Below are 53,426 nucleotides of genomic sequence, written 5' to 3' on the forward strand. Positions count from 1 at the left end.
GATCGTACAACTTGACGTTAGGGGCGTTTCAACCCTCTCGCGGGATTTTCTGGCGTGAATTTTTCCTGACGTACTCCCATGTGGCGGCGACAAGCCGACGTAGGCAGCAGAGTGCGGAGATTCACAGCGAGCTAGAGTGAGAGTTCGACATCAGGACCGTCGGCAATTCCGCCTGCAAGCGGGATACCTGCAGGTAAGTGATGGCCCAATCTTCCGTTCACGTACGATCCTCGCCATACCCCCAGATGGAGGTACCGAGCTTCTCCGCCGTTCAGGCGAGATCCTCCTGGATGCTGGTGCCTGGAAAGTGTACGCGCTCGTCGCACATGACTGCTGGTATCAGTCGTTGCGCTTCAATGGAGCGGCCTTCGCAGGCTGTGGTCGAGTCCCACTTGAAAGACAATTGGGGGGCCTTGGATCGCTGGCCTTTTTAGCAACGATCGTTCGACATCTTTCGGCGAGTCGCCGTGAAGCAGAACATGTCATCATGCTTAGGACTACGTCGAGCCGACTGCAGGTGATGGCACGTGTCCCTCTCTGCGAGCAATCGCTAGGCTGGCAGCATCTCTCGGTTCTGCACGCCGCTTCGCGGCGAGAACGTCTCACGGAGCAATCATGGGCATTGTGAGGGTGCCGTGGTTGAAGGTTGGTCAACACGTGAGGCCCAAGGTGAGCCGGAGTTCCATCCCGTTGCGGCACTCAATGAGCGCAAGTACCTTGGTCGCGAGGCGATCTGGTTGGACGGATCGCACCTCCGAGCCATCCTGCTCGCGTTGACTCCTCTGCAGCGCCTGCTCGTTGATAGCGAACTCGCGTTCGACGCGATCTACCGCGCGGTCGAGCAGGTTGACGGTGGACCAGAGCGGATCATCAAGACATCGTCCTTGTCGCTTGCCATCGATGAACTCCCTTGCCTTTTCGGCCGCGCCCATCGCCGGCTTCATGGCAGGATGGCTAAGGATCGCGGCTCCTTTGTCCTGCGATGCGAAGGCGAGGCGCGTACGCGGGCCGCATCGGTCGACGAGCGGCGGGCTAAAAGGGAAGCAAGCTTCCCGAAAGCTGTCAGGGTCGCGACAGGAGGGAGTCGGGGGCGACTGCTAAGTTCGGATTGGTCAATATACTGAAGCAAGCGCCCGCTCGCTGGATGCGGCCAGGCTCGGAAAACCGAGGCCCCAACCTCATACTGCTGCGCGAAAGATCGAAGCCGGCCGACACTGCCTGGCTTGCTTAATGGGAGCCCGGCGTCGCTGGCCGCACGCGTAGCAAGAAGTAGCGAAACTCAACTTACTGGGAGTCGGACTTCCTCTCTGGCCTTTGTTATCATCGTAGATACTCATCTGGAGCATGGAAGGCGCTTCTTGATCTCCTCCGCTCCCGCCCATGCTCAATCTCTGCTCGCGTACTCGGTCTCGAATTGTCCATCACTTCGAGCACGTAACCGGAAGCGGGCACTCGAGGAGTGGGTGCGACAATTTTGTTCCTTTAGAGCGAAAAGTCCGATCGCAGGCCCGCCCGAGCCGAATCGCCTTTGGCCGGTCCAGCAGGATATTCGATGGTGCGATGCGAGGGACATCTAACCATCAAGAATTGAGCGCGCCATCAAGACATCCACTACCGCTTCCGCTGAATGCTCTGGGGTCTGCTCCATGGTCCTCAGATGAATCTCCGGTGCTGTTGGTGCTTCGTAGCACGAATCCATCCCGGTGAAGTTCTTGATCTGGCCGGATTTCACTTTTGAATACAGGCCTTTTGGGTCTCGCCGAGCGCATTCCTCGATCGGCGTATCGACAAAGACTTCTATGAACTCTTCCTTGCCAACCAGGCCGCGCACCCTGTCCCGTTCGTCCCTAGAGGGCGAGATGAAGGAGCAGATCACGATCAAGCCGCTGTCCGCCATCAACTTGGCAACTTCACCGACGCGCCGAATGTTCTCCACGCGGTCCGCCTCCGAGAAGCCGAGGTCCGCGTTTAATCCGTGCCGGAGGTTGTCGCCATCCAGCAGCATAGTATGCCGCGACATGCCACACAGCTTTTGATCAACCAGGTTGGCAATCGTCGTCTTTCCCGCGCCAGACAGGCCAGTGAACCAGATGACGCAAGGCTTCTGATTCTTGAGCGCGGCGCGCTCCCTCCTGTCCACGGATAGCGCTTGCCTAGCATTTTTGTTGTCCCGCCGTAGCGGAAAGGCGATCATGCCGGCCCCGACCGTACGATTCGTGTAACGATCGATGAAGATAAACGATCCGGTCTTTCGATTGAGGTCGTAAGGATCGAATACTGCGGGCATTGCGGTCGCAACATCGCAGAAGGCGATCTCGTTGAGGGAAAGCATCGCGGCGGCCAGATGCTCACAAGTGTTGACGTCGATCCGATGCCTAATTGCGGTAATGCTGCCGGTAATCGTCTGCGATCCAATCCGCAGGACGTAATTGCGTCCGGGAGCGAGCGGCTCCTTGTCCATCCAGATCACATAAGCGGCGAACCGGTCGGCGACCTTCGGTCGGTCGTCCGGCCGCGACAGAATGTCGCCACGGCCGATATCGATTTCATCTTCCAGTGTAATGGTAACCGCATCGCCGGCTTCGGCGCCGACAAGGTCGCCATCGTGGGTCACGATCCGCTTGATGCGCGTGGTCCGTCCCGACGCGGCGACAACGATCTCGTCTCCTGCCGAGATCCTCCCGGAAGCCACCGTCCCGGCATAGCCCCGAAAATCCGGATTTGGGCGGTTCACCCATTGGACCGGAAAGCGGAAAGCCTGGCCTGCGGTGCCGGACGGGATGTCAATGCTCTCCAAATGCTCGAGCAGGCAGGGACCATCGTACCAGGTGGCATGAGCGGAACGATCCACAACGTTGTCGCCGTAGCGGGCCGAGATCGGGATCGGAACGATCGAGGTGAAGCCGAGACCGGCGGCAAAGGCCAGATAGCCACGGGCGATCCGATCGAAGCACTCTTTGTTGTATGCGACAAGATCGATCTTGTTCACTGCCAGGACGACATGACGAATACCGAGCAGCGAACAAATAAAGGAGTGGCGGCGGGTCTGAACCATCACGCCTTTGCGGGCATCGATCAGGATGATGGCGAGCTGGGCATGCGAGGCGCCGGTAGCCATATTGCGGGTATACTGCTCGTGGCCGGGAGTGTCGGCCACCATGAAGGAGCGCCGCGGCGTCGTGAAGAAGCGGTAGGCGACGTCGATCGTGATGCCCTGCTCCCGTTCGGCCTCAAGCCCGTCCACGAGCAACGCGAAATCGATGTCATTTCCGGCGCTACCGTGCTTGATGCTATCGCGTTCCAGCACCGTGAGCTGATCGTGGTAGATCATCTTGCTGTCGTGCAGTAACCGGCCGATCAGCGTCGATTTGCCGTCGTCCACCGAGCCACACGTGATGAATCGCAGCTGATCCTTTGTCCTGGCGGGGACCGCTTCCGTTGCCGGCTTTACAAACATCAAAAGTAGCCTTCCCTCTTCTTCTTCTCCATTGAAGCAGCTTCATCGACATCAATTAGGCGTCCCTGGCGCTCCGACAAAGTCGCAGTCTGCATTTCTGCGACGATGTCTTCAATCGCCATCGCATCGGATTCAATAGCCCCACTCAAAGGATAACATCCAAGCGTGCGAAAGCGGATCATCCGCATTTCCGGCGTCTCGCCGCAGTTAAGCGGCAATCGCTTGTCGTCAACCATGATCATCGCACCATTTCGACGCACTGTGGGTCTTTGTTTTGCGAAGTAGAGCGGAACGACCGGAATCTTCTCGAGCATGATGTATTCCCAGACATCGAGCTCCGTCCAGTTTGACATCGCAAACACGCGCATGGTTTCACCCTGGCGTATCCGTGTGTTGAACAGGCTCCAAAGCTCCGGCCGCTGGTTACGGGGGTCCCATACGTGGCCCGCCGAACGGAAGGAGAGTATCCGTTCTTTTGCGCGACTCTTTTCCTCATCGCGCCGGGCGCCGCCAAAGGCGGCATCAAATCCGTGGAGGTCGAGGGCCTGCTTCAGCGCGTCTGTTTTCATCACCTGGGTATGGAGCGCGGAGCCGGAATCGATCGGATTGATCCCGCGCGCGATGCCCTCCTTGTTGATATGGACAATCAAGTCGAGGCCGAGCCGCTTGGCTGTCGCGTCTCGAAAGCTGATCATCTCACGGAACTTCCAGGTCGTGTCGACGTGAAGCAGGGGGAAAGGCAATTTTGCCGGATAGAACGCCTTGATCGCAATGTGCAGCATTACGCTTGAGTCTTTTCCGATCGAGTAAAGCATGACGGGCCTTTCGAACTCGGCGACCACATCACGCATGATTTCAATCGATTCAGCTTCGAGACGGCGCAGATGTTTCGGCAGCATATATCTTCTTTTCGATGCAGGATCGCTGTTCTTCGCCGTTCTGTGGCTCCAGCCCAGAGTGGGAAATATCCGCGGCGGAAACGGCCGGCCAAGCGGCAGGCTCGTCCATGAGGTCAAGCTCCATTGGACAGCAGACTTGCAGACGCGGCAGCACATCGTATTCCTCCGCTGGTGCTGCCGGCGCCGGCCTCACACCTGATCGGGAGATCAGCTCGTGCGGGTTAAGGATCTTGCCTAAATCAACCAGCGTGTTTTGATCGCAAGCATTCAGACCGCCCTAGGAATTATTGAGGATCTGCTCAAGCCGCGCGACCTCACCTCGCAACATCTCGATAGCCGCGTCGCGGTTCTCCGAAACGTTCCAAGCAGTGTGGACCGGCTCTTCAGCGTGAGAGGGGTCGGATAATGCTCCGGCCTTGGTACTTCGCAAATCCCACCATGTTCGGAATATCCGACGATAAAGTTCGGTTACCTCACCTCCCCTATCCAGCACTCCGGCTTTCTGTGCACGCAGCAGTTCCTGCTCATATCCGAGTTCTAGCAAAAGCTCAGCGCCGACCAAATCAGTCACGGTTTGCATCTCTTCGACGCTCAATTGAGATTGCCATGATTTGACAGAGCTTTCGTCAACGACGTTTCGTTCCAGGATTTTTCGATCCCCAAAGCTGCTGGATCGAAGATAATCTGCGTGTCTCATCCCAGCCGATGCGACGGCCGCTGGGTCACAGCCGAGCCCCTTCAACAGACGCCGGATTTCCTCGTCCTGATGCGCCACGAGCAGTTCGTATTGCACGACCTGTGTCTGCGGGCGAGAGCGGTGCGCGGCGAGCTTGGGAAGGCCCAGAACCAAATCGGCGAGTGAAGTTATGATGACGTCGGGCAGACGGAGCATGAGATCGGCGAGACTGGATACGCTAACCGAATGCGGGCTTTCTGTCCGCAGTGGGATGCCCCACGTCGATTTCAGTGAAGCGGCGATGGCATAGGGATTGCGCATCAGAAGGATGTGTGGTGCTTCTGGATAGACAGATTCAAGAAACTCAAGCACGGTCCAATACCGTGGTGTCTTGTCTATGATGATGCGCTTGCCCGCGTCCGCCAGATACTGATCATATGCTGCATCGGCATAAGCGCGGCTGGCGATCGTGCGATCTATCCGCCCCAGGAACTCCGAGGTCGCGGCCTTGATCAGTGAGCTGCCCGCCGGATGGCGCTGGTCCACCCTGCCAAATGCTTCAAGCGCCAGCATCAACCAGGGTTCAGGCGGAGCCACAATGTCTGGATGGTGCTGGAGCAAATGCGCCAGGAGTGTCGTCCCGGATCGTGGAAGACCAAGAAGAAAGCACACCGCAGGCGAACGGCCAAAACGTCCGCTCATCGTTCAGACCCTCGTGCCTGAAAAGCAAACCCTGCCGGCGCTCGCTCGATTGAGCGAAACAAAGCCAGCCGCGGGATCACATGGGCAGCCGCTTCCGTGCAAAGCATCAAAACGAGACAAGAGTTTTGTCCAGCACTCATGAGTTTAGATCCGTTCAGTTCGATCGATCGGCGGGATCACCGAAAGATAACTGCAATCGCCCCTCGATTGCTCGACAGTTAAAACGACGTCAAGCGGCAGCTCAATTACACGAAGATCGATTGCGGATAGGGGAAGGTTGGAAAGAACTATACGGACGTTTGCCGAAGACCGCCCGCGGTACAGGAAGGCTATTACGTGTAGTCATAAGTTGCCCGTTGCTGGGGCATTGAAGCCGTAATGCGACATGCACCTCACTGATATTCGGCATACAAGAGCGGACAGCTCGGCGAGCGCGGCAAAGAAGCAGCCCACATCGCGGACATCTCACTTGGCGACGCGCAGCTATCTTGTCAGCGCGTATCGATCCTAACGACTTTGCCGTGCATACTGCCGTTGGTCCAAGACACTGAGCCATAGCTCCGGCCAGCCTGTTGAAGCCCATCCGTCCGAACTATACCAACTGTTTGATTTACCTGCTCTTGCAGCACTGCCGCCCCCCCTAATCGGCGCTAAGGACGGTTGTAAAGGACGGAACCTGGCTTAAGATGCCTGATCCAGCAAGCGCGCTTGGCCGCATCTATACTGACGGAAACGAGATTGTCCGGCCGATCACGTGGGAGAGCAGATCAATCCATGCTTGTCTCGAAGAACTTGCCAGATTTCCTGCCATTGTGCTGGGCATCACTGGGCCACGGTGGACGATCCTGATGGCGGTGACCTATTTGGGCAGAGAAAAAAGGGTTGTACCGGTCAATCTGGTGTCACGATTGATGCACGTCGACCCTTCCTTCGTGACGACCTACTCAACGTTGCTAGAGAACAACGGTTGCTGCGGCATAAGTCCTCCGCAAACGATGACCGGATCCTGCAGATGTCGCTGACGGCCAAAACGCGCAAGCATCTCGCGACTTTGGCACCACGACAGGCAGCGCAGAATGAGCTCACTTTTGATGAAAGCGGCATTGACCGATCAAGCAAGTTCATTGCCAAGGCTGCTACAGTGAGGTATCGCCTGGAATGGGCCCGCTCTGGTATTCAGAAGACCAAACGCAACTGTCAGAAATGGAGCTCGCTAATCATGAGTCTCCCATTCTTCGAATACGTCTTAAAGCAGCGCGGTCGAAGGTGGTTGTGGTCCGTTCACGACGCTGAGGGCGCGCAGGTGATGATGGGTTCAGGACGTAACCGCCCCGCCGCCATCTATCAAGCTAACAGAGCGCTTTTTCAATTGCTCTTGAGCGCGCCATATCGCCCAGGAGCTCGACCTAGCCGATCGGCTCGGCGAGGCCGGCTTACACCCAAACTTTAGCTGGCATGAGCTTCGAGGATGTCCCCATTCGCGAGTTTGTTTCCATTTGGCTAAAGCGGTCAGCCGATGTGTTCGGCCCAGCGCCCGAAGCTGAAGCGCGAACGAAGACTAGATTCGCCCCGGAGGAATTTCGTCTGCAGCTTCTCAAAGTAAGGCCCCTAGTACTGGGCGGTTGGCGCCATCGCATGTGCTCCCGGACCGCGGCTTTATCTTCAAGACCGGTCTGTGGCCATGACTATGTCTTTCACTTGCAATCACACATTGAAAGCGGCCGTCGAAACCACCTTCCAAAAAACTTGATCGAAGATAAGGAGACGATGGAGCCCCGTTCCGCGACATTGAAGAGTATCCGGCACGTGCGTGAAAAACTCTCTCAGCACAGACGGCAAAGCTAAAGCTATGTGCAACAAAGTTGCTATGGCCAAAGAGGGCGGCCCGCGAGCCGCCCTACCGTACCATTAGCCAGCGTTGCTGAAATTAACGCTGATGTCCGAGTCCGATTCCGAGATTTAAGGCTTTCTGGCGTAGCGCGCCGACGCTGCGTTTGGTCATCTTTGCTATTTTTATGACCGGGGTCCGAGCCTTCGAATGGACTTTGAGCTCTTTGATATCAGCCTTCGTCCACTCGCGCCGCTTAACGCGTTTCTTGGTTGCTTTTTTCACGATGAATGCTCCTTCTGAGAGGAGTGCTTGTAGCATAGTTTTTTCGTAGCGACGACCGCAAAAAAACGAACAGTCATCGGAACTCGCGCCAATTATTAGCTCGCTCATGTTTTTGGAAGAGAAGGTGTCTGGACTGCTGCAGCTGTTGAATTCTTAACTTCGTACAGACGCTGTGTTGAGAGGCTTCGTTATTGAATGCAGCCGCATTGGCGATTTACCCCGCTCTCGCTAACTAAGTGCCAGAGCTCCTTCGGAGCGTGCGCGAACACAAAAATCGGTCTCGCCTTCGTGTCCGTCGCCCGGGCGCGGCTCAACGTGTCCAAGTGCATGAAGACATCAGGTCCTCCACACTCAGGTCGGAGGAAGCCATATCATCCCCGGGTCCCGTTGAATCGCTTCACAGTACTGCTAGACACTGCATTATCCCCAAACTGAACTTGCGCGATCTAATCAGGGCACGTGGCTATCAGCAAGGGATTGAGCGGCAAGCCGTCACGCCGATAACCTTTGCGCCGGCTTAATCGCTTGCCAAGGAACGCTTTCTGCGCGCGCTCGCTCGCAGGCGCGAAGACACCATGAGTGGCTACTCATTCTCGGGCTCTTGCGCGATCTCCCGTTCAACCTTCCCCTGCCTAGCACCCAGATCCAGCAGTTCGAGCCTCTCAAGAGCTTTCCTTCCCGCGTCGGTAATAATCCAGCACCCGACCTCTCGCTCGATCAGCCTTTGGCCGAAAATATCGAGCTGCGGCGCGCGGCTCGCGATGCGCTTCATACGCACCGGCCACTCTGGGCCGCTGCTGTAATAGATGGCCAAATGCTGCTTAACGACTTCGATGCTCGCCCGTCCGTGCGGCTGGCCGGCAAGTCTCTTCAGTATGGACAGCTGAACAGTCACGCGCGCACGCCATCGATTTGAGCAAAAGCCTCATAATACTCATCCTGAGGGAAGCCGTGGCGCGTGCGCCGCTTGTCAAAAGAAACCCTTGCGCCATCAGCCTAATGAAGCAGGATACCGACTGCCGTCGATGACAGCCTGGATTGCTTCCTCGCCAGCGCAAAATTGCTTCGCCGTAAGCAAGGTTCTCAACGGCATCATCCTGCCCACAGTGTTTTGAAGCATGGGCCAGCGGAGATAGAGCTAAGCGTGTGATGAGGTCTCGACTGACGTCTTCGATCGATTTGATATCAAACTACGTCGGTGGTACCCACGCTGTTCCACATCTTGCCGAATGACATCGCTCACTGAACGCACCGCCCGCTTCTTTCGCTTCCAACTGCCGTCCAACCCCGCCGGGATCGCAAAGCCTCGCGGAACGACCAAAAGATCGCGTCTCCCGTTCAAATAAATATCGAACATGTCGTCCCCCGTTTGACACGAGGGTAGATCGCCGGTCTATACATTTGGTGACATCGAAGCAACAGTTGCGCTCAAAGACTCTACGCGAGTTTTCGCCAGATTTCGCCCGTACTTGAGCATGCCTTGGGCCAATCCCGCTTCTCCTTCACGTGCTCCGCATCGGCGAGGGTACCGGAGCCTTCGCACGCCTTATTATCGCTAACAGATGCTCTTATCGAGGCGGCGTTCTCGATATGGTGATAAGCCTTGCAGGCAACCGCGGAATCGATAACGGGGGGCAGGAGAGCGTCTTTGCGCCACGGCTCGAAAGGCAGATGAAGACAGATTGCGGTCATGGGCCATCACATCGATGTCCTGCGCGATCAAGTAAGCTGGTAAGAATGTGCGGGACAGGCTCGCGCGCAACCGGCTGAGCGGATGCCTTACCCGTCAAGAGCATCGATGTGCGCAGATTTGCCAACGATGCATACTCGTTCAAACAACTGCCGGAGGCAGATTGGTTGTTGACACATGCAAACAAGACCGATTTGTGCGCGCAGATCCTTCGATCCGGATCCCTGCCGGCACGACGCTTGGAGGAGCGCTGCAGATCCACTTGAAAGCCAGGCGGCAAATCCTCCAGCAGGTCCGCTTAGGTGTCGTGAGACAACGGCCGCGCGCCGATTTGACGCGGTACGCCACTTGTTCTCGAATCGACGATCGACGCGAGCCTGTCGGGGATCACGCTTAGATTGCAGATTGCCCCACAATTCATTTCGCGGAGTTCCCGCGCCAAAGTCAAGCTAACCAGCCCATGCCGGCGGCAATGCAGGCGGGGTTCGAAGCTCTATCACATCGGCGAAGACTGTCCAATCGTGGACACTCTTTTGCTTGCAGAAATTGGCCTCAGCCTGCTGTGCAGCAGCGCTCAGCGAGGCAGCATCGACCTTGAACGCTGCCTGACAGGCACGATGTTCGTGGCCGGTATCGTCACAAACGGTTTTAATGAACCGAACATTAAATGAAGGCATGACACCTCTTGTCTTGGGTTTGCTGATCCACCATTCTGCCACTCGCACCACAAGAGTATTTGATCTGCCTCAAGCAGCATCCCAAGGGTTGTCCGCCCCTCCATAATGTTTAGACTTTGGCAGCCCGAGCGCTCCCGTTGTCCCGCAGACTATGCGATCTCTATTGTCCAGCTTCGCGGATCGCACTCTGGTTTGAGCCGCGGGATAACGCCTTCTAGTCTGCTCATGCCGTCGACCGATAAAGTTGAATCGCCGATGACTCGAGGATTGTCTTGCACAAAGGATTGATTACCCCGTGCACCGCCACGCCAGAAATCCCGGCTATCGATCACGATCGATCCGATATGGGGCTCGCAGCGGCAGCGCGAGGGCGGCCATTCTCAATGCGCATCAGTTCTTTTTGACCTGTATCAATACCGCGGCGACTGCCTACTGATAGAAGTGCGCTTCTTGCTCAACGTCACACACATGGAGACAGAAAGACATGGTGCACCATCATCGTTTCATGTCCAGATATCGGCGCCGCAGTTTAAGGAGCGCTGCCGGATGCACCCAAGCGTGCCGATGACCTCCATACAACAACCTGCGTCGCGTGCGAAGGCATCCACTTCATCGACCCGCGGACGTGCGCTGATCGGCCTCGAGCGCAGCTAGGGCTCATCCGAATGGTGTCAAACGAGTTCTGGCTCTTTGGGTTCTCGGGAATGCCTGCCCGCTCACAACGGCGCGCCTGACGTCATTGCAACCGAACGCCCCACGCTGACGACGTGGGACAAAGAGATTTCCCACCAACGAAGGATGTTCGACATGACAGACTATGGGGACATTCGTCGCGCCGCGGGTCAGGCTCCCGGAGCGGCAGTCGAGTTAAACTTCTGCAGAACAGCAGTTAATACCAGCCACCGGCGCTTTGACCTGATCCCGATCGATTCGACTGAAGCCCGAGACTTGTTTCGCAGCGTTATCTCGGCGGGCGAGACGATCATGTCCCGGCAGGAAAGGTTCGACGGCGCCACGGCCGATAAAAGCCTGGCCGCCACCGGCGCAATCGAGACGGCGCCGCCTGGGCAATATTGTGCCGAGCCTGCTCGCGGCGGCCAAGCCATCATTGCGAAGTGTTCAGACGGTTGCCTGAATTTGTCAGCCAGCAGCGATGAACATCGTGAAAGATCTCCTGGCGACCTGACCTGGGAGCGGCTCGAAACGGTGCCGCCCTCAGATCGGGATCTGGAGATTGCCGTGATCGAGGGTAATACCATTCACCGGGTGGTCTTTCCTTGCCGTCGGGCCTTCGACGGCTGGATCAAGGCCAAGACAGGAGAACACGTAGCCGTGCAGCCGACGCACTGGCGCATATGGCCGAAATAGCCATCCCGCACAATGAACTGATGTGAGTTGAGGCGCCTTCAGCTCCGGTGGCCTCTCGTAGGAAACAATGTAGAATCGATCGAATAAGAGCGTCTGCCAGGAAATATGTCAGACCACGTCTGGTAAAGCTATGGCATTGCCGCGGCCGCCGCCGCGCTGGCTCTCGTGATCTGCCCGGCCTAACGTCGCTCCCCTGCTCTGCCTCATGATCGGCGTGGCCTTTAATCCCGCTGCCATGATTTATATCGCGGAATTCGCGAGCGCCATGATCGTGATTGAGGAGAAGAGGATCATTGTCTCGTTCAGCGACGAGCAGTGCGTTTGCTTGCTCTCCGGACGACGTGGTCGAATTGAATGTATCGAAGTTGACGCCGCAGCTCTACCGCGCCGAGCACGAGCGCTACATCGAGCGTTGTCTGGCCGAGGACGAGCGGCACATCATTGGCATCAGCCGCATCGTGGTCGGCCCCCGAGCGACGGCTCGATCTCCGTCGGTGAGGCCGAAGTGCGCGCCGAACGGTTCTTCACCGATTCCCTCCAAAATCTCGCCGAGAGCGGGCGCAGGAACGCCGGCTGGAAGAGCTGCAATCTGAACTCGTGCAGGTGTCGCGACCGGTCGCCATAGGTGAAAGGGCATCGTCCATCGCAAATGAGATCAGTGCATGCGGTACATAATGGCTCAGTTCGCGCAACGAGCCGGACGCCAACGGCAATGGTGATGCACTCGACGCGCCGCCAGCACGCTACGCGCGAAAGATATGATCAAGCGCCTGCGGGGTTCGTTTCCTGGGCGAGCACAGTGTGGGGAACCCGCTCACGCTCTCTTGAAGAGCTGTGGCTCCGGTCCTCGGCCGCAGGGCGAGGGGTACGCGTGATGACCCGCAGCGACCGCGACATCATTGTCGACGTCGCGCTAAACCTGACACGCTGTGGAATCGAGGTCATGGCTTCCTGTCCGCGCCGCGAAGTTGCCAAGGTCGACACGTATACCCTTGCCGATAAGAGCGCCGGCATCAAGCGCTGATATCGCCGACCAAGAGCCATGGCATGGGTGTGAGGCCATCGATCTGCCGGGCGATCATCGAGACAGACGGCAGCCATATCGTCGCGGAAGCGAGTCCGAGTGGCAGCACGATCCTTAGGTCGGCATTTGCGGAGCGTAGCGAAAGAGGCATGATTGGGCGGCGCATTCTTGTGATCGACGATGACGCCGCAATGCGCGACTCCCTCGCATTTCTTCTGGATGTTAACGGGTTCTACGTAGCAACCTATGAGACGGCGACCGCGTTTCTTAATGACGTTGCGGGGGGACCAGTGGATTGCATTGTGTCAGATATCCGTATGCCGGGTATGAGCGGTCTCGAACTGGTCAGCAAAGTGAAGGCCAATCGCGTCGACTGCCCGATCATCTTGATAACTGGTCATGCCGACGTATCGCTGGCCGTCGAAGCGATGAAAACGGGCGCGGTCGACTTTATCGAGAAACCGTTCGAAGAGGAGGTGCTGTTGCGTGCGATCAATAGCGCCTTGAAAGCGCGCCCAACGAAACCCGCCGGTGACGCAGCGAAACTGCAGGCGGAAGCCCGCCTCGCGGACCTCTCCTCCCGCGAACGTGACGTCCTCCAGGGACTGTTAGCCGGCAAGATCAACAAGGTGATCGCTCATGATCTCGGCATCAGTCCCCGGACAGTCGAGGTTTACCGTGCAAACCTCATGGCCAAGGCAAATGTCCGCAGCATCTCCGAGTTGATGCGGATCGCCATTACCGCGGGACTGTAGCAGCGGCGCAAATGGTGCGACGATTCATGCATTCAAGCTGCGCAGTCCAGACGACGAACGGAAGGTTTTCATGTGCAAGGCACCGGGCCGATCATGTTTTCGGTGGTGGCTATTGATGCAACACAAGCTGTTGGCTTGCTTGGACTCGCGACGCCAACTGAAGCAGATCAATTGCGTCGCCCGAATTTGTGCTCCGGTGAGCAGCCGGTCTGTCAGCCCGGAGGACGGTTAGTTCGGCAATATATTAGTCCATCCTCCAGCGGAGCTCGCGGCGCGGGCTGCCGTGAACGGCTCGATGTCGTACGCATTGGAAGCGGGTGCGCATGTTGACGCTGTGGCAATCGGTTACGAGAGGACCATCATTCGATCATTGCGCTTGGCTGGGCGACACTCACCTCGGCCTTCGAAATCAAAGATTGCGTGCGTTGCAGGTGCATAATCATCAAGCGCGGCGACCGCGTCGGCCGCCGTACATCGATCCGTTTGAGCAACCCAAGGGACTGCGCGGGCCCCAAGACACCCTCCTCATCGGACTTACGTGTAAATACTTAGGGGCTTCTACCTAGGGAAAACATCCAAATTTCCCAGTTCGTCAGGAACAGTCTATCTGCGTCCCATCGACGTTCGCAAGATAGGCTCCGCCATGCACGCCTAGGCCGCCAGTTTTACCGAGAGCAGCCGCCATCGTGGGCAACTTCAACGCTTCGGCGAAGTTGCTTTACGCCAGCTCAAATTTGAGCGCGCTACTTTTTCGCGTTGAACGGCGCGGACAAACGCGGCGCAGCGAAAGGCCCCGAATTCGGCTTAAGCGATCTTCCGAGCCGCAGAAACGCCGCCAGCCTACATTGTGTCCCCAGGAGCACCGCAATGATCATCGATCTTTTGCTTCGAGAGCATCGCAACATTGATCTGCTTCTGGTCGCTCTTGAACGCGAAGTGGAGATTTTTGAGAGAGGGATCCGTCCTGATTATGAAGTCATTCGCGCGATTATCAGCTATTTCGAGGTTTATCCTGAGGTGTATCATCATCCACAGGAAGATTTGATTTTTTCCAAACTCAAGGCTCGCGATCCGGATGCAGCTGCAATCATCGGCGATCTCGCGCTCGAACACCAGGAAGTCGTTGACCGTTTGCACCACTTCGCACGGGCTATTGAGGCCATCCTCGCGGATCGTGAACTTTTTCGGCAGGACGTCGGAAATATCATACGCGACTTTATAGTACGCGAGCGGCACCACATGATGTGGGAAGAACGAGATTTCTTTCCGACAGCTCTGAAGGCGCTCTCAGCTCAGGATTGGACCGAAATCGCGTCCGGACGCACCGATCATGGCGATCCGCTGTTCAGCGAGACAGCGGCAGCGACTTCCGATGCGCTAAGAGCGCATGTTCTGCAATTGGAGCAAGAAGCCGAGGCCGAACGGAGCTCGGTCGCGTTTGCATCCGCCAAGGCCGGCCCCCCGTGACACGGCGCCGAGACGAACGGGCTGTATTGATCGCTGCCGTTTCACAGCCGGATAGGGGGCCTCATGTTCATCCCGTCGAAATGAAAATGGGGGACTCGCGCGCGCGTAGGCTGCCGTACCGTCAAAATGGCTTCTGCGCAATATAATCGCTTGCTCGACCACCGGTGCAAACGGCGCATCCGAGCCTTCCTGAGCTCTCGTGACGGTTCATGCATTGGTTACGCTTGCGAGATCCTTGAAGCCGGGCTTCTCCTATCATCGCGCGATCGAGCATAAGGTTTCCAGGCAGGAAAGCGCGCCGAGTTTGCGGGTGGTGCCCTGCGGTGGCCGCCGGGGATCACCGTCGCTCGCTGATGTCATAGTCGTTCCCGACGTGCTCATGAGCGACAAACCTTGGTGTAGATTTATAAACCTCAGACTATACGGTGGCATACCACGGCATAGTTGAGCTAGGCTGAGCTTCTGCTTCAACTCGGCTGCGACGCGTCAGCGTCGCTCCTCCCAGACTTTCGCCCGGCCCGCCTAAGCGGGACCGGGCATTTTTTCTGTTGCCAAGGCTACCTCGCTTACCGAGCGCGCAAAATGACCACAAGCGGATCCACATGGTCCAGAAGAGCCCCAAGCCTGGATCAACGGCCTGGCGGATCGAATGATGCGCGTAGTTCGCGGGCCGCAGCGACCATGTTCGCCAGCGCTGGCCGAACCTCCTCCCATTTGCGTGTCTTCAGGCCGCAGTCCGGATTGATCCAGAGCTGTGAGTCGTGCAGCCGCGTCCGAGCCAACGCCATCAGCTCCTTCATTTCGCCCGTCTCGGGAACGCGTGGAGAGTGGATGTCGTACACGCCCGGCCCGATCTGATTTGGATATTCGTAGTTCCTAAACGCGTCGAGTAGTTCCATTTTCGATCGCGACGTTTCGATCGAGATGACATCCGCGTCCATTGCGGCGATTGCACCGATAATGTCGTTGAACTCCGAGTAGCACATATGCGTATGAATTTGCGTCTGATCAGCGACGCCCGATGAGCAGATGCGGAAGCAATCCACGGCCCAGTCAAGATAAGTCGCCCACTCCGATCGGCGCAATGGCAATCCTTCGCGAAGCGCTGCTTCGTCGATCTGGATCATGGTCGCTCCAGCATTCTCGAGATCGCGGACCTCGTCGCGAATCGCGAGCGCGATCTGGCGGCAGACCTCGCTTCTGGGAATATCATCGCGAACAAAGGACCAGTTCAAGATCGTCACGGGTCCGGTCAACATCGCCTTCATCGGCTTCCTCGTAAGCGATTGCGCGTAGCACCACCACTCTACGGTGATAGGTTTCGACCGGACTACATCGCCAAACAGGATCGGTGGCCTGACGCAGCGCGATCCGTAGGACTGCACCCATCCGTTCCTGGTAAATGCGAAGCCGGCGAGTTGCTCACCGAAGTACTGCACCATGTCATTGCGCTCGAACTCGCCGTGCACGAGGACGTCAAGACCGATGTCCTCCTGCCAATGTACAGCGCGCGCAGTCTCCTCCTTGAGGAATCTGTCGTATTGCTCGTCGCTCATCGTGCCTCGCGCATGCGCCGCACGGGCATTCCGGACTTCTGTGGTCTGCGGAAATGATCCGATCGTCGTGGTAGGAAAAGGCGGTAGTCCGAAACGATTGCTTTGGATCTCGGCACGGCGAGCAAATGGGCTCACGCGGCGACGCATGGTCTGATCGATCGCTTTCATCCGCACAGCGACATTGGCATCACGGATTTTGGGCGAAGTCCGGCGGACAGTCGCGGCACATTCCGACTCGGCAAGAGCTAGCGCGACATTCTGGTCGCCTGCGAGTGCCCGCGCCAGGATCGCAAGCTCTCGCATCTTCTGGACCGCAAAAGCAAGCCAGCTCTTGACGTCGGACGCGAGCCCGGTCTCGAGTCCAACATCGACCGGAACATGAAGCAGAGAGCAGGATGGGGCGATCTGTACACGATCTTTGCCGAGCTTCGCAATCACGGGTTCGAGCCGCTGGCGCAGCGAGGACAAATTCGACCGCCATACATTCCGGCCGTCGACGACGCCGAGCGACATGACGAGATCATTTCGGCCACCAGCGATGATCTGGTCCAACAACTGTGGCGCTCGAACCAGATCGAGATGCAGTCCGGCAACTGGCAGGCTCACGGCGGTGTGCAGATTATCGCCGAGGTCGCCGAAATAGCTGGCAACCATGATCTTGATGGCCGGCCCCTCCTTGGCCAGCCGGTCATAGGCATGGCGCAAAGATTTTCGCGCGCCCTCATCCAGATCAAGAACCAGGCAGGGCTCGTCGAACTGAACCCAATTAGCTCCACTTTGCGCCAACTCCCGCAGAACCTCGATGTAGACCGGTATCAGTTCATCCAGTAGTGAGAGTGGCTGGAACGCAGGATCGGGACTCTTTCCAAGCTTTAGGAATGTAACCGGCCCGATCAGGACAGGGCGGGTCTGAAAGCCCAGAGCCTTGGCTTCCTCATACTCCTCGATCGGCTTGCGAGAGCATAGCCTGAAAGTCTGTCCCGCGTGAAACTCGGGAACCATGTAGTGGTAGTTGGTGTCGAACCACTTTGTCATCTCCTGCGCCGGTGCGCCAACTCCGCACGGTTGATAACCGCAACTCGCATCCTGGCCGTCGACTTGTGAACCACGGGCCATGGCGAAGTACGTCTTGAGTGAAACGAATTCGGATTTCGAGGCGTAGATCTCCGGGATGGCGCCAACCATGACACTTGTGTCGAGCACCTGATCATAGAGGGAGAAATCGTTCGATGGAATAACCGTGACGCCGATAGATTTTTGACGAGCCCAGTTCGCGGCACGCAGGCCAGCTGCGTCCTCAAGCAACTGCTGTTCGCTGCTTTTTCCGGCCCAGTAGCTTTCTAGAGCGAGTTTGAGCTCGCGCCTTGGACCGATGCGTGGCGTTCCGAGCGTGGCAACCGGAAGGGAGAGAGGAGACATAGCGTTAACCCCATGTTGGGGGCAAAGGCCATGGCGGACGCAGGCAGGGGAAGTCGCACGGTGCGACGGCTGCTTGGCGCACCACCGGGACACCCCGCCCGTGGACGAATATATTGTCGGGGCAGGTCTCCTGGCTCACGGGTCATTGCTGCTGTCCGGCCTTCCCGAAGCCGCGCAGGCTTCAGTGACATCGTTGGACAGCGGCTCGCCGCTCACAGTTGCGGGGGCAGCGCCGGCATCTTCACCGGCTTCCCTCTTAGCTCCGGATCAAGTGGGACCGGAGAACCTCGACGACTTGGAATATCGGCAAGACAAGTCTTCCGTCAACCTCTCAGATTATGTCTCAAGCTGGTGCTGCGACATCCGCTACGCGAAGGGCCACGCATCTTTATCGTTGAATCGATGGAGAAAGGCTCTCCAGTCAGCCATATTGTAATGACCATCGCAGCTGCCCCGGGCCCGCACGCCAGATGGTGGAAGGGACAAATGCGGCTTGCGCCGGCGGGCACCGCTGCCTGGAGCAGAACGCATTTGATGCCCCCGGCTTCCCGCCGGTCTTCGAGCGCGTCCGCCATCCAGCCGCCCTCTCGACCAGCTCGATCCGCGCTGAATAGGCCTAACACACCTGGCAAAGCCAGCAACATACCTGACCAGCACGTTGATTTGCAGTACCAGCCAAACGCCAAATGCTCGGCGATGAAGATCGGCTTCGTCGTCGTTGGCCTTCTACCGCAAAGCGGACCGAACGGGAGGCTGCTCTCGAGCCGCACGTCGCGAAAGAAGCGGCAAACGCCGCTCTGGCCTCTTGGCCGCTAGCGCCCAGAGGATGGCAGAGATCGAAAGCCACATTCCGGCAACGATACGAACGGAACGGTTCTATGGCGGCAAGCGTGCTCCCAATTGTCATCAGGAACTTGGTCGAGGCGCTCAGCTGCGCCGTCGAATATTCGGTGCGTGCGAGGACGCATAAGCCGCGTTGCGTAGCGTTGAAGGTAAACATCGAGACGTACGCAAGTCGGAAAGCCGACAAAGAGGACAAAAAAGCGGTGCGAATTGCCGTCTATTACCTGGCACGAGGAATGCAAGTCTTCGGTGTGCCCAGTCCTCCTGCTGGGCATATCCAGCACAGCAACTTGAAGCTGTCGCCGGGAGCGAAGTTAGCGGCGCGTGACATAGAGGGGAGCGCCCGCTCGCACGGGACACCATCGGTCTCCCCGTTGCGTCGCCGCTAACTTCTTGCGCTCGCGAATAGCAGGTTGAAGCTTGCCCGCTTTGGAATGACGTGTGGATGAAACCAAATAGGCCGGCGGTTATGAGGAAAGTGTCTGGAAGACGCGCGCTATTGTTTTATCTCGGCCGATCGTTGATCTGTATGGCCGCGCTGGCTGCGACAAGCAACAGTGTTCGCGCCATCGAGAGCCCCCATATCGAAAGATTCAAGTCAACGTGGCGAGCGCAAGACGGTGAGACAATAGAACAACTTATCTCCAACGTTTCGAAGGTGGCACTTTTTGTCCCTCGAATGTGGGGCGTCATTGAACTTGACCAAAACGACTATGTTTTCGTTATGTGGACCAGGCACCCGGATGATACATTAGACGAACAGAACGTTATCGCCTGGAGAATCGCGCTCGACGGCACGTTTCAACTTGCGTCGACCTATGCAAAGCCGATGGAGTTGGGTTGGCACGCCCTGGCGCTCTCGTTGATCGCTACTGAAGTCAAGGAGGATGAAAGGAGCGCAAATCTTCGCTTTCTGCATGATCCGAGCAACTTCAACTTCGTGACGACCACGCAAGGCCGGCTCGGCGATCTTCTGCGGCAGGGCCGCTGCACTATTGTTGAGCCTGTTGGAGTGGACTACTTGCCGAAGCAGAAGGACAAGCCGAACGAGAAAGGCGATCTGTGGCGCGTTTTGCTTTTGGTGAACTGTAATATTCCAGGACCCCTTGCTTTTACACACAACGGGGTCATCACTTTCGAGAAGAGCGAAGGTCAAGATTGGGAGCCGCAATCCTCCTTTGCCAAGCGTATCGCGGCCTTTCCTCCTGGCTCCTGGTTCGCTCGCATTGAGCCAAAGGAACGGGAAGAGTAAGAGAGGAGCAAAAGCCCTGTAAAATGGTCACAGAGCAAGATCGCGCCGCTGCTCCTTCTGCCGCCGAACGCTTCAGAACAACTGCAAGACATATCAACGCTAAAGTGTCGGTGCTTACGCATTCGCAACAGTCGCGAGCCTTTCCCGCAGCCTTCAGCTCGTCAGGAAACACTCGGCCGGCACGATAACTAGAGTCTTTCTGCGAGGAGTAGGGTCGGCCGCAGCGGCGCGTGCCAGCTGGCGAATTTGCCCTCCGCCCCAGTGAGAGGACACCAATCTGCGGGCGAACCAGCTCTTTCATGCTACTCTTCAAGAGACCGGACCTGGAGATGCCTCGGGCCCAAACCCGATCCGGCGTGCACGCCGGGCATCGCGCGACTGACTGGTGAGCGTGCCGCCGCAGAGGCGGCGCGGGCGGCACACCCCCTGGACACCGGGCTTTTCCGAGTGCCCGGGCGAGGAGCCCCGGAGCCGTTCGCGAGGCATCGAGGGCCGGCTGAGTCGGCGCTAAATTTCCTCGCGCGCATTCGTCTGCGCGTCATAGATCCGGATTTGAACCATGGGAAAACGCTTCTTCAGTTCTGCTCCGCCTGCCCTGGCGCCGTCTCTGGTCGCGAATTCGGCTCTGAGTCGGCCATCCACTTCAAGCGCGTAAGAAGAGACCGGCAATTCCCGGGGGGCAGCAACCATTTCATTCCCATTGTGTAGTGAGATCGTTGAGAATGATTTGTAGCTTGAGTCGGCCAAACCGCACCAGAGCGACCTACCCGAGTGCCGCGATGGGGCAACCATGTTGTGGATTGACGCGTCGCACCGAATGGCATGCGGGCGGCTTATCCCCGCCCGGTGCGTATACGACGAACCCACTGAGGCTGCCGTTCCCCTGGCGCAAACGCACGCCCTCACCCCGGGCTTGCTGGGTAGACCCAGTTGGCACAAAGGATAGCCAGGTTGCTACTCGACGCCTGGCTTCCACTCGACGCTCAACATTCGCAGGCGACTTTTGTTCTTCAAGTGCGTGAGAAACAGCGTTCGAGGTTCGGCTTTCTCCCGCATACCGAGTCCGCGGCTGCGCGATGGGGATCTTCTCTCCTCAGGTCGAGAGGGTGCAGTGCGCGCCCAGACAGAGAGAGAGAGAGAGAGAGAGAGAGAGAGAGAGAGAGAGAGAGAGAGAGAGAGAGAGAGAGACCGGCGAGGCTCGACGGATACCGCGACACGTACGCCGGAAGAAATCTCTTGAACCTCACGCAGCGTCAGGTCGTAGCTTGGAAACTACGGCCACGCCTTCATAGAGTAAACGTCGAAAGATGCCGATCGAATAACGGGCATAGTGCGTTTAAGCAGTCGAATGGCGGCGCCGGGTCGCGCGTGAACATGGATCAAGAGCGAAAGGTTATTGTCGGGATGAAACAGCGCATAATGGTGGTCGCATTGCTCGCTGTCATCGCATCTCCGGTGTGCGCGGCGAAGCTCAGGGGCCCTGCGCGCATCCTCGACGGCAATACCATCGAGATTGAGCAGACCAAGATTCGGCTCTCAGGCATCGAAGCTCCTGAGACTGATCAGATTTGCCTCGACGCCCACGGCCGGAAATGGACTTGCGGGGTAGCTGCTCGCGACGAGCTTATCAAGTATTCAAACGGACAAACGTGGGATTGTCATACCAAGGGAGTCGATGAGTACTGGCGGTCACGCGGCAGTTGCTTCATCGAAGGCGAGGACGTGAACGCCTGGATGGTACGCTCGGGCTGGGCACTCTCGTCGGGTCCTTACGTCATCTATGAGGTTGTGGCGAGCAAAACCTGTGCAGGGCTATGGTCGGGGGCGTTCGTCGCGCCCTGGGACTGGCGTCGCCGCAATAAGGGGACGATCATCATCGGCGCGAGCTCGGTTCCGGTCGACGCTCAGGAGCTCCTGCTCGGATCCGCCCTGCTATCGGACCCGCCCTCGTCCGAGTGTGTGATAAAAGGCACCGTGGGCCGCAATGGCGAGCGGATTTATCACCTGCCCGGGCAACTTAGTTACGAAAAACTCGACATGACGAAGCCCGGTGAACGCTGGCTCTGCAGCGAAGCGGAAGCCGAAGCCACCGGGTGGCGTAAAGCCGCGCGATGAGGTGAGATACATGCAAGCAGGCCATTCTCCGAATATGCCCTATCTGACCAAGTTCGCGTCTTCGCGCCGCTCGCTGTTGCTGTTCGCTGTTTCGGCGGCTTGCCTGCGGCTTGGCAACAACATTGTCGATGCTAAGGAAGCAGAAGCGCCCCCCAAGCCAGATAACCTACTCTCCCCGGATGCTGCCCTGAAGAGGCTGATGGAAGGCAACGATCGCTATGTCCAGGGCGCATCACGACGCGACGATTTCCAGCGCGAGCGCCGAGTCTTAGTGGATGGCCAAAATCCATATGCCGCGATCCTGAGCTGCGCCGATTCTCGCGTGGCGCCTGAACTTGTCTTCGGTAGCGGACTTGGTGATCTGTTTGTCTGCCGCCTCGCCGGCAACTTCGCCAACGATGACACGCTCGCCAGCATGGAATATGCGGTAGCCGTGCTGAACACGCCGCTGATCCTGGTACTTGGCCACGATCATTGCGGTGCGATAGGCGCCACGATTAAGTCGCTCCAGGACGATAAGCCGCCGCCGGGACACATTTCATCCCTCGTCGCTGCGCTTGCGCCTGCGGTAAAAGTAACCCGCCAGCAAGGCGGTGACACGTTCGCTGAAGCCGCCCGACAAAATGTAATCGATAATGTCAACAAACTCAAATCGACGGGGCCGATTTTGAACGCGGCAGTTGAGCAGAACAGACTGAAGGTCGTCGGGGGCCTTTATCGGCTCGACACCGGCAGGGTCGATTTGCTGAGCTGACGCTGGCCCCTTCGCGCGGCCAGCTACTCGTTTGCCGCCTGATACAGGGCTTCGGTCGAGTTCCGCGCAATTCGCTCGTGCATCGCCTGCATCAAATGCACGGAGTACAATCCGGTCCACAATTGTAATAGCTTCGGGAATACCTTTGGTATGCGCGGCCTCTTAATTCTCCTCGTATTCTACGTGCTCATGTTCGCAACGCGAGGCCAGCACCAAGAAAAACTGATACCGGGGGCGACACTATTCACGCCTGCACGTTGATAGCTAGGCCAACAGAGGTGGTGCAAGCAGCAAATCGCGGTACGCGGCATGCAGGGTCTGAGCTCTCGGCCTAACGGAACACGCGACGTTCCGGCAGTCTCTCAGCCGCGATCCGGGAAACCACCTATGCTCCTGCCATGATCACCACGCTCAGCCAGGGCCGAAGATCACATAGAGCAGGATGACGAGCACCACGGCTGCCCACCCGGCGGATGTATAGAAAACTACTACTTGCGTCGGCAGCGCACGGTCCGTCCTGCATCAGCCCCTGTTGAGGACGACTGACACACCCGGCGATGGAGTCCCACCAGGTCGTACTGCGCTTAGCAGCCTGGGGATGCGCGAGAGTTCAGTCGCTCTACGGGATTGCTGTCGGCCCAAACCGAAAAACCTGCTAGCGCTTGCTGGCAGGGGACGGCAACCTCAGGTTTGACGGGATCATGCCGGAGAAAGAGGAGCGGCGACATGAACGAGTACGTCGCGCGCAACGTAGATCGGCTCCCGGCGTCCTGTACGGCACTGGTCTCAGCAGCAAGGACCGGACGACGATTGTGCCGCTATTGCTGTGCGAGCTGGACAAGCTAAGCTAGGATCCGAAGCATCTGAAGTTCGCTGAAGATAGAGGCATCAGCGGCCGCAAAGGGTGAATCACGCGAGACTCTGCACGAATCGCTTGGCCTTTGGTACAGGCGGATCAGTTGCTGCGAACCTCGAAAATCTCAAACTCTCCTGGAAGATTTTCGCCTTCGCTTGCATGAACGGCGGCACTCTTGCAGCGTCTAGGAAAGCGACTTGATCGCGAAACGGCAGCGCCTGACGCGGCCGTCACGTTTGTTGAACACCTTCCCTCTGACGTCCGCTTCCAACCAACACACCCACAGTCGTAACAACGGTACATTGCGCTGTTGGTAATGTCGGGAGATCGGAGCGGGCTGAACCTCCACTGGCAAGCCGAGCCCGACTGGTCCGCGGTCGAGCTCCGATTCAGTCGTTCTCCTCCGCCGTGTCTGGTTGGTGACGGTTTGTGCCAGGAACCAGACACGGCAGGCGCGAGCATCCTGCTGGCGTGCGCACTCTGAACGTGATCTCGCTCGATTAAAGACCCAGATGGCAAACCATGTTTGATGGCACGTCGATTGCTGGGCAGACGGAAAAGAGCCGCAGGCTTGGAGCGCCTCGCGTTCGCCAAGTCAGGAATTCGCAACGTGGCTCGAGCCGGGCGGGCTCCATTGTGACAAATCGTCCGTTGGAGACGACATGACAAAACGAGCGGTGCCGTCAACCGTCGGAGACATAGTGCAGCAGAGGCGGATCGATCTCGCCGCCGCATATCGGCTGCTTTGCCGCTTGAGCCTCAAAGACAGCATTGACAGCCATACTCTGTCAGCCTTTCCGGCCCTCAAGACGTTTTCTTGCAGCCAATACGTTGGGGCGCTAACCGCCTGCAATCGCGTCACAGTACAATATCAACTGCGGCAGTTTCGACGATCCCTTCCGACTAGTTATCAATCCGGCCGGCTTCGCCATGCGCGCGCAATCCAAATCAATGAGGCGCGGCGTGGGTCGGCTCAAGACACCGAGGACAGCTTATGAACGCTCCACCAGAGAAGATCACTGCAGAAACCGACACTACGGCTGCGACCTGGGATAATCTGTCGCCGCTACTGGTCGATATCCGCGCGCGTCGAAACGAGTTCGTCCCCGCGCAGAAGATTCCCGATGAGATTATCGAGGGTTTCAAGCGCGTTGGCGTCTATCGGGCCTTGGCCGCCAGGCGGTTCGGCGGCGACGAGCGAACGCCGGCCGATTTTTGTCGCCTGATCGAGCGCATTTCCGAAGCCGACGGCTCCGCCGGTTGGGTCGCCAGCTTCGGCGATGGGGCTCGCTACCTCGCTGCCCTTCCGGACGAAACGCTTCGCAAGGTATACGCGAATGGACCTGACGTGGTGTTGGCAGGTGCGCTTTTCCCGCTCCAGCCCGCCAGGCGAAGCACCGACGGGTTTGTCGTGAGCGGCGTGTGGCCATTCGCCAGCGGCTCACCGGGCGCGGATCTGATAGGCGTTGGCATCACTGTGGAAGACGATGAGACCGGTGGCCTTCCGCGGGTAGCCGTAATGCCGGCTGAAAAGGTGACAATCCGCCCCAATTGGGACGTCATTGGCCTGCAAGGCACCGGCAGCCACGACGTCGTTGTCAACGAGGTCATTGTGCCGGAGGAATGGACCTTGATCCGCGGCGGGCCGCCGACACTCGACGGTCCGCTCTATCGTTATCCGTCCGTGGCTTTCGCTGCACAGGTGCATGCGATTGTCGGCATCGGTATTGCGCGCTCCGCGCTAGACGAGGTAATCGCCATGGCCGGAAGCCGCGCCTCAATCACTGGAGCGCCTGTGATGGCAGAGCGCGGCTATGTCCAACTGGAAATGGCCAAAACCGAAGCCTTGCTGCGTTCGGCCCGTTCCTTCTTCTATGAGGCCACCGAGGAGCTGTGGAAGGAAGCGCTGAAAGGTGCGGTAAACCCGAGCACGGCGGCGCTGATGCGACTCGCCGCGACGAACGCTGCGCGGCAGAGCGCTGAGGTCTGTAGGATTGCGAGCGGTCTTGCCGGAAGTGCGTCGCTCAATACCACCAGCAATCTGGCCCGCGCCATGTGCGACAGCTTTGTGGTCGCCCAGCACGCAGCTTTAAACGAGGGAACGCTTCAAAGCGCCGGCCGACTCCTGCTCGGAAGTGAAGCACAGCCGGGATTTCCATGAAGTGGTTGTCCACGCTCCGCACGCCCCTCAGCAACGGATTGCCGGACCTGCGATATGATGTTCTCTTCAGCTACAGGACCTAGTGGCGTGCCGGCCTTGTTTAAACGACAGGAGAAATGAGCATCTGCTTTCGGGTGAACAGATTTGTGATGACTGTCGTCATGTGCTCTCCGGTACAACTCACGATCATCGCGGGATTTTGCCTTTTCTGTGCTTTCACAAGCGCTTCTGGCCGCGACACAGAGCGTCGCAATGCCCAGAAATCACTTCGATGAACCTGAGCGCGCGGGGCTCACGGCCGTTGCAAAACGCAGCAGCCGTGCAGCATTTACGCGGTAAATTGGATCCAGCCAGACACATAGCGACCCCGCTTCTGGAAGACTGACACTATCTGATAGCGTCTCCTTTGTGCGCATTGGCAGTCTCGAATACTCGAGGTTGGTAGGCACCCGCTCAGCAGATTCGCACTGTTCTCCTTCTCGGTGAGGTGTGCGCGGAGGTGGAGGCTTATGCCAGCGGCCGTAAGGCGCATTCCCTGCTATTTTAGATCGCACTGTCGTATTCGCGACAAGACAGGTCGGTTTCGGCCAGCGCATCCCTCCCATCAACACCGATAGTCGCATCGCCTCGACATTGTATCAAAGTACTTACGCGCGGAGACTCGTTTGAGGTCTGTCACTTGATGGGCGGAAAGGCACGACATGCCCTTCGGGGCGTCAAGAACCAGGAGCTGCTCTTTGCGGAAAGCGGTGGACCTCAAGACGCCCTCGCCGCCCCACGCAGCAAGGCTGTTGTTGTGGTCCGAGCATCCGGAAGTCTCGTCTGTGTCCTTCGTCGCAACAGCTTTCCGCCGCGTTCATAGCCGCTATTGATGGCACCGATTGATCTTCCGCCTCGGGTCGCATGTACAGCTTCTGGTAATCGCTCACCGCTTCTGCCGCAACGCTATCCTGTGCGGGCGCCAAACCTTCGCCGAGTGCTTCGCTGTAGGCGAATTGCCTTCATCGGCGCGAGACTGGACTCAATCCTGATCTTCTGGACAAGACGACGCCCTTTCAAAAACAGAACGCGACGCGCATGTCGATCGCTGGCAGATCCCCTGCAGCTGCCTGTGAGAGGTCGGCGGGTTGAATTTTGAGCTGATCAGCTCAAAGACGTTGACTCGCACGTGGCGTCAGATTGTAGCATTTCGAAATAGCTGACGGGGATGCCCGGCAACTCAGACCGGCCGCTGTCTGCTACCGTCGGTGAGGCGATGATACCAATGCAGTCGATGGTGTGTACAGCAGATGGCGGAGCAGGTGCCCCAATCGCCGTCTGCGGGCTCGCACGAACATCTCGGAGTGCTCGCATACGAACAACAACATACTCCGTCCCAGCCTCGGGGAATGCTGGCTTGCTGCACTCTGCGGCCGGAACGTTGACGCCGTTCGAAGGGCTGCGAATTGTGTCTGTTCGACTCCGCTCAGTTAATCTGCATGACTTTGACGATCCTCAGGACAACGGAGAATACGACCTTAAAGGTTTGTGCGAGACAGTCGCGAGCTGCATTTCATCAATGTCGTCCCATCCAAACGAAACGACGCCAGATTTCTTCGATCATTGATCAATTCGCAATTGGAATTTGCGGTGAACGTCTTTCCGCAAATAACCGCCGGCAGTTCTCCCTCTGTCGGTGGCTGACTTTGGCCCGGCCATCGAGAAGAGGCCGGGCTTTTTTTTCGAGCAATGACTGGCAGCTTCAAGTGTTCTGGCCCGCCGTGTCTCATGATTTGCGAAGGGAGCGGGAGCCAGAGGCAAACGGAAGCGATCGATTGACAGTCACTCGCTGAAATCGATCGATCCCGTCCTAGCGCCCGACCTGCCCTGGCTGCTCGCCTCATGGGCTATGGCGGCATCGATGCCTATCACCGGCCACCCGCATCGCCGCAACTCTGCTCGGAGCACCTGATGCACGGCATGAGTCATAGAGAGAACCGTACGCGCCATCCTAACGCTCTCTATCTGCTCGACGACTTTGTGGATCCGTGCTCGTAATGATGTCTGTCCAGGATCGAGAACGCGTGCCCAGACGCAGCGCACATCCTGGCCGAGATCGAGCGCTCGGTCGGCCGCGTCATCAATCCCGGCAAGCTCTCGCGCTCGGGTTCTCCTTGCTGCTACGCTGTGGGGCTTTGGGTCCTGCAGGTGGATGACAGCCGGGCATATGCATGCTTTCTCATCAGGGAAGGACGTGATCAGCTAACAGGAACATTCTGCGCGAGATGCGCAGAACTCTGCACCGACATTTGAATATCCTCCGCGCACGCGACCCACTATTGTCGATCCATATCTCGCTTAGTGTGCCTAACTGCTACTGTGATCCTGTCGCTGCTGCCGGTCGTCACGAACGCTGCGCCAATTCAAAAGCGGCCCAAGCCGGTCTGGCAAGGTTACGGCTTCCTGCCCGGCTATCGCCAGCCGCTGAGTAACAGCATTCAGCTCTACAAGCAGAAACACGCAATGCCCCGGCTCTCGCGCGCCGACCAGCGCCACTGATATATTGACCCCGTTCCTCAGTACTACGCTGGGGTGGCGAGTGGCACTATTTCGGCCCCCGGCTTCCGCGGAGGGCGCTACAATGGCGGCAGTTTCGGGCCATGTTGGACGCGGACGCCGATCGGACCGATCTGGAACTGCGGGTGATCAGGCGGCGCGGCTAGGATACACCTCGGGCATTGCGCCGCGATTACGTTGAGGCGTTTACTGACGTCCTCGCCTATCTTCGTCATCGCGCCGCAGCTGCACTGGCGAAGCGAGCGCGCAGATCGGTGATCAGCTCCACCTGAGCCACATCAGCAGGCAAGTAACTCGGGTTGCGATGATGATCTTGATCCGATCCGGCACGACATCGGCCGCTGATGATGCGGCCGCCTTCTCCAGCGTCGCGCCGGGACGGCTTGTGGCACAATCGGCTGCTGGGTTATGCTGGACGCGTCATGGCCATCTTCATTTAGAACGAACAGATGCTTCAGCTCTCTTTCTCGTTGAGAAACTCACGCCTACAACTGATGCAATTGCTTTTGCAATTTGCTCGAAGCAGTGCACCTACCTCCTAGAAGTCCAGACCCTGCAGCAGTCGCTCAGACAATTCAGCGCTTTGAGCACCGGCTGGCGGTGTTGATTCAAGGGTCTGAAACGGCACGGCCTGCTGACCGCGACGTCGTCGGTCGTGCCGGCTCGTTCTGAATAAGTGACGGTCAGAGACTCACCACCGGCCGAACGCCGACGTGATGCGCGGGTCAGCAATGGCGGTCGGAAACCGGGGTGCCCGTTCGGCTGCTCATATCCCCTCACCTAATCATCACCAGTTTTGCAGCTTTTGGATGACACAGACCGCGCAGGTCATGTCTTGCAGCGATCAATGAGGCGCTCGATCCGCGGCAGCCACTAGAAGCGCGTATTTTTGAGCAATACATCACCCTCCACTGTGCGTGGATAGTGGGCCGCCACTTCGAATGATGGCAACAGGTCAAGAATGGCTTGCAGGGACAACTGCCCTTCGTAGAGCTCGCGGTCGCTATATTCCGTGTAGACGAAGCGCGTGTTACTTAAGGTCTGCCTGCCGCCGGCAATAACATCGGCTTCGGCTCCCTGAACATCCATCCAGATGAAATCGACCGTGTTCAGCTCCGCTTCGCTGCACCAGTCATCCAGCCGCCGCGTTTCAACCGAGACGGGGCGATCGAACCGAACCCAATCATACTCGGTAAGATGATTCTTCGGACGGCGTATTGAGCCGGAGAGGTCCCATTCCTTCGCATCACCATCTGCATTGCTTGGATGAAAGTCGATCATCCCGTTTCGATCACTGATGGCAATTTCAAACAGCTTCACCTTATTGAGAGATGAGCCCAGCTTCTTCTTGAAGCGCGCGATCGCTCTGGGGTCCGGCTCAAAGCAGTAGAGCTGAGCATGCGGGCAGAGATTGAGAAATTGTTGCGTATCGGTCCCGTCATTGCAGCCGATATCTAGGATGACCGGATTCGGCTTCTGAAGAAGTGAGACGATGTGCTGGTGTACTTCTACAGGAGACACAGGTGCTTTTTCCATTTGGCCCGGAGATCGCGTGAGTTTCGAACTTCGAAGCCGAAATCACACGCCAGACGCACTGGCACAACGTATATCAACGTATATCGTTCATATGCCACTGAGTCCCCTTGATCCATGGCGGCTATTTGGATGCCGTCAATATCAAAACGGACACCGCTCGGACAGACAGGTGCAGCGACTGCCTCGCAATACAAATTCCAACCCAGCGTCGGCAGAGGCGCCTCTGTCAGCCAAATCGTTCGCCGGCGGCTCTTTTTTCGGGACGGGCGAACGATCGGCTTCGCTCGAATCTCGTCTTACAGCTATTCTCAGTGGAGCGTCCCCGGGCAGAGTGATCTCTCGTCCGCAGCAATAGCCAATCAGCTCGATCACAGCTGGGCGAAATGTGTTCTGCCGACCAACGGTCGCCATAAGATTCGTTGACGCAATTTGCGGTTTTCGAGATAGTTGGCATATTTTTGTGACTACGTCAGACCGATTGAGCACTGCTCATCGACTGTGCACCGCACGGTTCGCCGGCGTCAGCCGCTAGATGCTGGCGTCAGACGACGCAATCATATGCTGCACCCTGCCGTCGTAGTTGAAATCGCAGCGCTTAGATCGATGCAACGGCCCCCGTGCAATGTCGAGGACGCTGGGCTCAATCCGGGTGCTTCGACGAGGCGCAATGTCATTTTTAGCGCAGCTTGGCGGGCTGCGTACCTGAGGACGTTTGCTTCCGGACAAAGACACGCGAGACCCAGCTACGATTCAGCAGAACTGGGCGTCTCTCGGTGAGCTCGTTTTTGGCCTAACTCTTGCTATGATTAGGCTTGTCACAATGTGACTATCTCAAACTTGAGCTCAGGAGTTCTGCATGAAATTTCGTCCGCTTCACGACCGCGTCGGCAAGCGCATCGACGCCAACGAGAAGACCGCTTGCGGCGTTATCATTCCCGACACAGCCAAGCAAAAGCTGCAGGCATGGATCGTTCAGCTCATTTTTGGCTTGACCCTTGCTACAACTTGGCTTGTCACAATGTGACTATCTCTAAATCGTCAAACGCTCAGGAGCCTTGCATGAATTTCCGTCCGCTTCACGACCGCGTCGTAGTCAAGCGCATCGACGCCGATGAGAAAACCGCTGGTGGCATTATCATTCCCGACACAGCCAGGGAAAAGCCCTCCCAGGGCGAAGTCGTCGCTGTCGGCCCCGGCGGCCGCGACGAAGCCGGCAAGCTGATCCCGATCGACGTCGAGGTCGGCGACCGCGTGCTGTTCGGCAAATGGTCGGGCACCGAAGTCAAGATCGACGGCCATGAGCTGTTGATCATGAAGGAGAGCGACATCATGGGCGTTCTCACCGACGTGTCTTCCAAGAAGAAAGCCGCCTAATCCAGCGCTCGCACAGCTCCCCCTGACGAGCGCCCCGCTTGGGCGCGCCGAAGGATGAGAGAATAAGAACTGAGGGAATTGTTTATGACAGCCAAGGAAGTCAAGTTCGGAGTAGACGCACGGGACCGCATGCTGCGCGGCGTCGACATCCTCGCCAATGCCGTGCAGGTCACGCTCGGTCCCAAGGGTCGGAACGTCGTGCTCGACAAGTCGTTCGGCGCGCCTCGCATCACCAAGGACGGCGTTGCCGTCGCCAAGGACATCGAACTCGAGGACAAGTTCGAGAACATGGGCGCCCAGATGGTGCGCGAAGTAGCTTCGAAGGCGGCGGATGCTGCCGGCGACGGCACCACCACCGCGACGGTCCTGGCCGCCGCGATTGTCCGCGAAGGCGCTAAGTCGGTTGCCGCCGGTATGAATCCGATGGACCTCAAACGCGGTATCGACCTCGCGGTCGAGGCCGTCGTGGCCGACCTCGAGAAGAACTCCAAGAAGGTCACATCGAACGACGAGATCGCCCAGGTCGGCACCATCTCGGCCAACGGCGATGTCGAGATCGGCAAGTTCCTCGCAGACGCCGTGAAGAAGGTCGGCAACGAGGGTGTCATCACCGTCGAGGAAGCCAAGTCGCTCGAGACCGAGCTCGACGTCGTCGAGGGCATGCAGTTCGACCGTGGCTATATCTCGCCCTACTTCGTCACCAACGCCGACAAGATGCGCGTCGAGATGGACGACGCCTACATCCTCATCAACGAGAAGAAGCTCTCCTCGCTGAACGAGCTGCTGCCGCTGCTCGAGGCCGTGGTACAGAGTGGCAAGCCGCTCGTCATCGTCGCCGAGGACGTCGAAGGAGAAGCGCTCGCGACCCTGGTCGTAAACCGCCTGCGCGGCGGCCTGAAGGTTGCGGCCGTCAAGGCTCCGGGCTTCGGCGATCGCCGCAAGGCCATGCTGCAGGACATCGCGATCCTGACCGGCGGCCAGGCGATCTCGGAGGACCTCGGCATCAAGCTCGAGAACGTCACGCTCAACATGCTCGGTCGCGCCAAGAAGGTGATGATCGACAAGGAGAACACCACGATCGTCAACGGCGCCGGCAAGAAGGCCGACATCGAGGCGCGCGTGGCCCAGATCAAGGCGCAGATCGAGGAGACCACCTCGGACTACGACCGTGAGAAACTCCAGGAGCGTCTCGCCAAGCTCGCTGGCGGCGTCGCGGTGATCCGCGTTGGCGGCGCGACCGAGGTCGAGGTGAAGGAGCGCAAGGATCGCGTTGATGACGCGATGCATGCGACCCGTGCGGCGGTCGAGGAAGGCATCGTCCCGGGCGGCGGCGTCGCCCTGCTCCGTGCCTCCGAGCAGCTCAAGGGCCTGCGCACCAAGAACGACGACCAGAAGACCGGCGTCGAGATCGTGCGCAAGGCGCTGTCCTGGCCGGCTCGCCAGATCGCGATCAACGCCGGTGAAGACGGTTCGATCGTGGTCGGCAAAGTCCTGGACAACGAGCAGTACTCTTATGGCTTCGATGCGCAGACAGGCGAGTATACCAACCTTGTCTCCAAGGGCATCATTGACCCGACCAAGGTGGTGCGGATCGCGGTTCAGAACGCCTCCTCGGTGGCGGCGCTGCTGATCACCACGGAAGCCATGGTTGCCGAGTTGCCGAAGAAGGTCGCGGCTGGTCCGGCATTGCCTCCAGGCGCCGGCATGGGCGGTATGGACTTCTGATCCACTCTGCCAACGTGTCAATGATGACATGCAAAACCCTGGCAGGAATGCCAGGGCTTTGTTTTGCGCGAGCTTGCAACGTAGCCCTTGCAAGCCGCGCCAAAGGTCCAGCCCTCGGCCTATCCGCATGAACGGCGGTAGGGCCTAGACGACCAAGGTAAGACGGTCCAGCACTGCGATGAAAGTGGGCCTGTCGCGTTTGTCTGTCACGAAGCTGCCTCTACCAAGCGCTTGAACGCTTCGTCTGCCGTCTCCGGCGGCGACCGAAAGGCTCCGGCGCAGCGATCGGTGGGAGCCAGCCCAGCGATCGGACAAGGTTTCAGTTCAAATTCGAGAGCGTTTCTTCCGTGCCCAACATCACCGGTCGAACTCCCCCCGGGTGCCCGTCGCGAGAGATCAATGTCGGCCGTCAACACAATGCGAGCGATCCGCTTGCAGATGTGAGCGCAAGAACATTCGCCCGCGCAGCGGCCGCAATAAATCCAAGTCCCGGAGAACGTGCTCATAGGATCTGGCATCCACACTATACCAATGTGTAACCGAGCTAGCCACGGGGATGAATTGGCACGAAGCGCGACCGGGTTCATTGTTGGCCTTATGGCCATGTATACTCAGGTTTACGCCCAATTCACGGAGGCGCAGGAACGCACCGCCGAAGGCCGTGCAGCTGCACTACACTCCAGTTTGATCGCTGACCTCAGTCAGCTGAATTTCGCAGACGCGGATGACCGTCGAGCATTCCCTCCGACCCTACATAGCATATTGGCAAGGCATGGACTGTTCGGGCTCACCACGCCAGGAGAGCACGGCGGATTAGCTCTTCCCTTGCAGGAGGCTATCAACCTGATCTCCGCTACTGCATCCTTTGATGTCTCCGCTGCCTCTACCCTCGTCATCCATAACTTCCTCGCCTTGCCCTGCATCCAAGCGGCACCGCACATTCCCGAACAAAAGCAAATCATTTGGGGTGCAACACGCGGCGATCTCTGCGCTTTTGCTTTGACCGAGCCTGGAGCCGGTTCGGCCCCGAGGCATATAGAGGCTTCGGCTCTCATGCGCGAAGATAAAGTTCGTATCTCTGGTCGCAAGATCTGGATCGGTCTCGCTGACTGGGCTCGCTGGATCGTTTGCTTTGCGCGCGCGTCTGGAGCCGATGCGAAAGGTCGGCTCGTTGGTGTACTCGTTGACAGGCAAGCTCCAGGCCTCAAGGTCACGCACGAGCATCGCACACTCGGTCTACGTGGCATCATTCAGAATACCCTGGAGTTCCAAGATGTCGAGGTGCCGCGTTCTTACGTGCTCTCTCGCGATCAAGACGGCTGGGGCGCAGCGGCATCTAGTATGAACCGAGGCCGTGTCGGTGTGGCTGCTATGGGTCTTGGAGCCCTTGAGCGCGCTATCCAGGTCGCAGCCTCTTATGCAAGCCATCGTCGGCTCGGTAAATTGCGTATGATCGAGAACAGCTACATCGAGCAGTTATTTGGGCAGATGGTGCTGCGGCGGGAAGTCGTGAAGGCGATGCTGGCCGCATCCTGCCGACTTGTGTCGGCACAGGGCGCGCCAAACGTCCACCTTGCGTCGGCAACGAAGGTTTTATCCTCGGAGTGGTGCGGCCTTGTCGCTGATCAATGCGTCCAGCTGTTAGGTGGCCGTGGTTACGATGAGGGAGCGCCTTTAGCCAAAATCTATCGAGACGCTCGCATCCTTCGCATCTTCGAAGGTCCGACTGAGGCGCTCCTATCACATCTCGGCCGGTGCCTACTCTCTAAAGCCACCCGTGACGAAATAGCCGATCTCTTTCGGTCTGTTGGAGCGGCATCAGTTCATGCTGCAGCAATTGAGGAGCTCTCTGGGCTCAATGAGACAGACGGTGCCGTGCTGATCTATGCGGGTTGGCTCACCACATTGGGACTGGCACAAGCTGTCATGTCTGCTGGTTGCTTCTCTGCCACAGATTGCGCCCCAGCAGCGGCTGACCTGGTCAGTTCCGAGCTAGCAACTCTCCGTGCTCGCGCGCCGGCACGGCAATCTGTCGAAGTCCGGACTCGGGCTAGTCGGACTCTGACCACCTTCCTTGAAGACGCGGCTTGTTCTATTCGCTCACCTGTCCTCACAGACGATTATCTTAGACTGGTGCAGTACGTCTGAGATCTACCGGATGCCGGACGTCTTTCTACCTAGTGGTCCCGCGCGCGACGCAGCCGTGTGACGGTCTGGCTTAGGACCAAGACCATCGAGCCACTCGATAACCGTGCTTGAACTTGCGACACTTGCAGGTGGCCCAACGAAAGGGCGGCGCACGCTCTCTCGCAGAGCCGATCCAGAGCATCCGCAAACCCACCTATTTTCCGGGTTTCCTGGAGCGCCTGCGCATGGCCGAGAAGGCGCTAGCCGCTGCCGTCTCGATCCGCTCGGTCGACCACTTGGTGCAGAGCAAACGGTCTCTCCGATTTGCGCTGGAGCGGTCAGACACCTCCATGCGTTGTTCGAGATCGAACGCACCATCAATGGCTGGGACGCTGACGAGCGGCGCGCCGTGCGCCAGGAAAAGCAAGCCGCTTCTCGAGGACATGCACGCCTGGTTGTTGCGCCAACGCGAAACCCTCTCCCGCTCCTCCGAGGTCCCAAAGCCTAATTTGCATGCTCAGGCGCTGGGACAAGTTCGGCCGCTTCCTCGAAGGATGGCAGGATCTGCTTGACCGACAATTGCGCTGAGCTCGCCTTGAGAGGCATTGCCTTGGGAAGGCGCAGCTTGACCTTCGCTGCTAGCCGGCGTGGCGCCGACCGTGCCGCCATTATGCTGACGATGATCACGACCGTCCGATCGCAGCGATCAACCAACAGCAGCGACCAGTGACTGCCGCGCCGATATCTTTCCGTATCCCTGGCATCGCTTACCGGCAGGAACAGGAAGTCGGCTGTATCATGGCGAACCCACCCTAATGCTCGGTCGGCGACCTCCTTAGAGGGGGATCGCAACATTTGGGCTATGAGGGGATCGGCACAAATTCACGACCTCTTTGAAGAGATCGGCTTATATCTATGCTTGACCATAGGACCGATGGGTGGGGTTCCAGATAGGATGTATCGACCCACACCAACCGCTTTCGTTTAACGCATCGGGTTCGTCAGCTTTCGGAAAGCTAACCCGTGTACAGTGACGTTGAAGTTAGCGGCCCGTGGTAGGGACAGCGCTTGCCCCGTGTATGCGTGGGGCCTTGAGCGCCGAATCACGTTTCTGCTAACTTCAACCAGTGCGGGCGTGGCAGAAATAGCGTCTGTCCAACCTGACCAGCGCCGAGTCGCGCCCGCGCTGCTTCCAGTGTGAGACTGAGATCAGATCTGACCCACATAGGCTTATCACTGGGTCGGTTCCGTTTTCGACGTCACCAGAGCCAGACGGCAGCGGAAGCGCTGCGGCGAGGACAACGGCCTTACCGTTGCGGAGCTCGTGACGAGCGTTGACTCGGTCGTGAGCTGGTGCGGCGACACGCATCATCCTCGACAGCAGCTGTTTGGCGGCGAGGTCACTAGAGAAGTGGTCGGCGACGATTCCGAAGCAGACGAAAATACAGCTTGTGCCGGCTGTGGTGGATGCGTGATGCTCGCCCTTCGCCTTGAGCGAGCAAGGCCTCGAAACGCACACCAGGAGCTGAGCCAGCTTTCAGACAAGGTCTAACCGGCCAACGGACCTGCTTGAATGCACGCGCAGCCCCTTCAGGCTCTGACGCGCGAGGGCATGCGCTCATCAACCTGAGTGAACCGGCCCACCTCTCTTTGATTATTCTCGTCTCGCTGCACTACTCTCAGAGAGCTTCTGTCGAGCGTACTCCTGCAACGAAGGCTGCGTTGAGCTCCGCTAGCAAGCACGTCGGGTGCACGTTCAGGGGGGCCACAATCCGTGTTGCCTGCCGCGATTGCACTTTCGGACCCGATGCGGCTGTCCGGCATCGATCGCGAAAGGATTCGATCCGTGGGGCTCGACACGTCTGTTGCAACCTCCCAAACACTCACGTCATTCTTTGTGTGACGACAATCGATATATCATGTCCGTTCGGGCTCCTGTAACGGTCGGCGAGAATTTTGAGCAACTCACCCATCTGACCTGACCGAACGGTAAATTCTCCATAGTTTGGATCAAAGAGCGTCGTCATTCCATTCGATGTCGACGTTGCGATTGTGTGGGCACCACCTGCGCGGAAACGCAAGCTGACCAAATAGACCGATGGATCGTCGGTGATTTCATTCACGATCTGGTCAATGCGCGAAGATGTACCCAAACCTATGTCGCGTCTGTTCGGCGGACGGCTCTAGGCCGGCTTCGCGTAACATCACGCTTTTTGCCTCAAGGTTGTGAGACTCTTCCGCTCTATCGCTTTGCAACAGGGTCTTGAGCTCTTCATATCGCTGCTGACGCATTGCCGCTGAGCTGTGATTTTGAGTCCCCGGGCGTAGCGCCCTCATCCGGGATGAAGGGCTGCTTGGAAGATTGAGGAGCCACTCCGCTGCCAATCCAACGCAGATTCCATCGACATTGGCCTCGGGCAATTCGGCCGTCCTGTATTCGAACAGAGGGTGCGTAGACCTCACTGGAGAGGATGGACTTGAGCTGGAGGACAGAGAGGATATGCTGGGATCCGAGGTGCTTGGACTATAAATGATTGCCTCCGAGGCATGTGGCTTGCTGCAGCAGAGCCCCATTTTATCGGACAAATCCCCAGATGGCGCACTCTGCCGTTGAGCCAGATCCGTCATAGTTTGCGCAAATTCGCAACTGTCCGCCGACGGACTCTGTTCGTCAGCTTGATTAGGGCGTGTGGGTTGCCCACTAACTCGATTATAGATGCCGGTTCGCCTGCTTCAGCGTACGTTTCTTCAGAGCGAGCGCGGGCTGCTTACGCCCCGCCTGCGGATGATATTCGCGGCAAGCTGACGACGAGCTGACAACCAGATAAGTGCCGAAGCTACCGCCCCCCGCGCCCACTTGGTGTCTCCACCGCCACAGCTCACGATCCTCGCTCCGGGTGCGGGGTGGTGGCCGACGAGCTCATGTCTGTCGCTCAGCGACGGCAGGCCGACCCTTTGCAATTCCGGACGCAGTACAGGGTCGTGGCGCCCCTGGAAAGCGCGTTCGTCAAACTGAATTCGACCGTCCCGTTGGCCTCGATCTCACATTACCGCGTTATGCCGCCGATCGGCACATACTTTTTCGCTCCAAAGAGTTGCGCAATTGGCGTCGTCGGAACGGCCAGTGACTGCGTTGTGTCCGGTCGCCGGCTCGATGGAATGTTGCTGCCGGACCCCATTCAGCACGGCTCCGCAATTCTTACCCGGATCAGTGCACTGTTAGCTGCCCAATGTGACAGCAGAAACTTTCAGGCTCAGCCCGCCCGCACGGCAAACACGCGATTGATCTTGACCTATACCGGCTTATGACGCCTCAGATCGGCGCGCCGACTCGGTGCTTCTGCAGCCGCTCGGCGTCACCTTCCGCTCGGATATTACCAACTCACCTCATCATGCTGTCGCGCTCATCCGCGCGAACAGCATTGCCGCGTCTGAGGGCCCTAGTCCAACAATGCCTACAAACCTTGACGGCGGCGTCGGGATCTCCCGATGAGTGGGTCTCCAAAGGTGAAGACAATATCGGCTGTTATTCACGTACTGAGATTGTGGCGGATGCAGTTGCATGACGCACTCCTCCTCATCCCAGAACAGGTCTTTGACAAAGCACATCTCTTCCCAGTTCGGACAGCGTCGCGGCGTCGAGACGGCAACATGCTCCCAGCCGGGACGGACGAATCCACTTATCTTTAGTTCACACCCGCAAGGCCCCTGCACAAGGAATACGCCGCAAGGTCCCGATCCCGGAGCGGTACCGAATCGGCCGTGTTGCACGCGGCCGGCCTCCAGCTTCTCTATCATTTGCGCGCGCACGCCCGCTCCTTTGCCTCTCGGATGGCCTTGAGCTCGACGCGGACGACGTTGTCTCGCAACTCGTCAATCAGCTCGATCCTCGGCCCAGCGCTCCTAGACCACTCTTCAGTGCACCATCTGAGAAAGCCGCAGATGTCCATCATCACTCGTTCTCCTGTTATGCTCGTTTAACGCTTTCACTGCGGGCGACGAACGCTCTCAAGGGCCACTGATTGCTCGAGTATGAGCGGCAGCACGATGCGCGCGATGGCAACTCAGTCCGCCGATTGCACCTTCCCGTTCACAACGCAACTCTGTCCTCAAGCTTCTCTCATGCGAAGCATCTTGCTCATCGATGCCAGCCAGTATTGGCCGCACATGGCCGAACAGAGCGCGCATCAGCAACAATAATGTCCGCCACCGCTCTCTCGCGCTTCATGCAAGCGTTAGCGCCCGTTCATGTTCGACGGCGACCTGCCTGAACAAGAGAACTTGGCGGCTCTTGGCCGCCACCCCCTCTTCAATGAATTGGTCCTAATCATGGCGCGCCCCTGTAGTTGCGCTCGACATCCACATTCGATGACCATTCGCAAAACCAGTGCTGGCATCAGTTGGTGCTTCGAGGCCGTATCAATGCTCGCTAAGACTGTAGCATTTGACTATCCGCGTTTTCTCCTCGAGTCCGAATACTGCCAATGCGCCATCTATATGAACTCGGCTTGAATTGTACGAGGTAAAGTCGAACAGGCCTGTACCAGAGCCGCGAGCGCCTGACATGAACCGTTCTTGAGTTGAAAACATGCAGCGCATTGCCTGCCATATCGACGTCTCTCGTAAGCTAACGGTCAGAAACAATGATTAGTCGATCTCATTTAGTGCGACGGTCGTCCGCTCTCCCTGTTTCACTACGATGGAAGTCCTCACTCATTGTTTACGGTATGGCGCTCGCGAACGCGCTCACGCGTTTGCTGCTAACGCGGGTGTCGTCTTTCAGACATGGACGTCGCGAACCCGACCTCGGGCAGCGGCTCTGTGTCGCCCACGCACGGCAGACGCGCCATTGCTTGCATCACAGCGGTCCCGATACTTCTCCGTCGTGGCATGTAGATTGCTGCGGTGTCGGAAAGCGGCCTTAAGTGTACCGACGATACACGAGCATCCCATCGGCCGGATGCTCGCTGCGCAACAGACAACGATTCTGATACTCTCCTTATGAAAGAGGCCTGCGAACTTATGAGTGGTACGAGGGATGCAAAGCCCGGTATTTTTCCGTGGACCAGCGCGACACTTGATGAAATGACGCATTGGCGCACACCAAAGCACAGAACGATCAAGCATTACGGCGGCGATTATCGCTCCGGGCGGGCGCAAACGAGGTGGAATCTTTGGCCGCTGGCCGCACTCCTTATAAATGCGCTGCTTTGGGCAGCTATCTACTGGATCGTCGCAGCGTTCTTGTGAAGCAATCTATCGGACGAAGCCCCCGGGGGCTTTCGGACGTCTCCCGCATGCCGCAGCCGCACCTTATGCGCAGAATCGATCGGACGTGGCGAGCTCTTTCACAGACTCAGGTTCCAGCGAATACTTCGCGCGACTACCTGGAAATGCGCATCCACAGCGCAAAAGGAAAAATTGAGACGTGACGCAGATATCTCGGGTGTAGGCGAAACTGATTGCCATTGCAGCCGGGACGAAGTGCCAAACACTGACCTCTAACAGCTCAACAAGTCCCCGCGCGGACGTCATCCGCGATTCCGCGCTAAGCGCCATTGACCAGAACATATCTAGGGTTTCGCATTTCGAGATATGAGAACTCGCTTTCGAGAAAGCTGACTGAATAGCTCGACCTGACGGGCGTTGAGCAGACCTGCTCCGCCTTTCCTTACGTATCGCGATCAGGAGCGCGGCACAGGACCGTCAGGGTGACCCGCAGTGCGGTACCCCTCAGCCGCTGACTTGCTTGCTAAGCGACATTGGGTCGCCATTGGTCGAGTAGCGATCAACAGGCCGGGGCGTCAGCGACGCTTACAGCTCTTCCTCAGGCCACGTATCGTCCTCGTTTTTGTGCATCTTCCACATCTGGGCACGCCGAGCTAGCTTATCGTATTCCTCGGCAATTTTAAGCAGCCTGTCTTTGGCTCTTCCGTCAGCGAGCGCTTCCGCCTTCTTTCGGGTTGCTTCCGCACGGCCTCGCCAGTGGTCGGGCTGGTAGAGTTTACTTTTCGGATTCATGCCGAGAGCATGCAATTCGCAGATCAAAGAAGTGCGACACCGTCGCTCCGTATAATCACGTAGCAGCGACGCCCGCGGCCTCGGTTTCCGAAGCAGACGTTCGCCGCGCACAGCCGCTATTCTCGAGGGCCACAGCGCGCGTTTGAGCCGAAGCTCGAACGAAGAATACACATCCCGACATCCTCAGACGATCGGACGCACGAAGGGACTTGAATCGCACGTAGCGTTAGATTGTACGATCCTGGACACGTCCGACAATCCAGACCGTCCCGAACACGTCATGAGTACTACGAATGCTTCAAACATCGAGCCTCACCTGGCGCGCCTCACTCAGGACGATAAGATCCTACAGGTGCATCCTTGCCCGCGCTGCGTCGGAGCTATTCCTGTCGCGGCTGGACGAAGTCGCGCGTTTCGAGATCTGCACGGCAGGCGGTCCCCTGACCGTTACCTCACCGGAACGGACGCGAGACGGAGGCTCGATCCCAGATCGCCCACCGAACGTCTTCACTTAACGCGGAACACCGGCGCAATTACACCAAGCATCGTCCTGGCGCGCGCCACCATGGTTCCCTCCAAACGACGAGTGCATCATCAACAGTCGCTTGAGTGCACCTGCGCTTCTGCCTGCTCTCTCCGTGCGATAGCTGGCGCAGGCCCTTCAACCCGGCGTCCCTGCTGCTACGGCGTCATTAGTTGGCTGGCGAGTAGGTTGCGCCAGAGCACCTAAGCACATGTCACGCTCAAGCAATGCCTCGCGCCATTAGGGCATGCACCGCATCAACGGAAGATCCAGGATGATCACTTGCAGGACCAGCTCAGCCGCTAGTGCCTCCACTCTTAATGGTGCTCTGCCACTACGGCAGATATCGTTTCTGTCGTTCCGCACAAATGACCTGCACCGTACGGACCAGAAAGGCGGAAGAACGAGCTTGCCGGCATGTCCTTAAGCAGTTCCGGCCTGTTTCCCGATTGACAGGTCATGTTGCGCTTCGCGCAGGAAGAACAATAACGCAGCCACACGGGCCTTGAAGGTAAATCATGACTCAAGATCAAACAACTCAGTTCACTTCGCGCCTCACACTCCACTGCGCCATTGCCCTTGTCGTGGCAATGACAGTGGCAATCCCAAAGCCAGTCAACGCGGGCGATCAAACACCGACCGCAGAAGAGAAAGAGGCTTGCATGGATGACGTGTTCCGCCTTTGTAGCAGCCACATACCAGATCGCTCCGCTATCACTGCCTGCCTGAGATCCAAGCAAGCGAGCCTCAGTCAGCAATGTCGCTACGTGATCTCCGCGCGAGACACTGGCCATAAAAGCAGCAACTCGAGGTGAAGATGTGGCGGCCAGAAATGGAGAGCTTGACCCTCACGTAGCGTCAGGTTGTAGCCTCGCCAAGCTGTGCCCACACTCAACCGACTGCCGCCTCAAGCGTCGATTGGGCCGTGCCGCGTGGGGCAGGCGACTGCATCAAGGCAATCGGTGCCTGGGTCTCTTGAACAATGTCTCGCTGTACGGAAGAGCTCGAGGTTTGGACAAGGAAGCGTGTAAAGTTCGATGGAAGTGCTTAGATCGATCATCGGCAAAGTTGCCACGGGCGCCACTCTGACGCGTGAGGAAAGCGCGTCAGCCTTGGACAGCATAATGTCGGGTGACGCAACTCCCTCGCAAATCGGTGCTCTGTTGATGGGGATGCGCGTCCGGGGCGAGACGGTCGAAGAAGTCACCGGCGCCGCCTGGGCGATGCGGAATAGAGTGCCGCGGGTCGAGGCGGCATGCGACCCCGTCGGTCTGGCTGGCACGAGCGAGACCCTTATGTATTCGGCCAACGTGTCGACATGTGCTTCCTTCATCGTCGCCGGGGCCGGCATTCCTGTGACCAAGCATGCCAACCGCGCTGCGTTTTCGGGTTCAAGCGCCGCAGACCTGCTGGCGCGCCTCGGTGTGAAGGTCGATCTCAAGCCTCAGGCCATCGCACGTTGCTTGAAGGAAGCCGGCATCGGCTTCATCTTTGCCTCCGTGCATTATCCGGCGATGCAGCGCATCGGGCAGATCCGGAGCGCGGTTGGAACCCATACGATCTTTAATCTGGCCGAGGCTCTGTGCAACCCGGCGGGGCTCAAGCGGCAGATCGTTGGGGTATTCTCTCCTGAATGGGTGCAGCCTCTGGCGTACGTCTTGAAGAACCTTGGTGCCGAGTCGGTATGGGTTGTTCATGGCTCGGACGGGCTCGAGGAAATAACCCTCACCGGCCCAACGTCTGTAGCTGCGCTCGAGGCGGGTATAGTCCGCACCTTCGAAGTGACGCCCGAAGAAGCCGGGCTCGCCCGCTGCCGCAACGACGCGCTGGAGAGCAGGGATGCGGAGGCTAGTGCCGTCGCGCTGCAAAATGTGCTTGATGGCATACCAGGTCGATTTCGCGACGCCGCTCTTTTGAACGCTGCGGCGGCGTTGGTCGTGGCCGGGCGGGCCTCGACACTGCAGGAAGGCGTAGCACTTGGGCAAGAATCACTTGATCGCGGCGCCGCAGCCAGTCGACTGAAGCGCCTGATCGCGGTTTCGAACGCCTGACAGCCGAGCGGGCCGATGTTCCATTGCGATCAAGTCTGCGGATCACGAGTGCGAAAATATTGCGGCCTCGAATGCGCGTCACCTCTGCGGATTTCAAGGAGCGTGCGCCGCCTATGCTCGCCCGCACGAAAGCAATTTGCGCTGAGCACGCGGCCCGAGAGCCCACTTTTTTGTCGACGAAATCCTGTTCACCCCGGGCCGCCGAGGTGAGGACCCGCCATCAAGCGCGCCGCGCGCCAAAGGAGAGAATCGATGATGTCCTCGCAGAGGATTGAAACACTCGGGTCTATCGCAGTGATGGAACACATCATTCGGAAGTTTCGGGAGTTGATCGACACAGATAGCTCGATCCCGCCGGAGCTGCGCGGTGCGCTGCACGCCACACTCGATGAGCATCTTCTCGATGCAAAAAGACGTATTCTCCTAAAAGTGCATTAGGTGCACCGATGCCGTCTACATCCCGAGACAATCTGGCAGGCGCGCGCCGTACCGCGATCGGCATCATCCCATCCGCACGGGTCCAGCGAGACTCCAGCCTCGGCTAGTCGGATCGCGACCGCGGCTGCATGTGCACTGGCGCGTCGCCGGGTTGCTCAGGGCGCTTCCTGTTTGATGGGAGCCCCGTGAAAACAGTGGCGGCGGCAGTTCTCAGTTCTACCGCCGCGATTGCCGATCCGACTCGAACAATTGCCTGGGCTGCGACTGGTTTCAAGGATTAGAGCTCGTATTGAACGGGCTCATGAGCTCCAGCGATTTCGGCGCTTTGTTTGTCTATGCTAGCGCCGATGTGCGGCCTGTCGAAAACTACCAGCTTTGGTAGATCACCTGTGATCGACAGGCGAGTAGCATCGTTCCGGCAGCAGGACGGAATCAACGGCACGCCTTGAGTCACAACCGTTAGCGCCTCTCTAGACCTTCTGGCTCGATTCTGATGTGAGTAAATGGTCATGTCATGATCTTGCGGAAGCGATGACAATCGAATGCCAAGGCGTCAGACAGCTATGTTCAGCAACGCGTTCGAGATCGCCCCGATCCTTGAGAGCATTCGCACCTGGGTCGTGATCGAATCTCCGACGGAGCGGCCAGATCAGATCAACAAATTGGCCAGGGTCGTCGCAGCAGGGTATCGCGACCTACCGGCCAACGTCGAGCGCGTTGCGGGGCGTGACGGCTGCGGCAATCATTTGATCACCCGCTCCTCTTGGGGGCAGGCCCGTCCCGGGCATTTTGGTGTTGAGCCATCTCGACACGGTTCATCCGATGCGATCCATCGAACGGCTGCCATCAGCGACCCTGATCTCAAAAGCAGACGAACTTTCTTGACGCAAATCGCAGCGCTGAATGCGTGGGACACCAGACCGGTCGGCGCCCCGGTTTGGAGCCCCAGTCCCGTTCATGACGTTGCATAAAAGGGCTTGAATCGGACGTAACGTTAAGTTGTACGTTCTTGAGGAGGGCACCTATCTCGGTTCATCGGAAGATATCGCTTGGGATTATGGAGCAGCAAGTTGAAAGAGCCCGACGGGGCCAAGAAGGTCCTGTTAATCGATCATATTGAAGGCCAATGCCGTTGCATCATCGGCTTCAAAGATGGAGACGCCAGAGAGGCCTATATGTGCGGCGAGCCTGTATATCAAAGACGCGGCAAGAAACTCTCTTCATGGTGTGCGTACCACTACGGACAGATGCACACGGCCGCCGCCCAGCAGAACAGAGAGAGTGATCAATCGGCCGCGAGCCCTCAAGCAGTATCCATTGTTCGCAACCCATGAGAACCATCAAATGCCGCGTCATCCTAAGGCACAAGGGCAAAGCATGTGCTAAGGCACAAGGGCAAAGCATGTGATCGGGGCCTCGCCAAGCAATTCTGGGCTGAGGCGAAAGCAACTCGCGGCAAGGATACTATGCGGGCCTGAGTCGCATGCATAACGAGCTTGATCTCTGCCGATCAACCGAACCGGTGTGCATGCTCCGACAAACCTGCGATCCATTTCGAAGGGCAGTCTCAGCTTCGTCAGCCTCAACGGAAAGACTGAGCGGATCGCTCGCTCCTTCAATCAGCTCGGCGTTCAGAAGGGAGACCGGATCGCGATCCTCAGCATCAGCAGGCGGAATTATCCAGAGCTGCAATGGTCGATGAGAAAGCATCGACCTATCCTCTCTCGGAGCGGGACGGCGCCAAATCAAACTTCGCTTAGTGCTCACCAAAACGTACCAAGTTCACCATTATTGGCATCACGATCCCTGTCTGATCGCGCCAAAATGCCCGGAGGTCGCGCATGCCGCGGATCCTGATCATGAATGCCGGTACAGCTCAAATGTCCGGCGTCGATCTGACGCGAGCTCAACTCTCGCTCGCCGCCAATTCGGCATACCGTTCGGCGTGGTTTGCTCATCAAGGTGACCTGATAGTGTCCCCGGTAGACATCCCGGCGGATCTGCTCTCCTTCATTGGCGCGACGCTCGATTTCGACGCATCGAGTCTCTGTCTCCTTGTACCTGACGGTGGCCGCCAATCACCGGTCCTTGATGATGGCACACTTCTGTCTAAGACTGTTGTTGAGCGCATCAACAGACATATTCGTCAGAAATCAACCTGGCGATTATATCCCTGTTACTCTACCGAAGGTGTCGCACGCCTGGCGGCCATGTTGGGCATACCGCAGACCGGCGGCGACTTCGCTCTGCAGCGAGGGCCTGATCTGTTGAACCGCAAGAGCCACTTCCGTCAATTAGCGACAAGCGTCGCACTTCCGCTGCCCAATGGTTCCGTCACGGCAGACCCAAACGAACTATCCAGAGCTGTTACTTCCCTCAGAGCCGAGACTGGCAGCGTCATTGTAAAGCTGGACAATGGAGCCGGTGGAGTCGGAAACGTCATCCTGACCGGCAACGAAAGCGATCCACTACCAGGGGCAAGAGATACCCGGCGAATTCCGTGGCCCTCGTTTGATCCTGACGCGCTTTGGTCTGAGATGACAAACGCATCTTGTAAGACGCTGGTCGTGGAGTCGTACCACTTGGCCAAGTCATTGTTCTATCTCGAGTATGAAATTGAGAATGATGGTTCAATCGTCTTCACGAACAGTGGAAACATACGTCTGCGTAAAAGCGCCGATCGGTCCGAAAGAGCTCTGATCTGGACAGGACTCGAGATTCCAAGCGACCTGGGGAACGAGCAATGGTTGATTGCACAGGCGCATGCCTACCGATTCGTGGCGCTTGCGCGAAACCTGGGATATCGCGGAATGATCAACATTGACGCCATTTTCGCGGATGACGGACGGCTGCTGTTTAACGAAGCGAACGGCCGCTGGGGTGGCGGCTCGGTGTTACACAGCATTGCGGTCCGGCTGCTGGGCTTCGACTATTCCGGTCGCAACGTTATTTTATCCGTAAGAAATGTTCGATCACGATCCCTCCAAACAGCGTGTGAGCGTTTCAGCCAGGACGGATTTCTGTTCGACCCCACACGCAAGGAGGGCGTGATCCCGCTTGCCTCCGACGCAGAGGTTGGCACGGTGGAGTGCCTTGTGATTGCGCGCGATAGGCCGGCGGCCCGCGACCTGGAGCAGCGGCTACTGCGAATGGTTTGATTGAGATCCCAGCGAATATATCTTCAACCGCTCAATTAATCCGAACTTGTCCCTGCTCTCGACCGCGTGGCAAGGATGCGCCGACTTGATGAATAGAGACTTGCATCGGCACGCCGCCACCTGCATTGGCGATCTCCCGCAACTGCTGTTCGAAAGCCGCGGCATCTGCCGACGAGGAAACCGACAAGTTTTCTTGCGGGCTCCCGCTGCCCGACTGCTGGAGCCCCCCTAGTTGAGGTAAAGTCCATCCATTCTCTCTGTCGAAATAAATACTTAGGACTCGGCTGACGCAGGACGGTCGAGCAAAAGGCCGAGCGGGATCAAGGAGCTTCAGAAGAGTCTTCTCTTCTGATGGCCGTTCCAAAGACCCAGTGCGCGCAGGTGCCGTCCCAACCGGGCCGAGCATTCGGCTGTTTGCTAGGTCTGATAGCTGTGGAGACCCTTACGACAATACAGGGCTTCCTACGCGAAGCGCGAGTACACGTCGCGCCGACACACCTCCCGGTTTGACGCAGCGACGATGGCTTGCCGCAGTTACTCTGAGCAACCTCGGCTAGGATTACGCGTGGTGGCCTTTACAGGCATCAAGGATCGTGTCCCGTGGCGTGGTGTAGCTGAGTGCGGGTCACCACGTTCGCCGGCATGGGCCGGATCGGTCAGCTGGCGATTGCCGGGAAGCTGACGGCGGGATCATCGCCCAACGGGGCGATGGTTTCCAGTGTCATGTAGCGGCCGCGTTGAACCGTCCACTCGTCGTTCTGTTCGAGCAGGATGGCACCGATCAGGCGAGTGATGGCGTCCTCATTCGGGAAGATGCCAACCACTTCGGTTCGGCGCTTGATCTCGCCGTTGACCCGTTCGAGCGGATTGGTCGAGTGCAGCTTGGCGCGGTGCGCGGCCGGGAAGCTCATATAGGCCAGCACGTCGGTCTCGGCCTCGTCGAGGAAGGCGGCGAGCTTCGGCAGCTTGGGGCGGAGCTGGTCGGCGATGCGCCGCCATTGCGCCCGTGCTGCCTCGGCGTCGTCCTGGGCAAAGGCGGTGGCGATGAAGGCGGAGACGACGCGCCGGCCGCTCTTGCCGGCATGCGCCAGCGCGTTGCGCATGAAGTGCACGCGGCAGCGTTGCCAAGAGGCGTTGAGCACCTTGCTGACGGTCGCCTTGATGCCCTCATGGGCGTCGGAGACGACGAGCTTGACGCCGCGCAGGCCCCGCCGCGCCAGCTTGCGCAGGAACGCCGTCCAGAACGTCTCGGCCTCTGACGGACCGATATCCATGCCGAGCACCTCGCGGCGGCCATCGCTGTTGACTCCCACCGCGATGATCACCGCGACCGAGACGATGCGCCCGTTCTGGCGCACCTTCACGTAGGTCGCGTCGATCCACAGATAGGGCCAGTCGCCCTCGATCGGGCGGTTGAGGAAGGCCTTCACCTTGTCGTCGATCTCGCCGCACAGCCGCGACACCTGGCTCTTGGAGATCCCGCTCATGCCCATCGCCTGCACCAGATCGTCGACCGAGCGGGTGGAGACGCCCTGCACGTAGGCCTCCTGCACCACGGCGGTGAGCGCCTTCTCGGCCATCCGCCGCGGCTCGAGGAAGCCCGGGAAGTAGGAGCCAGCTTGGGAATGCGCAGCTCGACGGTGCCGGCGCGGGTCTCCCAGCTCCGGTCGCGGTAGCCGTTGCGCTGGACCTGCCGTTCCTGGCTCTTCTCGCCGTACGCGGCCCCGGTCAGGCCCTCGACCTCCAGCTCCATCAGCCGGTGGGCGGCAAAGCCGATCATCTCGCGCAAGAGATCTGCATCGGGGGTCTTCTCTACGAGCGTGCGCAGGTTCATCATGTCGTCGGTCATCGGTGGTTCCTCGAATCAGGTTGGCTGTCGCAATCCAAACCTTACCGACGAATCATCGGTGACCACCCGCAAAGCCGCTCGCTCGCTACGGCGCTATTGAGGGCGCGCTTCGCGAGCGGCTTTGCTAATCAGCTACACCACTCCTCGGGACACGACCGGCATCAAGGATTGCGATGACTTCCGACCGGCATTTTGGCAGCCTTTGCGAGGGATCGTCTGAGCACAAGAAGGCCAAGCTACCCCCTCTCCTGAGAGCTCACCCCTTACCAACTTCATTCAAAAGCAATCTCAGCCACCCCACCTCACACGCCAGCGGTAGAGTTTTCGATGATCCGGCGGTTCGCGCCGCTGCGTTTTGAACAGAAGTAGACCAGCGATCGGCGTTCGCCGGACAGCACAGGCTTCACCTCGTGCCGGAGCTTACATGTGGTGACAAGCACGGCGCCAAATGGCGGTCGGAATACCTGGTGTTCGTACCCGCTTGGATATACCACGAACTCACCTCCCTCGAAGTCCCTCGCCAGCTGCACAATGACCGCGTACTCGAAATCCGGATCGCTCGCAGCATCCAGATGAATGCCAACAAACGAACCAGGAGGCATCCGATGCGTTTGGCACCGGCGAATCACGTAATCCGACGTTGCTCCCAAGATCTTTCTTAGCGCGAAGCTGCGGTCTTTCCTTTCCAGCAGTTCCATGATCTGCCCTGGAGCTGCACCGCTCACATTGCTAGGAGCGCGGCCGGGCGGGTCGACCCTCACGCGTTTGACGAAAACATTGTGCGAGTCGCCGGCATCTCCCTCCCTCACTTCTTCTTCGGGAATCTCAGTCTGCAGCTGATCGATCTTGGCCAACTCATCTTGGGTGAATAGCATCTGAGGGCCGATCACCACCGTCCCCTTCACCAACAGCTCAATGCGGTATTTTGTCAACGCTTCTTCTGAAAGCAGACGAGACTTATCATTCATTGCGCGCGCCATTCGAATTCACTCCAGGGTTTCATGTTCGATGCAGGACTCCAGGCCCCGGTGCATCGAGCCAAATGCTTGCTCCCAATGCTCGCCATCGAACTCGCTTATTGTTATGCGTTCGATGGTCCTGTTATCCAGGCATCGAATATTCACGCTGAACCCGGCGGGGTTCGACCGCGGCCTATAGAATGGCTTTACGCCACAAACCCGGCAAAACGTGTGCCGAGCGATGTTCTTATTGAACTGATACTCCGTCAGGAATTCTTCGCCGCACTCTATTCCGACCTTATTGCCAGGTACGAGCAAGTGCAGAAATCCCGACATTTGGCAGATTGAGCAATTGCATCGAACTGCAGAGAGCTCTCGCGGTGCTTGGACGTAGAACTTGACAGAACCACAATGACAACGGCCACGGTGTTCGATCTCCGAGTGATCATCTCCTTCAAGTGAGACAATTTGGAGCAGATCGCAGCACCATTGTAAGCTAAGCCGATAGGCCCGATGGAATTCATCCCAAAAGCGAGCGCTACAGTCAGGAGGGACAAGTTCGCCAATGAGCCGGCTTGTCATTTCTCCGTGATACTTCTCCGCGGGATCTTCTCCGCCGACATGGCTACGGAAGTACTCCAGGTCGTCAGGCCGCGCCTTAAAGGTTTTGACGACAGTCGTCCATAGCGACTGGATCATGTCCGCAGCATGTAGCTCAAAAGCGACCATGTGGGCGCAACGCACTAAGGGATCTTTCGACGACAATCCGGCATAGAGAGAATGCAGATACCGCTTGGTCGCGGCGCTGTAGTTGGGTCGTATTGCTCTGCGGAGGAGTTGCGACGCATCTTTTCTAAACAGGTTTGAGTGGAAGTTCTCAGTCACGAGAATATCGGGTAGCGCCGCCTTGCCGCCCTGGAGAATTTGGCCATAACCGCCCGTCTCATCCCAGCAGATGAAATTTGCGACCACGCTGGTCAGTTCAACGTCCCTCGCAATATCCCGATTGTGCTTCAATGCATCGAAAATGAGATCCCGTTGCGACCCCGCCTGCAGGTACGGGAACGCCTGTGACATCGCCAGATATTCAGGCAGCAGGTTAGCGACCTGGTCCTCGGACATCTCCGCAGCGAACGGGTGCGGGCCGAACAGGGCTCGCGCCTGCTCAGACAAGTACTCGCAGCATATCTGCGGAGGCTGATCGGGTGTAAATCGAGATTCTCGAGATGTCATTTGACCCCTTGGCAATGAGGAGAGAACGATCGTTGATGGCGCCACTTTGTATCCGGGCCGACTATTGGCGACCGCGAGTTCGTCAGTTTCGATTGGCTTGTGATCGCGTTCACCATCCAGGCGCACTTCTTGGGGGCCACCTTCGCGGTAACAGACAGTGCCATGCTCAGTCCTGCTCACGCGCATCGAAGTGAACGCGTAGGTCAACTGATCGGCGGCGATCAACACGGATTCCGGTTTACGAAAATCCCGGTGCCGCGAATTCCCGGCACGGTCAGCATTCGCTTGCAGAGTCATGGTGAAATATTGCGCCGCGCAGGCCCTCGCGGTTGCTGCTCCTGCCAGTTGATCGAACTGCTAAGAGCTTCGTACAGCATTGCAAGGACTATCCGCATCTACCTGGCTGTGGGGCCTTCGGGGGCAAGCTGTGCGAAATGCCGGCTGCCGGCCGGCACACGCTTCTCAAAAGGGGACCGCCCTAGCGCCACTACGCTGCCTTCTTGCACGCTTAGAGCAATCACCGTGCCAACTCGTGCACTCACTCCCAGTCTGAATGCTTTGACAAAACTCTCGCGACCGACTCCTCATTGCAAATGTATTGAACCTGACACGGCCGCCAGACAGCAGACCGCGAAAAGCCAGCCGCCACCCAGAATGGGCTCTCCAGATCAAGCGTCACGGACAAGTGCAGCAAGATCGGTTTCGAGCTTCGGCTGACGCTTGAAGATTGCGTCTATCAACGCCTGCGCCGGTTGCTCGCCGGCCTCGACCAGCGCTGCCTTCTCAGCCCGCGCAGAGGGAGCGAACACTCGCTTGACGACGGTCGGCGATCCCTTGAGGCCGCATTTGGAGACGTCTTCGATACCGGCATCGTTTGCGCTCCATTTAACGATTTGGGCACGCGCGGCACGCAAGGCATCCGGCATCGCGCCGCGCCGAATCTGATTCGTTCCCTCCAGCATTGTGATCAGACACGGCAGCCTCGTGTGCAGCACCTGAACACCACCTTCGGAGCGTCGTTCCGCTTCAATTGTATGGGCGGCGAGATCTAAGGATCTGACCTTCGCAACGTAGGTTAGCTGCAATACGCCCAGTCGCTTTGCGATGCCGGGCCCAACCTGCGCCGTATCGCCGTCGATGGTCTGCTTTCCCGTGAAGATGAGGTTTGTCGGGCCATATTCCTTGCCGATTTTTCGGATGGCTGTTGCAAGTGCATACGTTGTGGCCAGGGTGTCGGAGCCGGCAAAGCAGCGATCGGTGAGTAGGACGGCGCGATCGGCGCCGTAAGTCAGCGCCTTTCGCAAAGAATCTTCCGCCGATGGCGGTCCCATTGTAAGCACCGTAATTTCGCCGCCGAACCGATCGCGCAGCTCCAGCGCGGCCTCGAGGGCGAAGAGGTCATATGGGTTAATGATGGTCGGCACTCCCTGACGCATGATTGTATTGGTCACGGGGTGCACGCGGATCTGCGCCGAGTCCGGAACCTGTTTGATGCAGACGACATTGTGCACGGTGTTGCTCCAAAAGCTGCGACAGCTGCGGAGAGCACAGCAAGTGTTGTACCATCGCCCGCCCTTTTGGGATCGGCTTGCCATCACAGAGGCTTAGACCGGGTGATGCGCCCCTCTAGCCCGCTTCCCGACGAACGAATGCTAACATAGTCAGGACTGCGACAGCGCTTTCCGCAGGGCGCGCCAGCTGAGTGAGGCCAGGATGGCTTGCGACAGATTATCGCCGCCAATCACCAGCGGCCGGCCGGCCGGTTGACGTCCAATGAGCATTGCCGCTCACTAGCACTACTTTGGCAGATTGTGTTTTCGCCGCTGTTTTTCACGGATTTGCCTTCGGCAATATGGGCAATGCTGAGACGGCGGCCGAAGGATGAGATCGACGATGGCGTGACGTACGGCTGGCATGGTTGGCTGAGGCGGAGGCCCGTAGATTCTTTTTTTTCCGCCCCGCGTATGCGAGGCGACGATGTTGCAGGAAGGCGTAGGCAATCATTGTCATCAGGGCGTGGCGATGAAGACCTTGCCATGATCGCCCTTCGAAGTGATCAAGTCCAAGTTCCTCCTTCAACTGCTGATGCGCC

31 protein-coding genes, 7 pseudogenes and 1 riboswitch are annotated in these 53,426 nt (G+C 58.2%); of the genes and pseudogenes, 21 read left to right on the forward strand and 17 right to left on the reverse strand.

Going from position 1 to position 53,426, the window contains the following annotated elements; genetic code table 11:
* Window positions 1-677 precede the first annotated feature (677 nt).
* The 6 genes and pseudogenes from EAV90_RS13955 to EAV90_RS13980 all read right to left on the reverse strand — a co-directional run.
* Window positions 678-875, reverse strand: a pseudogene (locus EAV90_RS13955) (hypothetical protein); the annotation flags it as partial.
* A 698-nt stretch (window positions 876-1,573) separates the two neighbouring features.
* On the reverse strand, window positions 1,574-3,457 hold the full coding sequence (cysN, locus tag EAV90_RS13960) for a sulfate adenylyltransferase subunit CysN (protein ID WP_129143654.1): 1,884 nt from the start codon (window positions 3,455-3,457) through the stop codon (window positions 1,574-1,576).
* Window positions 3,457-4,413 carry a sulfate adenylyltransferase subunit CysD gene (gene cysD, locus EAV90_RS13965; protein WP_283810467.1) on the reverse strand — a complete coding sequence of 319 codons (957 nt, stop codon included), beginning with the start codon at window positions 4,411-4,413 and terminating at the stop codon, window positions 3,457-3,459. The genes cysN and cysD overlap by 1 nt, the downstream gene beginning before the upstream one ends.
* A 220-nt stretch (window positions 4,414-4,633) precedes the next feature.
* On the reverse strand, window positions 4,634-5,734 hold the full coding sequence (gene noeE / locus EAV90_RS13970) for a nodulation protein NoeE (protein ID WP_129143656.1): 1,101 nt from the start codon (window positions 5,732-5,734) through the stop codon (window positions 4,634-4,636).
* A 1,927-nt stretch (window positions 5,735-7,661) separates the two neighbouring features.
* Window positions 7,662-7,847: a hypothetical protein gene (locus EAV90_RS13975; protein WP_076829490.1), complete on the reverse strand. Its 186-nt coding sequence runs from the start codon at window positions 7,845-7,847 to the stop codon at window positions 7,662-7,664.
* A gap of 583 nt (window positions 7,848-8,430) precedes the next feature.
* Window positions 8,431-8,742 (reverse strand): hypothetical protein, encoded by a 312-nt coding sequence (locus tag EAV90_RS13980; RefSeq protein ID WP_208738491.1) that lies wholly within the window; start codon window positions 8,740-8,742, stop codon window positions 8,431-8,433.
* A gap of 1,316 nt (window positions 8,743-10,058) precedes the next feature.
* Here EAV90_RS13980 and EAV90_RS39470 point away from each other — a divergent pair.
* The 5 genes from EAV90_RS39470 to EAV90_RS14005 all read left to right on the forward strand — a co-directional run bounded on the left by EAV90_RS39470 (window position 10,059) and on the right by EAV90_RS14005 (window position 14,828).
* Complete coding sequence (locus tag EAV90_RS39470) at window positions 10,059-10,208, forward strand: hypothetical protein (RefSeq protein ID WP_164936921.1); 150 nt, start codon at window positions 10,059-10,061, stop codon at window positions 10,206-10,208.
* Between the two features lie 813 nt (window positions 10,209-11,021).
* Window positions 11,022-11,582, forward strand: a complete 561-nt coding sequence (locus tag EAV90_RS40520; protein WP_245509506.1) for a hypothetical protein — start codon at window positions 11,022-11,024, stop codon at window positions 11,580-11,582.
* Window positions 11,583-12,456: 874 nt separating this feature from the next.
* Window positions 12,457-12,606 carry a hypothetical protein gene (locus EAV90_RS39475; protein WP_164936922.1) on the forward strand — a complete coding sequence of 50 codons (150 nt, stop codon included), beginning with the start codon at window positions 12,457-12,459 and terminating at the stop codon, window positions 12,604-12,606.
* A gap of 149 nt (window positions 12,607-12,755) precedes the next feature.
* Complete coding sequence (fixJ, locus tag EAV90_RS14000; protein ID WP_129143686.1) at window positions 12,756-13,361, forward strand: response regulator FixJ; 606 nt, start codon at window positions 12,756-12,758, stop codon at window positions 13,359-13,361.
* Between the two features lie 867 nt (window positions 13,362-14,228).
* Window positions 14,229-14,828, forward strand: a complete 600-nt coding sequence (locus tag EAV90_RS14005; RefSeq protein WP_129143660.1) for a hemerythrin domain-containing protein — start codon at window positions 14,229-14,231, stop codon at window positions 14,826-14,828.
* A 629-nt stretch (window positions 14,829-15,457) separates the two neighbouring features.
* On the opposite strand, the gene metE is transcribed toward EAV90_RS14005, so the two are convergent.
* The gene (metE, locus tag EAV90_RS14010; protein WP_129143661.1) at window positions 15,458-17,803 is read right to left on the reverse strand and encodes a 5-methyltetrahydropteroyltriglutamate--homocysteine S-methyltransferase; all 2,346 of its coding nucleotides are present in this window, start codon (window positions 17,801-17,803) and stop codon (window positions 15,458-15,460) included.
* Window positions 17,804-17,906: 103 nt separating this feature from the next.
* Window positions 17,907-18,108, reverse strand: a riboswitch (cobalamin riboswitch).
* Window positions 18,109-19,175: 1,067 nt separating this feature from the next.
* Between metE and EAV90_RS14015 the strand changes: the two genes are divergently transcribed.
* Complete coding sequence (locus EAV90_RS14015) at window positions 19,176-19,898, forward strand: nodulate formation efficiency C protein (protein WP_245509507.1); 723 nt, start codon at window positions 19,176-19,178, stop codon at window positions 19,896-19,898.
* A 507-nt stretch (window positions 19,899-20,405) separates the two neighbouring features.
* Here the strand turns inward: EAV90_RS14015 and EAV90_RS14020 are convergent.
* Window positions 20,406-20,588 (reverse strand): hypothetical protein, encoded by a 183-nt coding sequence (locus EAV90_RS14020; RefSeq protein WP_122405163.1) that lies wholly within the window; start codon window positions 20,586-20,588, stop codon window positions 20,406-20,408.
* A gap of 714 nt (window positions 20,589-21,302) precedes the next feature.
* Between EAV90_RS14020 and EAV90_RS14030 the strand changes: the two genes are divergently transcribed.
* The 4 genes and pseudogenes from EAV90_RS14030 (at window position 21,303) to EAV90_RS14045 (ending at window position 28,469) form a co-directional block, all read left to right on the forward strand.
* Window positions 21,303-22,013 (forward strand): thermonuclease family protein, encoded by a 711-nt coding sequence (locus EAV90_RS14030; protein ID WP_129143687.1) that lies wholly within the window; start codon window positions 21,303-21,305, stop codon window positions 22,011-22,013.
* A gap of 10 nt (window positions 22,014-22,023) precedes the next feature.
* Window positions 22,024-22,767: a carbonic anhydrase gene (locus EAV90_RS14035; RefSeq protein ID WP_129143663.1), complete on the forward strand. Its 744-nt coding sequence runs from the start codon at window positions 22,024-22,026 to the stop codon at window positions 22,765-22,767.
* A gap of 1,850 nt (window positions 22,768-24,617) precedes the next feature.
* Entirely contained in the window at window positions 24,618-25,784 is a 1,167-nt protein-coding gene (locus EAV90_RS14040; protein WP_129143664.1) for an acyl-CoA dehydrogenase family protein, read from the forward strand.
* A gap of 2,328 nt (window positions 25,785-28,112) precedes the next feature.
* Window positions 28,113-28,469, forward strand: a pseudogene (locus EAV90_RS14045) (hypothetical protein).
* Between the two features lie 744 nt (window positions 28,470-29,213).
* Here EAV90_RS14045 and EAV90_RS14050 read toward each other — a convergent pair.
* Window positions 29,214-29,861, reverse strand: coding sequence for an FkbM family methyltransferase (locus EAV90_RS14050; RefSeq protein ID WP_129143688.1), 648 nt, complete (start codon window positions 29,859-29,861; stop codon window positions 29,214-29,216).
* 871 nt (window positions 29,862-30,732) lie between these two features.
* On the opposite strand from EAV90_RS14050, the pseudogene EAV90_RS40525 reads away from it, so the two are divergent.
* The 5 genes and pseudogenes from EAV90_RS40525 to EAV90_RS40115 form a co-directional block, all read left to right on the forward strand.
* Window positions 30,733-30,837 (forward strand): annotated as a pseudogene (locus tag EAV90_RS40525) (co-chaperone GroES); the annotation flags it as partial.
* Window positions 30,838-30,935: 98 nt separating this feature from the next.
* On the forward strand, window positions 30,936-31,250 hold the full coding sequence (locus tag EAV90_RS14060) for a co-chaperone GroES (protein ID WP_129143665.1): 315 nt from the start codon (window positions 30,936-30,938) through the stop codon (window positions 31,248-31,250).
* An 84-nt stretch (window positions 31,251-31,334) separates the two neighbouring features.
* The gene (gene groL, locus EAV90_RS14065) at window positions 31,335-32,975 is read left to right on the forward strand and encodes a chaperonin GroEL (protein ID WP_129143666.1); all 1,641 of its coding nucleotides are present in this window, start codon (window positions 31,335-31,337) and stop codon (window positions 32,973-32,975) included.
* A 603-nt stretch (window positions 32,976-33,578) separates the two neighbouring features.
* A complete protein-coding gene (locus EAV90_RS14070) occupies window positions 33,579-35,123 on the forward strand; it encodes an acyl-CoA dehydrogenase family protein (protein ID WP_164936923.1) in 1,545 nt (514 codons plus the stop codon).
* 292 nt (window positions 35,124-35,415) lie between these two features.
* Window positions 35,416-35,799, forward strand: a pseudogene (locus EAV90_RS40115) (IS66 family transposase); the annotation flags it as partial.
* Window positions 35,800-36,985: 1,186 nt separating this feature from the next.
* Here the strand turns inward: EAV90_RS40115 and EAV90_RS41225 are convergent.
* From EAV90_RS41225 to EAV90_RS41680, 3 genes are all read right to left on the reverse strand, one after another.
* The gene (locus tag EAV90_RS41225; protein ID WP_283810466.1) at window positions 36,986-37,225 is read right to left on the reverse strand and encodes a YopT-type cysteine protease domain-containing protein; all 240 of its coding nucleotides are present in this window, start codon (window positions 37,223-37,225) and stop codon (window positions 36,986-36,988) included.
* Between the two features lie 7 nt (window positions 37,226-37,232).
* On the reverse strand, window positions 37,233-37,730 hold the full coding sequence (locus tag EAV90_RS41230) for a YopT-type cysteine protease domain-containing protein (RefSeq protein WP_347338799.1): 498 nt from the start codon (window positions 37,728-37,730) through the stop codon (window positions 37,233-37,235).
* A 762-nt stretch (window positions 37,731-38,492) separates the two neighbouring features.
* Window positions 38,493-38,900 (reverse strand): DUF7694 domain-containing protein, encoded by a 408-nt coding sequence (locus tag EAV90_RS41680; RefSeq protein WP_430644727.1) that lies wholly within the window; start codon window positions 38,898-38,900, stop codon window positions 38,493-38,495.
* Window positions 38,901-40,103: 1,203 nt separating this feature from the next.
* Between EAV90_RS41680 and EAV90_RS14090 the strand changes: the two genes are divergently transcribed.
* The 6 genes and pseudogenes from EAV90_RS14090 (at window position 40,104) to EAV90_RS14125 (ending at window position 47,293) form a co-directional block, all read left to right on the forward strand.
* Window positions 40,104-40,352 carry a hypothetical protein gene (locus EAV90_RS14090; protein WP_129143669.1) on the forward strand — a complete coding sequence of 83 codons (249 nt, stop codon included), beginning with the start codon at window positions 40,104-40,106 and terminating at the stop codon, window positions 40,350-40,352.
* 2,331 nt (window positions 40,353-42,683) lie between these two features.
* Window positions 42,684-43,697 carry an anthranilate phosphoribosyltransferase gene (gene trpD, locus EAV90_RS14105; protein WP_129143671.1) on the forward strand — a complete coding sequence of 338 codons (1,014 nt, stop codon included), beginning with the start codon at window positions 42,684-42,686 and terminating at the stop codon, window positions 43,695-43,697.
* A gap of 252 nt (window positions 43,698-43,949) precedes the next feature.
* Window positions 43,950-44,135, forward strand: a complete 186-nt coding sequence (locus EAV90_RS14110) for a hypothetical protein (protein WP_122405176.1) — start codon at window positions 43,950-43,952, stop codon at window positions 44,133-44,135.
* Window positions 44,136-44,698: 563 nt separating this feature from the next.
* A pseudogene (locus EAV90_RS14115) lies at window positions 44,699-44,981 on the forward strand (M20 family peptidase); the annotation flags it as partial.
* Window positions 44,982-45,205: 224 nt separating this feature from the next.
* Window positions 45,206-45,469: a hypothetical protein gene (locus EAV90_RS14120; protein ID WP_129143672.1), complete on the forward strand. Its 264-nt coding sequence runs from the start codon at window positions 45,206-45,208 to the stop codon at window positions 45,467-45,469.
* Between the two features lie 507 nt (window positions 45,470-45,976).
* A complete protein-coding gene (locus EAV90_RS14125) occupies window positions 45,977-47,293 on the forward strand; it encodes a preATP grasp domain-containing protein (RefSeq protein ID WP_129143673.1) in 1,317 nt (438 codons plus the stop codon).
* 656 nt (window positions 47,294-47,949) lie between these two features.
* Here the strand turns inward: EAV90_RS14125 and EAV90_RS14130 are convergent.
* The 5 genes and pseudogenes from EAV90_RS14130 to EAV90_RS14150 form a co-directional block, all read right to left on the reverse strand.
* Window positions 47,950-49,142 (reverse strand): annotated as a pseudogene (locus EAV90_RS14130) (IS256 family transposase).
* Window positions 49,143-49,444: 302 nt separating this feature from the next.
* Complete coding sequence (locus tag EAV90_RS14135; RefSeq protein ID WP_129143674.1) at window positions 49,445-50,122, reverse strand: 2OG-Fe(II) oxygenase; 678 nt, start codon at window positions 50,120-50,122, stop codon at window positions 49,445-49,447.
* A 6-nt stretch (window positions 50,123-50,128) separates the two neighbouring features.
* Window positions 50,129-51,559 (reverse strand): GFA family protein, encoded by a 1,431-nt coding sequence (locus tag EAV90_RS40120; protein ID WP_245509509.1) that lies wholly within the window; start codon window positions 51,557-51,559, stop codon window positions 50,129-50,131.
* 443 nt (window positions 51,560-52,002) lie between these two features.
* On the reverse strand, window positions 52,003-52,845 hold the full coding sequence (locus EAV90_RS14145; RefSeq protein ID WP_129143675.1) for an electron transfer flavoprotein subunit beta/FixA family protein: 843 nt from the start codon (window positions 52,843-52,845) through the stop codon (window positions 52,003-52,005).
* Between the two features lie 319 nt (window positions 52,846-53,164).
* A pseudogene (locus EAV90_RS14150) lies at window positions 53,165-53,426 on the reverse strand (IS701 family transposase); the annotation flags it as partial.

This window comes from Bradyrhizobium vignae, from assembly GCF_004114425.1.
GTDB lineage: Bacteria > Pseudomonadota > Alphaproteobacteria > Rhizobiales > Xanthobacteraceae > Bradyrhizobium > Bradyrhizobium vignae.

Excerpts from the sequence above, each read along its gene's own strand:
- cysN (WP_129143654.1), bottom strand. The coding sequence starts at position 3,457 with ATGTTTGTAAAGCCGGCAACGGAAGCGGTCCCCGCCAGGACAAAGGAT.
- EAV90_RS14020 (WP_122405163.1), bottom strand. The coding sequence starts at position 20,588 with ATGGTTGCTGCCCCCCGGGAATTGCCGGTCTCTTCTTACGCGCTTGAA.
- groL (WP_129143666.1), top strand. The coding sequence starts at position 31,335 with ATGACAGCCAAGGAAGTCAAGTTCGGAGTAGACGCACGGGACCGCATG.
- trpD (WP_129143671.1), top strand. The coding sequence starts at position 42,684 with ATGGAAGTGCTTAGATCGATCATCGGCAAAGTTGCCACGGGCGCCACT.
- EAV90_RS14035 (WP_129143663.1), top strand. The coding sequence starts at position 22,024 with ATGCAAGCAGGCCATTCTCCGAATATGCCCTATCTGACCAAGTTCGCG.
- EAV90_RS14015 (WP_245509507.1), top strand. The coding sequence starts at position 19,176 with ATGGCCGCGCTGGCTGCGACAAGCAACAGTGTTCGCGCCATCGAGAGC.
- noeE (WP_129143656.1), bottom strand. The coding sequence starts at position 5,734 with ATGAGCGGACGTTTTGGCCGTTCGCCTGCGGTGTGCTTTCTTCTTGGT.
- EAV90_RS14070 (WP_164936923.1), top strand. The coding sequence starts at position 33,579 with ATGTATACTCAGGTTTACGCCCAATTCACGGAGGCGCAGGAACGCACC.
- EAV90_RS14090 (WP_129143669.1), top strand. The coding sequence starts at position 40,104 with ATGAAAGAGGCCTGCGAACTTATGAGTGGTACGAGGGATGCAAAGCCC.
- EAV90_RS14040 (WP_129143664.1), top strand. The coding sequence starts at position 24,618 with ATGAACGCTCCACCAGAGAAGATCACTGCAGAAACCGACACTACGGCT.
- metE (WP_129143661.1), bottom strand. The coding sequence starts at position 17,803 with ATGTCTCCTCTCTCCCTTCCGGTTGCCACGCTCGGAACGCCACGCATC.
- EAV90_RS14125 (WP_129143673.1), top strand. The coding sequence starts at position 45,977 with ATGCCGCGGATCCTGATCATGAATGCCGGTACAGCTCAAATGTCCGGC.
- fixJ (WP_129143686.1), top strand. The coding sequence starts at position 12,756 with ATGATTGGGCGGCGCATTCTTGTGATCGACGATGACGCCGCAATGCGC.
- EAV90_RS41230 (WP_347338799.1), bottom strand. The coding sequence starts at position 37,730 with ATGACGGATCTGGCTCAACGGCAGAGTGCGCCATCTGGGGATTTGTCC.
- EAV90_RS14005 (WP_129143660.1), top strand. The coding sequence starts at position 14,229 with ATGATCATCGATCTTTTGCTTCGAGAGCATCGCAACATTGATCTGCTT.
- EAV90_RS14060 (WP_129143665.1), top strand. The coding sequence starts at position 30,936 with ATGAATTTCCGTCCGCTTCACGACCGCGTCGTAGTCAAGCGCATCGAC.
- EAV90_RS39475 (WP_164936922.1), top strand. The coding sequence starts at position 12,457 with ATGACCCGCAGCGACCGCGACATCATTGTCGACGTCGCGCTAAACCTG.
- EAV90_RS14110 (WP_122405176.1), top strand. The coding sequence starts at position 43,950 with ATGATGTCCTCGCAGAGGATTGAAACACTCGGGTCTATCGCAGTGATG.
- EAV90_RS14135 (WP_129143674.1), bottom strand. The coding sequence starts at position 50,122 with ATGGCGCGCGCAATGAATGATAAGTCTCGTCTGCTTTCAGAAGAAGCG.
- EAV90_RS41680 (WP_430644727.1), bottom strand. The coding sequence starts at position 38,900 with ATGATAGAGAAGCTGGAGGCCGGCCGCGTGCAACACGGCCGATTCGGT.
- EAV90_RS40520 (WP_245509506.1), top strand. The coding sequence starts at position 11,022 with ATGACAGACTATGGGGACATTCGTCGCGCCGCGGGTCAGGCTCCCGGA.
- EAV90_RS14030 (WP_129143687.1), top strand. The coding sequence starts at position 21,303 with ATGAAACAGCGCATAATGGTGGTCGCATTGCTCGCTGTCATCGCATCT.